Source organism: Harryflintia acetispora, from assembly GCA_004340125.1.
GTDB lineage: Bacteria > Bacillota > Clostridia > Oscillospirales > Ruminococcaceae > Harryflintia > Harryflintia acetispora.
Genome location: SLUK01000005.1, coordinates 113,900 through 169,697, shown reverse-complemented (window position 1 = coordinate 169,697; position 55,798 = coordinate 113,900). Strand labels below are relative to the sequence as shown.

The window sequence follows — 55,798 nt, the reverse complement described above, 5'->3', positions numbered from 1 at the left end:
TTATCGCGGCTACCCGGCCCACGAGAATCAGCAGGTGCGCGCTTATCTGGACACCGCGCTGCGCGAGGGAGCGCAGCTGCTGGCCCACTGCAACGGGGACGCCGCCGCGCAGCAGTTCCTCGACGCTTACGCCGCCGCGCGGGAGCAAAACCCCGGCGCGCCGGACATCCGCCCGGTGATGATCCATGCCCAGCTGCTGCGGCGCGACCAGCTGCCGCGCCTGCGAGCGCTTTCGATGATCGCTTCCTTCTTCGTGGCCCATGTCTGGCATTGGGGGGATGTGCACCTGCACAACTTCGGCCCCGCGCGGGCGAACCTCATCAGCCCGGCGGCCAGCGCCCTGCGCGAAGGGGTGACCTTCACCTTCCATCAGGATACGCCGGTTCTGCCGCCGGATATGCTTGAAACGCTCTGGTGCGCGGTCTGCCGGCGCACCAAGGACGGGGTGCTCCTGGGCGAAAGTGAGCGGATCACCCCTGCCGCGGCGCTGGCGGCGGTGACCAAAAACGCCGCCTACCAGTATTTCGAGGAGGGGCGCAAGGGTACCCTTCGCCCCGGGAAGCTGGCCGACATGGTGATCCTGGACCGGGATCCCCTACGGGTGTCGCCCGAGGAAATCCGGAATATCCGGGTGCTGGAGACCATCAAGGAGGGGAAGACCCTTTACCGCTGCGAGGAGTGAGACAACATGAACTATGGAATCGTGGACCTCGGGTCAAACTCGATACGGCTGTCGATCTACGAGGTGCAGGATGGGCAGCCGCGGCTTCTGATCAATAAAAAAGAGATGGCGGGGCTGGCAGGCTACGTCAGCGGGGGCATCCTGGAAGAAACCGGAATCGAGCGCGCCTGCGCGGCGCTGGAGAGCTTCCATGAAATCCTCGGGCATTTCGGGATCAAAGAGATGCACGCCTTTGCCACCGCTTCGCTGCGCAACATTGAAAACCGTTCCGAGGCAGTGGCTGAGATCGCCCGGCGCACCGGGGTGAAGCTGGTGGTGCTCTCCGGCTCACAGGAGGCGCACCTCGATTTCGTGGGAGCGGCCCATACGCTGAGCCTGGACGAGGGGATGCTGGTGGACATCGGCGGTGGGAGCACCGAGCTGGTCCATTTCCGGCAGCGCCAAATCGTCCATCTGGTGAGCCTTCCCATCGGCTCGCTCTCGCTGCACAAGGCGTATGTCGAGGGACTGCTGCCCACGCCGAACGAGCGTAAGGAGATCAAGAAAGCGATCCGCAGGGAGTTTGACGCCTTGGACTGGAAGGACGCCGGGCGCTGCGACCTGCTTTGCGGGGTGGGCGGCACGGTGCGCGCGGCGCTGAAAATCAGCCGGGAGCTGTTCGGGGCGGCGAAGGGGGAAACCGCCTTTCCCGCCGGGAACGTGTCGCAGATCGTGCACCGGCTGCGCTCCCGGGACGAGGCCGAGCAGGCCGCGGTTTACCGGGTCGTGCCCGAGCGCACGCCGAGCCTGCTGCCGGGGATGATGATCCTCAAGGAGACGGTGCGGCGTTTCGGCTGCCAAACGGTGGAGGTCAGCAGCAGCGGCGTGCGGGAGGGCTATCTGCTCGAACGGGTGCTGGGGGCACAGGGCTGATCCTCACGGGACCTATAGTGTGGACAGGCGGGGGTGTCGGATCTTCTGATCTTGATGCGGGGATAGGCACAGTGGCCGAAAGCGTTTATATGATAACCCTCTCCCCTAAAAATAAAGTTGACATTCACTGAATGTCAACTTGAAAAAAATTTGGGATTCCAAAGGGTCAAACGACCCTTTGGCGGGGTGTGGGGCGGTGCCCCACGAACATATCGCGCCAGCGAAAAGGGGAAGAGGGAATCAAAGCGTCCAGTGGACGCTTTGAGGGGGAAACCCCGAGATGGGTTTCCCCTTGTTTTTGGGGAACCCCTCTTGGGGTTCCCCTCTCGGACCTCCACTGGAGGTCCGATTCACCCCTCCTACGCCTTTTTACGATTGATGAGGGCTCCTCGCCCTCAAACTCCCCGCCAAGGGGGCGCAGCCCCCTTGGAACCCTATTATTCAGGACGCGGACTGAGCATGTCCGTTTTGTAAACTAGTCCCTTCGCGAATCGGCTACAGCGCCTCGCTGTCGGCGGCTCGCCGCTCCTTGCAGAAGTGGTAGAATGCGAGGTAGTCCTCCATAAAAATATCGTTTTGCAGGCAGACGAAGGAAAACTCCCGTCCGGCGGCAAAGCGCTCGATGGGGATCACGCTCAGTTCTCCGCTTTGCAGCTCCTTTGCCGCCACCTCGCGGTAAGCGAAGGTGATCCCCATCCCGGCCGCCACCAACCGTTTGATGGCCCCGAAGCTCCCCAACTCACAGCGCAAAGGGAAGCTCGTGAGCGGGAGGTTGTGCTCGCTTAAAATGGATTCCAGCACCTCGCGGGTGCCCGATCCGCGCTCCCGCAGGATAAGCCTCTCCCCGACCAAGGCCCCGAAGGGAACGGGCTGCCGCGCGAGCGGGGAATCCCCCGCGCACAGCGGTACGAATTCCTCCTCGGAGAGCGGGAAGGAGGCGAAGTCCCGGCGGCTGAAATTCCCCTCGATAAAGGCGAAGGAGATTTCGCCGTGCTCCAGCGCGTGCAGCAGGCTCTGGGTGTTCTGCACCGTCATCTGCACCTCGTCCTGCGGGTGGAGTGAGAGGTATCTTTCCAGCAGGGCGGGCATGACGTATTCTCCAATGGACAGGGTGGCTCCGAAACGCAGCCGCCGCCCTTCGGCGCGCGGCGCGCGCAGCAGCCGCATCGCCCGCTCGCTGCCGGCGCGCAGCCCCAACGCACAGCTGCGCAGCAGCTCCCCCCGCTCGGTCAGGGAGAGGGACTTGCGGCTGTAGCAAAACAGCTTGCAGCCATATTCATTTTCTAAAAATTTGATGTGCTGGGTTACGGTGGGCTGGGTGATGTGCAGCAGAGCGGCGGTCTTGGTATAACTGAGGGTCTCACAGAGGGTCAGAAAGGTCTGGATCCGGAAGTCGAGCATAGAAAGAATTCCTTTCTAATGTCACATATTATTTTTATAAATCGATTTATAAGAATTAATAATTTTATTTTATATTAAAAGAGGAGTATAATCAACCCCAGTGTGACAAAAAGGGGTTGGAGAAAATGACAAAGTGGTTGACGGTAGTAAAAGAGGTGCTGCCGGGGCTGGTAGTCTGTGTGATCCTGGGGATGCTCGCGAAATATGCGGCCACCTTCCTGCCGGCGGTGGGCGCGGCGATGTTCGCCATCGGCTTTGGAATCCTGCTGGGGAACACCCTGCTGGACCGGCCGGTGTTCGAGCGGGGCAGCAAGTTTTCCGAAAGCCGGCTGTTGGAATATTCCATCGTGCTCACCGGCGCGACGCTCAATCTCGGCGATGTGCTCTCGGTCGGGGCGGGCGGTCTTGGCTTCATCCTGATCCAGATGGGACTGACCATCGCGGCGGCCTACCTGATCGGGCGGGCGCTGGGCTTTGGCAAGAAGTTTTCCCTTTTGATGTGCGCGGGCAACGCGGTCTGCGGCTCGAGCGCCATCGCCTCGGTGGCGCCGGTGGTGAAGGCCGACGGGAAGGACAAGGGCCTGTCGATCACCATCGTCAACGTGACCGGGACCTTTTTGATGGTGCTGCTGCCCATCCTGTCCGGCTTCGTTTACCAGCACGAGGTGCTGCACACCTCGGCCCTGATCGGCGGCACTTTGCAGTCCATCGGCCAGGTGATCGCCTCGGCCAAATTTGTCAGCGACCCGGTGGTGGAGATGGCCACCGTCTTCAAGATTATCCGGATCATCTTTCTGGTGTTGGTCGCCCTGCTCTTTTCGCGGATGAACACCGAGGAGGAGGGCCCGCTCTTCGCGCGCGGCAGGCAGGAGGGGCACGCGAAGGTCAAGGCGGGGGTCCCCTGGTTCATCATCGGCTTTTTCGTGCTGTGCGTGATCAACAGCCTGCACCTGATCCCCGGCATTTTGAGCGAGGGTGCGCACTTCGTCAGCAGCCAGTTCGAGATCATTGCGCTGGCGGCCATCGGGATGCGGGTGAAGTTCAAGGTCCTGCTCAGCGAGGGGCCCAAGGCCATGCTCTACGGCGCGCTGACCGGCTGCTGCCAGGTGCTCTTCGCGCTCGGGTTAATCTTCCTCCTGCTGCGTTAAGGGGATATTTTGCTTGACGTTTTTCCCATTTGCTGGTATAATTTCCAGTAATACGAAGCTGATGTCAAAAAAGAATTCTGCCGGGAGCGGGATTCTTTTTGCGTTTTTGGGGGGACATCTCTTCCTATTCGAAGGTGGGGGATCAGATGGAAAACAGGGAAGTCATCCTCTTCGCGCCGCAGGAGGCGCAAAGGTTTCTGACGCGCTTCGGGCGGGATTTCGAGCTGGCGGGGGCAAACGATGTGCCCGCGCTGCTTCGCCGGGCAAGCGCTGTATCGCCCCGCCTCTCGCTCATCCTGCTGGCGCTGCCGGGGGAGGAGTCGCTGGCGGCGCTCGAGGCCTTGGGGCGGGAGGAGGCGCTCAGGCGGGTGCCGGTCGTCGTCTTCCTGCCGGACGGGGCGCTTGAGGAGCGGGCGCTGCGGCTGGGCGCTTATGAGGTGCTGCTCGGCTGCCAAAGCGCGGCTGCGATGGAGCTCCGCCTGGCGCGCGCGCTCGCCCATTCGCCCTGCGAGGCGAAGGCGCGCGCGCTCCAGGAGCAGGTGCGACTGGGGGAGGAGCGCTACCGGCTGATCATGGAAAAGTCGGACGGGGTGATCTTCGAGTGGGACATCGGGCGGGACCGGGTGCATTTCTCCGAGGTATGGGAGCAGCGCTTCGGCCATCCCGCCCAGATGGAGCATTTTTTGGGCGGCTTTGACGCGCAGAGCTTTCTGGAGCCGCAGGACGCGCCAATCTTTCGCGCGCTGCTCGAGCGGGTACGCGCCGGCGCGCCCTATAGCGAGGCGACGGTGCGGGTGCGCAAGGGCGAGGGGAGCCTTTGGATGCGCGCGGGGCTGACCGGGCTCCGGGAGGAGTCCTTGCACAGCGCGGTGGGCATTTTGATCGACGTGGACCGGGAGATGCGCGAGGCGCAGCGCCAGCGCCGCCGCGCCGAGCGCGACGGCCTGACCGGGCTATATAACAAGACCACAGCCGAGGCGATGATCCGCGACTACCTGGACGGCGAGGGAAAAGGCAGGCTGCACGCGCTGATGGTCCTCGACTTTGACAACTTCAAGGCGGTCAACGACAGCTACGGCCACCGCTACGGGGACCGGCTTCTGGTCGAGGTCACCCGCAGGATCAGCGGGTTCTTCCGCGCCAGCGATATCATCGGGCGCGCGGGCGGGGACGAATTTATCATCCTGATGAAGGACCTGCCGGGGCGCGTCCCGGTCGAGGAGCGCGCAAGAGAGCTCTGCGGCGCCTTTTTGCAGACTTCGCCCGGGGGGCAGGTCAGCGGCAGCGTGGGGATCGCGCTGAGCACCCCGCAGGGCGGCGGCTACGAGGCGCTCTACGAGCAGGCCGACCTCGCGCTTTACGAGGCCAAGCGGCAGGGGAAGGGCACCTTCTGCTTTTATAGCGGGGGGCTGCGGCGCGAGGGGGCTCCTTCCCCAAAATCCGACCGGCGCTGAGGGGAAATTTCTACATTTTACATGGTTGACAGGGCGGCGCCGAGCCTTTATACTGGATACAAAGAAGAGCGCTGCGTGCGACTGACGGGTAATTGTAGAATAACTACAGTGGAGCACGAAAGCGGATTGAGCCGACCGTCTGGGCGATTCCTGTGGGGAACCATGGGAATGGCCCTTTTGTTTTGCCAAAGGGGCCGCGAACATACAGGAGGTAGACTTATGCAGCAGTGGGAAGGCTTTGCGCCGGGCAGATGGCAGGACAAGATCGACGTGCGGGATTTCATCCAGAAAAATTATACCCCCTATATCGGGGACGACGGCTTCCTTTGCGGCGCGACCGAGCGCACGGCGCGCCTGATGGAGAGGCTGAATACCCTGCTCAAGGTGGAGCAGGAGTTCGGCGGGGTGCTGGACATCGACACCACCACCGTTTCCTCTCTCACCAATTACCAGCCGGGGTATCTTTGCAAGGACGAGGAGTTGATCGTGGGGCTGCAGACCAACCGCCCCTTAAAACGCGGGGTCAACCCCTTCGGGGGGATCCGCATGGCGCGCAGCGCCTGTGAGAGCTATGGCTATACGCTCTCGCGCAAGATCGAGGACGAGTTCACCTACCGCACCACCCACAACGACGGGGTATTTAGGGTCTACACCGACGAAATGCGCCGCGCGCGCAAGAGCGGGGTGATCACCGGCCTGCCCGACGCCTACGGCCGCGGGCGGATCATCGGGGACTACCGCCGGGTCGCTCTCTATGGGGTCGGCAGGCTGATCGCGGAGAAGCAGCGCGACAAGGCCGCCCTCGGCGAGGGCGAGATGAACGTGGATACCATTCGGCTGAGCGAGGAGCTCTACCAGCAGATCGCCTTTTTGCAGAAGCTCATTGAGATGGCCAAGATGTACGGCTTCGACATCAGCGAGCCGGCAAAGGACGCGCGGGAGGCCATCCAGTGGACCTATTTCGGCTACCTCGGGGCGATCAAGGAGCAAAACGGCGCGGCCATGTCGCTCGGGCGGGTGAGCACCTTTTTGGATATTTATCTCGAGCGGGACATGAAGAACGGGGTGCTCGACGAGAGCGGCGCGCAGGAGCTGATCGACGACTTCGTGATGAAGCTGCGTATGGCGCGCCACCTGCGCACCCCGGATTATAACGAGCTCTTCGGCGGCGATCCGATGTGGATCACCGAGAGCGTCGGCGGGGTGGGGGAGAACGGCGTCCCCCTGGTGACCAGGAGCTCGTTTCGCTTTCTCAATACCCTGTATACCCTCGGCCCCGCGCCCGAGCCCAACCTGACCGTGCTCTGGTCGGAGCGCCTGCCGGAAGGCTTTAAGCGCTTTTGCGCCAAGGTTTCGGTGGACACCGATTCGATCCAGTATGAAAACGACGACCTTATGCGGCCCATCTACGGGGACGACTACGCCATCGCCTGCTGCGTCTCGGCAATGAAGATCGGTAAGCAGATGCAGTTTTTCGGGGCAAGGTGCAACCTGCCCAAGCTCCTGCTGCTCTGTTTAAACGGCGGGCACGACCAGCTCTCGGGGATCGACATCGGCCCGAAGGGGGAGGTCTATGAGGGCGAGGTGCTCGACTACGATAAAGTGACCGCCCGGCTGGACGAGTACCGCGCCTGGCTGTGTAAGCTCTATGTCAACACCATGAACGTCATCCACTACATGCACGACAAGTACGCCTATGAAAAGACCCAGATGGCCCTGCATGACACCGACGTGCACCGCTTCATGGCCTTCGGGGTGGCGGGGCTGTCGGTGCTGGCCGACTCGCTCTCCGCCATCAAGTACGCGAAGGTAAAGGTGGTGCGGGACGGGGAGGGCTACATCAAGGACTTCGAGACCACCGGCGAATTCCCCAAGTTCGGCAACGACGACAGCCGGGTGGACGAGATCGCAGGGGAGCAGCTGCGCCTGATGATCGACGAGCTGCGAAAAACACCCGCCTACCGCGGCGCGGAGCACACCCTCTCGGTGCTGACCATCACCTCCAACGTGGTCTATGGCAAAAAGACCGGCTCCACCCCCGACGGGCGCAAGCAGGGCGAGCCCTTCGCCCCCGGTGCGAACCCCATGCATAACCGCGAGGAGGCGGGGGCCCTGGCCTCCCTTTCCTCGGTGGCCAAGCTCCCCTACGACTGCTGCCGGGACGGGATTTCCAACACCTTCTCGATCACCCCGGGGACGCTTGGGAAGACGAAGGAGGAGCAGGTGCAGAACCTGGTGGACATCCTGGACGGGTACTTTGGGAACCGCGCCCACCACATCAACATCAACGTGCTCAATAAACAGAAGCTGATCGAGGCCTACAACGATCCCGCCCTCTATCCGAACCTCACCATCCGGGTGTCGGGTTACGCGGTCAATTTCCACAAGCTCTCCCGCGAGCAGCAGCGCGAGGTCATCTCCCGCACCTTCCATGAGGCGATGTAGTTTTGCGCCTTTGCCGCAATTGGCGGCAGTTTTTCACGGCGGCACCGGCGCAAAACGTCCGAAGAGGGGAGGGTATTGGTGATGGAGGAGCTTTACGGACGGGTCCATTCCTTCCAGTCGATGGGCACCCTGGACGGGCCGGGCGTGCGCTCGGTCGTCTTTTTGCAGGGCTGCCCGCTGCGCTGCTGCTATTGCCACAATCCCGACACCTGGGAGAGGGCGGGCGGCGTGCGCACCGGGGCCGGGGCGCTCTTCCAGCGGGTGCGCCGCTACAAGGGATATTTCGGCGCGCGGGGCGGGGTGACGGTATCGGGCGGCGAGCCGCTGCTGCAGGCGGCATTTGTGCGCCGGCTCTTTTCACTTTGCCGCGGGGATGGGATCCATACCGCGCTGGACACCAGCGGATGTATCCTTGATGAGGAGGCAAGGGCCCTGCTCGACGTGTGCGATTTGGTGCTGCTGGACCTCAAGTTCACCACCGAGGAGGCGTACCGCGCGCATACCGGCGGCTCGCTCGCCAAGACACTGGGCTTTCTCGACGAGCTGGAGAGGCAAAAAATTCCGGTCTGGATCCGTCAGGTGATTGTACCGGGGTTTAACGACGACGAAGAGAGCATCGGGCGGCTCAACTCCTTGATCGCGCCTTATTCCTGCGTTGAGCGGGTGGAGCTGCTGCCCTTCCGGAGGCTCTGCCTGGAAAAATATCAGGAGATGGGAATTCCCTTCCCGATGGGAGAGATCCCCGAGGCCGACCCCCTGGCGGTGGCGCGGCTCCAGTCGCTGGTGCGGCTGGCAAAATAAAAGGGGAAACAGGGTACCCCTTCCGGGACGCTTACTGATAAGGCATGCGGGCGGCAGATTCAATCTGCCGCCCGCATGCCTTTCTAAACCGGTTTTATGGATGTTTTTGCGTAAAGATTTTGAGGACCAGGGCCGAGACCCGAGAGGAACTGCCGGTGGAGCGCTGAAAGAGGACGGTGCCCATTTCCCAATCCGAACCCAGCCCCGGAGGGAGGGAAGAGAAGCTGGTGAGGGCGGCGCAGCCCGCGTTGCTTGGCCCGGGGTTGACGGTGGTCTGGCCGAAAGCACCATACCAGGCGCCGATCCCGTAGGTGGGGGCGTGGAGTGCGGTGGAGAGCCAATAGTTGTTGGCGGAGTAGACGAGGCCGGAATAGCAGTTGCTGCCGACCCAGAAGGAGCTATCACCGGTAATGGCTCCGATCAGGCTTGGCCAAATCGAAGAGCCGTAATTCAGATCGGCCATGTTATAGGTGTTGGTGATGATGCACTGCTTGTTATCACTTCCGCGGGCATAGGGCACGATCCCACCGATCAGGCGCAAGTCGGGACTGGTGCCGCTGCCCAGCGAAGTGTTCTGGATGGTTCCAGCAAAATAGCAGTTTGTGACGGTGGAATTCATTAGCCCGCCTGCGATTCCTCCGGTGGAGGGGTAGGCTGGCGCGACGTGATCGCAGGACATGATTTTTGCCTCCACAAAGCAGTTTTGGATAGTGGCGCCATCACATGCGCCGGCGATCCCGCCGACATTATAGCCTGTGATCCAGTTGGTGGTGGTAACGCCCACATTCTGAACGGTGCTATTATCCAGCCAGCCAAAAAGTCCGCCATTACCGGTCTCGTTGACTGAAAGATTTTTGATATAATAGCCGTTTCCGTCGTAAACCGCGCCACTGAGCTTGGAGGTCGCGCCGCCGGTTTGGGCCAATGTGATGTCGTTTTCCTGTAAAAAGGATTTTCCGGTATTGTGCTGGTCAATATGGCGCAGCTGCGCCTCGGTGCCCACCTTCCAGGGACTACCTGAGGTACCGGCCCCGGAGCCGTAGCCCCCGGCCGAGAGGGCGTGCGCGCAGCCGTTGACCGTAACCGTGGCGCTGCCCGATTTGTCCGAGCCGTCGGCGGCGGTGGCCTTCACCGTAACCGTGCCGTTGCTGCCGACCCCGCCGGTGACCAGGCCGCTGGCGTTGACCGTGGCCACATTCCCCGAAGCCAGCGACCAGGTGACGTTTTTGTTGACGGCGTTGCTGGGGGAGACGGTGGCGCTCATCTGAACCGTGCCGCCCTTGTCCACCGACTTTTGTGCAACGGTAATGCCCGTGACCTTCTGGTCGGTCACGGTGACGGTATAGGGTGCACTCGTCACGCCGTCGGCGGTGGCGGTGAAGGTGGCACTGCCCGCCGCAGTCGCCGTTACCAGCCCCGAGGCGCTGATGTTGATATTGGCGCTGCCGCCGGTCTTCGCCCAGGTCACCGCCGGGAAAGTGACGTTGGGGGGATCGGTGGTGGCAGAAAGCTGGGAAGTGGGACTGAGGTTGTCACTGGTGCGCACCAGGTTGTTGTTTCCGCTGACTGTCACCGAGGTGACAGCGATCCTGTCCTTGACCGTGACGGCGCAGCTGGCGCTCTTACCACCCACGGAGGCTGTGACGATGGCGCTCCCCGGCGCGACCGCCGTAACCAGCCCGGTTTCATTCACTGTGGCCGCCGACAGATTGCTGCTGCTCCAGACCGGGGCGGCGTTGGGCGTTACCGTCGCGGCCAGCTGGACCGTCCTTGGCTCGGCCAGGGTGTAGATGGTGTAGTTCCCGGGACTGACCGACACGCTGCCGATGGTCACCACTGTAACGGTGCAGCTCGCCTTGTACTGCGCTGTGTCCGGCGCGCCCTTGATGTGGGCGGTGATCGTCGTGCTGCCCGCCGTCCTGCCGCTGGCATCGATGGTGGCGCTGCGCCCATCCGCCGCGACTGTCATCGCGGCGGCGCCGGGATTGCTGTTCGTCCATTCCAGCTCGTCGCTGGATACCCCGCCCGTCAGGGCGGCGGTGAGGGTGAGCTGCGTCTCGGCCGCCGTGCCGCCGGTGAAGAGGGTATAGGCGGTGTGGCTCAGCGACACCCCCGTCACCGCCGAGACGTTGACCGTGCAGGTGGCCTTCACCCTCCCGCCATAGACGCTGGCGGTGACGGTCGCCGTCCCGCCGGTGTGGGCGGTGATGAGGCCGGTGCTGTCCACCGACGCGACGGCCTCGTTGCTGCTCGTCCAGAGGACCTGTTCGGCGTAGCCGTTCGCCTTCATGTAGGGGTGGCCGGTCGGGCCGGTACTGCTTGTGCTGCCATTCTTGCTGGCGGTCAGTTGCACGCTCTGCCGCCCCTGGGCGTTGTTCGTCTGCAGGTAGAGGGTTTTCCCGGTCGCGTCGGTATCCCCGCTCTTGATCGTCAGGCTCTTGATCGCGTTGTAGGTCATCACCGTTTCCTTCACCCCGGCCGCGTGGAAGCCCGGGGCGCTGCCTTGGGAAGTCACGGTAATGGTGAAGTCGGTGTCCTCCTGAGGCGGGGCGGAGAAAGGAATCCTGTAGTCCCAGCCCGCCCCCTGCCGCACGCCATAGAGGGCCTCGCCGCCGCCCGCCGGGGCGGCGGCGACGGTGAAGCCGGTGATCAGGTCCGGATCGTTGTTGCCCAGCTTGACGGTGATCGCTTCCGTCTCCGCCCCGGCGGAGAACAGTGCCGCCCGGGCCGTTCTCCCCCCGGGGACCGGGGCGGGCTCATATTCTATTTCCGCCCCGCCGGAGACTCCCCCCGACTCTCCGACGGTGGCGGCCAAGGCCGGGCTTGCAAGGCTCAGCGAGAAGAGGATGGCAAAGATGGCGGCGGCGCTCCGGCGCGAAGGAATCCTCACGCGGGCTCACCTGCCTCGCGGCCCTGGGTGATCTCGCCGATGACGAAATCGTCGAGCGGCTCCTTCTCACTCTCACCCACGCTTATCCCTCCTCGGAGAGTTAGGGGGTCCATGGGGGGATGATTCCCCCCATGAGGTGGGCCGCCGGCGTCAGCCGGCAATTGCATTTCCGCAGAAATGCTGCCCGCCATAAATTCAGCCCCGGTGATGCTCCTCTCCCGGAGCAGCCCGGCGTAATGCTCCCGCGCCCCGCTGTCTCCCAGCGTGAAGCCGCCCAATACGGCAAGCGCCAGCGCGGACAGGATGACCGTGAACAATTTTGCTTTCATGATGAAGTCCTCCCTCCAAATAAAAAGACCTATAGCAAGGCTTTCTGCCGGTCCCGTCGTTTGGGGGAAAGCGCTGAATTTGTTGTTTTCCCTTGAAATCTGTTCCAGAACAGGATATAATTAGGATAAATTGAAACGGTTCGGGTGAAAGACCTGCCCGAACCTCGAATTACACCATAAAAAAAGACCACTAGAAAGCCTTTCTAGTGGTCTTTTTTATTAGCGTATCAGCAGCTTCCTGCGTTCCTTGTAGTCGGGCATGAGCCGCTCCATCGCCGCATGAAAGCCCTTCTGATGGTCGGGATAAAGGAAATGGACGTACTCGTGCAGCACCACATATTCCTGTGCGGCGAGCGGCTGTTCCATCAGGCGGGTGTTGAGGGTGATCTGCCGCTTCTGGATATGGCAGACCCCCCAGCGGGATTTCATCCGGCGCACTTTCAGCGCGGGCGGTGCGGGCAGGACCCTGGAAAAGAGCGGGTAAAAGCGTGCGCTGATCGCCTCGAAGGCGCGCAGGCACTCCTGCTCGGTGTACCGCTCGGGCGACTCAAGCTGCGTGCGGCGCACAAACGTGCGTTGCCGCGCAGCTTCGATCCACCCGGCGCGTGAGAGGACGAAGCGGTCAATTTCATGCAGGGGGACCCGCATGGGGGCCGAGACGGCGACCGCGCCGTCCGATTGTACCCGCAAATTGAGGTTTTTGACCTTTTTATAGGTCAGCTCATATTCGATTTCCCCGGCCCTTCTTTGCATGGATACCCCTCCCCGGTGATACCGGAAAATTGCTAGTCTACCGCGACGACCGAACCCTCGTATTTCTCTGCGATGAAGGCTTTGACCGGCTCGCTTTTCAGCGCCTCGAAGAGCGCCTTAATGTCCTCCCGGCCCTCGTCCCCCTCGCGCACGGCGAGGACGTTGGCGTAGGTTTCGGCGGCGAGGGAATCCTTCTCCTCCTGCGCCAGCGCATCGGCCACCTTGAGCCCGCCCAGGATGGCGTAGTTGCCGTTGATCACGGCCAGGTCCACGTCCTGCAGCGAGCGCGCGAGCTGCTCGGCGGCGATCTCAGTGATCTTCAGGTTCTTCGGGTTGCTCTCAATGTCCGCCTTGGTGGCGGTGATCCCGACGCCTTCCCTGAGGGTCAGCAGCCCTTGGTCCTGGAGCAGCAGCAGCGCGCGCGCCTCGTTGGTGGTGTCGTTGGGCACCGCGATGGCCGCCCCGTCGGGGAGCTCTTCGAGCGACTTGGTTTTGCCGGCGTAGACTCCAAGCGGCTCGTAATGGACGGTTCCGACCGAGACGAGCTTTGTGTTATTCTCGGTATTGAAGTTGTCGAGATACGGCCCGTGCTGGAAGAAGTTCGCGTCCAGGTCGCCGCTGTCCAGCGCAAGGTTGGGCTGCACATAATCGGTAAACTCCACGATGTCCAGCTTGTACCCCTGCTTTTGCAGCTCTTTGTCGGCCTCGCGCAGGATTTCGGCGTGCGGGGTGGGGGAGGCGCCGACACGGATTGCTGTAAGCGCTTCGCTGCCGGTCTCTTCGGAGGGGGCCGCCTCGCTGGAGGCGGATTGTTCGCTGGATGCCGGAGCTTCGCTGGAAGAGGACTCTCCCGCGCCGGAAGAACAGGCGGCAAGGGACAGGGCCAGCGAGCCCGCGAGCAGGATGGAAAGTAGTTTTTTCATGATAATGACCTCCTGTAAATAAAATGGGATTTATCTGCGTTTGTCGCTGCGGCGCGCGCCGCGCGTGCCGATCTCCTGGAAGATTTGCACGATGATGATCAGCAGCACCACGGTGACGAACATCACGTCGGTCTGATAACGGTTGTAGCCGTAGCTGATGGCGATATTCCCCAGCCCCCCGCCGCCGACGGCCCCGGCCATGGCGGAGTAGCCCAAGATGGTGGTGGTCGCGATGGCCGCCCCATTGATCAGCGAGGGCAGCGCCTCGGGCAGCAGCACCTTGTAGACGATCTGCAGCGGGGAGGCGCCCATCGACTGGGCCGCCTCGATCACGCCCTGATCGACCTCCTGCAGCGAGGACTCCACCAGCCGCGCGATGAAGGGCGCGGCCGAGAGGACCAGCGGCACGATGGTGGCGGTAGAGCCGATCGAGGTTCCCACCACCAGCCGGGTGAAGGGGATGACCGCGATCATCAGGATCAAAAACGGGATGCTGCGCGTGAGGTTGACGATCACGTCCAGAACCTTGAAGAGCGGTCTGCACGGGAGGATCCCGCCGCGCCCGGAGGTCACCAGCAAAATCCCCATCGGCAGCCCCAGCAGGTACCCGAAGAGGGTGGAGCACAGCGTCATATACAGCGTCTCGACAATGCCGAGCAGCAGCATTTGGATCATGGCCTCATTCCACATAACCGCTCACCTCCTCGGCAGTCAGGTTTTGGGCGTGCAGATAGCGGATCATCCGCTCGACGAGCGCTTGGTCCTCGGGGGTTTGCACCACCATCTGGCCGAAGGCCCGGCCCTCGATGTTCTTGGTGTTTGCGAAGAGGATGTTGATGGGCGCCTTGCACGCGAGGACCATATTGGCGATCACCGGCTCGAAGGAGGAGCTGCCGTCGAAGACGATCCGCAGGCACCGCCGCCCGATCAGCTGGCGCGCGGCGCGCCCTTCGGGATAAACGAGCTTTCGCGCCGCCTCGCTTTGGGGGTTCTGGAAGATTTCATCCACCCGCCCGCATTCGGCGATGGCGGAGCGGTCGATGATCGCCACCCGGTTACAGATTTCCTCGATCACGCTCATCTCGTGGGTGATGATCACGATGGTGATCCCCAGCGTGCGGTTGATTTTTTGCAGCAGCGCCAGGATGGAGGCGGTGGTGGTCGGGTCCAAAGCGCTGGTGGCCTCGTCGCAGAGCAACACCTTGGGATTGGTGGAGAGGGCCCGCGCGATGGCGACGCGCTGCTTCTGGCCGCCCGAGAGCTGGGCGGGATAGGCGCCCTCCCGCTCGGTAAGGCCCACCAGCTGCAGCAGCTCGCGCCCCCGTGCGCGTGCGTTTTCTTTGGGTTCTCCGGCGATTTCGAGCGGGAAGCAGACGTTTTGCAGCGCGGTGCGCTGCTCAAGCAGGTTAAACTGCTGGAAAATCATGCTCATCTGCCGGCGCGCCTGCCGTAGCTCCTTTGCCGGCAGGGCGCACAGGTCCACCCCGTCGAACAGCACCTGCCCCCGGTCGGGGCGTTCGAGCTGGTTCATGCAGCGCACCAGGGTGCTCTTACCCGCGCCGCTCATCCCGATTACGCCGAAGATATCCCCCCGCCCGATCGTCAGGTCGATGTTTTGCAGCGCGTCCACCCGGCCGTTTTTGGTCTCAAAGGATTTACACAATCCCTTGATTTCGATCATGGGCTCTCCCATACGCGTACCCTCCTCCTGTTCTTCTGAAAGGGAAATAAAAATCCCCGTCCCTTGAATTGCTTCAAAGGACGGGGATAAACGTTCCCGTGGTACCACCTTGATTTACCCGCGCCTCACGGCGTACGGGCCTTTGCGGGTGCGGGCAGTAAGCCGACACCCTGGCGCGTTCACGGGCGCACCCGTCGCAGCCTAAAGGGGGGCTCCCTCTCGGTGCGCGGCTCCGAGACCATGTTCAGCTGGATTCTCCTTTGCCCTCTCGCAGCAACAGGGCTCTCTGAAAAAGGTTTCTCCGCTTACTCTTCTCTTCTCAGCCTTTGGCGGTATGAAGTTGATAGAAGGAATTATAAGGCTTCTTTCCCGGTTTGTCAAGTGGTTTTTTCTTGACGGCGGGCGCGAAAGGCGCTATGCTTTCGATAGGATTCGTGTCATTGGGGGAGAGAGCTTGAAAGAAAAACACATACCTTGGGTGCTGCTGGGGATCATCTACCTGTCCTTCATCAGCCTCGGCCTGCCGGACGGCTTGCTCGGCGTGGCCTGGCCGGCCATGCGCGCCGAGTACCGGCTGCCGCTCGAGACGGTGGGGGTGCTCTCCATGCTGGTGATGTGCATGTCCGCCCTCTCGAGCGTTGGCAGCGGGTATATCCTGCCGCGCTTCGGGACCGGGCGGGTGACCTTCCTCAGCTGCCTGCTGACCGGGGCGGCCATGTTGGGTTACGCCTTCGCACCCGGCTTTTTGCCGGTGGTGCTGCTGACCATTCCGCTGGGGCTGGGTGCGGGCGCTGTGGACAGCGGGCTCAACCGGTATGTGGCCGAGCACTACTCCTCCCGGCACATGAACTGGCTGCATTGCTTCTGGGGGATCGGCGCCTCGGCGGGACCGCTGATCATGACCGGGGCCATCCTGCACGGGGGCTGGCGCATGGGATATCTTTTCATCTCGCTGATCCAGCTGGCGCTGAGCCTGGCGCTGCTCTATTCCCTTCGCAAGGGGCTTTGGCGGAGCGCGCAGAAGGAAGGCGGGCAGTCCGCCTCGGCGCTGGCCATCCCCGCGCCAAGGCCGGCGACCAGGGGAACGGTCGTCCTTGCGGTGGCGCTCTTTTTCCTCTATGCCGGGACCGAGTATTCGGCCGGGCTCTGGGTCAACAGCGTCCTGGTCGAGTCGCGCCAGGTGCCGCAGCAGCTGGCCGGCATGGCGGTCACCGCCTTTTACTTCTGCGTCATGCTCGGGCGCTTCGGCAGCGGCGTGCTGGTTGGGAAGCTGGGCAATATGCGCATGATGCGCCTCGGATTCCTGCTGGCCTTTTTGGGGGCCTGCTGCTTCGCCATGGCGGGCAAGAGCTATCCGCTCTCGCTGCTCGGGGTGATCCTTCTGGGGCTGGGGCTCGCGCCGATCTACCCCTGCCTCATGCACGAGACGCCCCGCCGTTTTGAAGAGAAGGTCTATGTGCGGCTGATCGGCTACCAGGTGGGGGCCGCCTGCCTGGGCGGTTCCGTCACCGGGGCCGGGATCGGGCTGGTGCTCTCCCATCATTCGCTCGAGTGGTTCGCGCCCATCCTGGGGACGCTGGCGGCGGTATCCTGTTTGATCAACGAGACGCTGGAGAGGCGCACGAAGGGGGAGGAGAAGGAATGACAACCATTGAGCGTATGAAAAGCGGGAAGCTCTATACCGACTTGTGCGAGGGGCTGCCCGAGCGGCGCCTGCGCGGCAAGGAGCTGTGCTACGACTTCAACCACACCCGCCCGCGCGAGGAGGAGCGCCGCCAAATAATCCTGCGGCAGCTCTTCGCTTCGCTCGGTAAAAACCCCTGGATCGAGCCGCCGCTCTCGGTGGCTTACGGCAGCAACACCCATATCGGGGACTGCTTTTACGCCAACTTCAACCTGGTGATTGTGGACGACATCGAGGTGTATATCGGGAACCATGTGATGTTCGGCCCGAACGTCACCATCACGGTGACGGGGCATCCGGTGGACCCCACGCTTCGCCGCCCCGGAAACCAGTTTTCCTTCCCGGTGCACATTGAAGACGACGTCTGGGTGGGCGCGAACGTGGTCATCCTGCCCGGAGTCCGGATCGGGGAGGGCGCGGTGATCGGCGCGGGCAGCGTGGTCACGAAGGACATCCCGCCGCGGGTGGTGGCCGTCGGCAGCCCCTGCCGGGTGCTGCGGGAGATCACCGAACGGGACCGGGAATATTATTACCGGGATTTGCGGGTGGAGAAGTGAAGCGGTTTTTGGCGGTCGCGATGGATATCCTGACGGAAGTGCTGGACCTGATCGCGGCGCTGCGGGAGCTCTTCAGTTAAAAAAGGCAACCGGACCCCAGTCCGGTTGCCTTTTTTTACTCGCTTTTGAGGATCCGCATGGCGCTTTCTTCCTCGAACTGCCGGCTGTAGAGGGTGTGGTAATAGCCCCTCTTGTGCAGCAGCTCCTCGTGGGTGCCCCGCTCGATGATCTTGCCGTCCTTCACCACCAGGATCACGTCCGCGTGCCGGATGGTCGAGAGGCGGTGCGCGATCAAAAAGGAGGTGCGCCCGCGCAGCAGGTGGGCGATCGCGTCCTGGATGAGCTGCTCGGTCTGGGTGTCGATCGAGGAGGTGGCCTCGTCGAGCACGAAGATGCGCGGGTCGGCCAGCACCGCGCGCGCGAAGGAGACCAGCTGCTTTTCCCCGGTCGAGAGCCTGTCTCCCCCCTCGCCCACGTCGCTGTAATACCCGTTTTCCAGGTGCTCGACGATGGTGTCGGCCGAGACGCTCTCGGCCGCGCGCATGACCTCCTCGTCGGTGGCGCTCAGCTTCCCGTAGCGGATGTTCTCCATCACGGTACCCGAGAAGAGATGCGGGTTTTGCAGCACGTAGCCGATGTTCGAGTGCAGCCAGAGCTGGGAGCGCTCGCGGTAGTCCCGCCCGTCGATCAGAATCTGGCCGCTGGTCGGCTCGAAGAAGCGGCAGGCGAGGTTGACGAGCGTACTCTTGCCCGCCCCCGTCTCGCCCACGATGGCCACCGTGGTCCCGGCGGGAATCGTCAAATTAAAGTGCTCCAGCACATATTCGTTCCCGTCGGGGTAACGGAAGGACACGTCCCTAAATTCGATCTCGCCGCGCAGCGGCTCCCAGTTTTCTTCCTTTGGATGGAAGGCGTCGCCGTAGCGCTCGATCACCTCGGGCGTGTCGGTGATGCCCTCCTCCTCGCCCAGCAGCCCGCTGACCCGCTCGATGTTCGCCTGGACCGAGATGACCTCGGCCAGGGTGCGGGCGATCTGCTGGATCGGCTCGAAGATGCCGATCGCGTAGGAGGTGAAGGCGGAGAGGGTGCCGATCAGGATGACGTTTTCCAGCACCAGGTAGCCGCCGCGCGCCAGTACGATGGCGGTCGCGGCCGAGCTCAGGCACATCACGATCGGGATATAGACGGCGCTCAACCGCGCCGCCTTGACCGAGGCGTGGCGCATGCCGGTGGTGAGCTCCTTAAAGTTTTCAAAATTCTGCTCCTCGATCACCAGCGTCTTGGAGGTCTTGGCTCCTGTGATCCCCTCGTTGTAGGCCCCGGTGATCTGGGCGTTGATCTTGCGCACCTTGCGGTTCCAGTGCAGGATCTTGTTCTGGAAATAGAGGGTGGCCAGCGCAATGGCGGGCACGACCAGCATGACGATCAGCGCCAGCCTCCAGTTGAGCGCGAGCATGGCCGCGAAGACCCCCAGCACATAGGCCAGCGCCCAGAGGATGTCCACCAGGCTCCAGGCGAAAAGGCTGGCGATCCGCTCGGTGTCGCTGAGCACCCGCGCGAGCAGGTAGCCCACCGAATTGACGTTGTAATAGGAGAAGGAGAGCTTTTGCAGATGGACGAAGCAGGCACGCTTGAGGTCCCGCCCCAGGCTCATCTCCACCACCATCGACTGGCGGCAGAAGATGATGACGAACAGCGTCTGCACCGCGATGGTCCCGGCGTAGAGGGCGATGAACTCCCAGAGCCCCTGTAAGGAGCCGGCCTCGATGAAATGGTCGATCGAATAGCGCTGGAAGAGCGGGAGCGCGATGTCCACCAAGGTGGAGAGGAGGTTGAGCGTCACCACGATGATCAGCGGCACCTTGAACGGGCGCAGGAAGGAGGCGATCCGCTTCCAGGAGCTGTAATCGAAGGAGGCGCTTTTTTCTTTTTTCGCCATTATTTTTCCTCCTTTTCGTCCAGCAGCGAGCGGTCGTCGCTGGAGAGCTGGATGTCATAGATGCTCCGATAGATCCCCTCCTGGTTCACCAGCTCATCGTGGGTGCCCATCTGGGCGATTTTTCCGTTGTCCAGCACCAGGATCTTGTTCGCCTGCATGAGGGTGGTGATCCGGTGCGAGATGAGGATGACCGTCGAGGAGCCGAGAGACTCGCGCAGAGCGCGGCGGATCTGGGAATCGGTCTCGGAATCCACCGCCGAGAGGGAGTCGTCGAACACCATGATGGGGGCCTTCTGCATGAGCATGCGCGCGATGGCGACCCGCTGCTTCTGCCCGCCCGAGAGGGTGACCCCCCGCTCGCCCACCACGGTGTCGTAGCCTTCGCTGAACTCTTGCACCGCGTCGTCCACGCAGGCGATCTGCGCGGCATTGCGCACCTCGGAAAGGGAGGCCTGCGGGCGGAAGACCCGGATGTTGTCGACGATGGTCTTGGAGAAGAGAAAGGGCTCCTGCAGCACCAGCCCGATGTTCTGGCGCACCCAGTCGCGCTTCATTTTAGCGATGTCCACCCCGCCCACCGTGATCCGCCCGCATTCGGGCGGCAGGTCGTAGAGCCGGTCCAGCAGGTGCATGAGCGTGCTCTTGCCCGAGCCGGTCCCCCCGAGGATGGCGAAGGTGCTGCCCGCCGGAATGGTAAAATCGATGTCCCGCAGCACCGGGTTCTGGCCCTCGTAGGTGAAGTTGATGTGCTCAAAATGGATGTCCCCGTTCATCGGAGGGGTGAGGGCGCCGGGGGAGTCCTGCTCCTCCGAGGCGTTCAGGATGTAGGCGATCCGCTCGATCGAGACGCCCGCCTTGCTCATCTCGGACAGGATCCTCCCCAGCTCGCGCAGCGGCCAGACCAGGGTGGAGACATAGGAGACGAAGGCCAGAAACTCGCCCAGGGTGATGTTCCCCTGAACGGTCTGGATGGTGCCGACCACCACCACGATCAAAATCTGCAGCCCGGTGATGAAGTCGCCGGTGCCCCAATAAATGCTCAGCAGGTTCCCCAGCTTGATCCAGAGGTCGGCGAAGCGGTTGTTCTTCTCATCGAACCGGTCGATCTCGAAGCGCTCCCGCCCGAAGGCGCGCACCACCCGCACGCCGGTCAGGTTTTCCTGCACCGTGCTCGAGAGGATCCCCTCGGCGACGTCGGCGTCCCGGAACTTGCGGGCGATCCGGGAATAGAAGATCCCCGAATAGGCCGCCACCACCGGAACGAAGGTCAAAACGATCAGCGAAATCCCCACGTCCATGTGGAACATGATGACAAGCGAGATCACCAATAAAAAGACGGTGCGGAAGACCTCCATCAGCTGGTTGGCCACGAAGTTGCGCACCACGTTCACGTCCGAGGTGCACCGCTGGATGATCTCGCCGGTCTGATGCCTTACATGCCAGCAAAAGGGCAGGCGCTGGATGTGCGAGAAGAGCTTGTCGCGCATCTCCTTGACGAAGTTTTCCGAGCCCTTGGCCAAGGCCGTGCGGGAGAGGTAGCTGCAAATCCCCGCCAGCAGGGCGATCAGGAGGATGGCCCCGGCGAAGAGCCAGAGCAGCCAGGTCACGGTGTGCCCGGCGCGCAGCTCGTCAAGATGCAGCAGGCGGATCACAAAATCGGGCAGCGCGAAGGGCTTATGGTCGAGCACCGAATCCACCGCCACCTTGATCACCTGCGGAGTCATGGTGTTGAGAGCGGTATTGAACATGGAAAAGAGGATGGAGGTTAAAAAAAGCCCCATCGACCCCTTCAAAAACCCCATCACGAATTGCAGTTTTCCCAGTTTTTTGGCGGTATGATCCATTGTCGTCACATCCCTTCCGGAACATTAAAAGTTTTAGATATTTAATTAAATTTATTTAATAAAAACCATTCCCATTTTATCACTGCCCTGTCTCATATGCAAGAGGAAAGAAAAAATTTTCCTATCTGCTGGAAATCGGGGCCGACAGAATAAGAATGGCCGCTAGATAGGCTTTCTAGCGGCCATGATTTCTTGAATTTTCGTGTTTAGGAGGAGTAAAATTTCCAACCCCTTCCACACTTTCCCTAATTATACCCTGTTTTGGTGAAATATGCAAGCAACCTCCCGATTTTTTGTCGGAACTCTGCGGGCAAAAGGCCGCTAGAAAGCCTAACTATGGGTCTTTTTTTATGATCGGCGGCCCTGCCAGAAGGGGGAACTGGAATGAAAAAGAAAGCGATAGCAGTGCTGTTGTGCGTGCTGGCGCTGACCGTTTTAGGCGGCTTCACGGTGGGCGGCAGCGGCCTGCGGGAGTACTACGAGGTGGGCAGCATTTCTGCGGAAATGCAATTGCCGGCTGACGCCGGCGGCCCACCTCACGGGGGGAATCATCCCCCCGTGGGCCCCCTAACTCTCCGAGGGGGAGCAACCGTGGGTGAGAGCGAGAAAATACCGCTCGACGATTTCACGATCGGTGAGATCAGCACCGCCAATGGGGACGTGGTGGAAAGATGAGACGGCTTCCCTCTTGGCTGCTGGCGGTTTCCCTGGCGGCCGGGATGATCCCGGCCGCCGGGGCGGCAGCAGCGTCCGTTGACCCGGGCGCGACCCTCGGGAGGAGCACCCCGCCCGGAATCGCGGAGATCGATCCAGACACGCCCACCCCGGAGATCTCCCTCTTCCGCGCCCGGGCCGCTGCGGGCCCCGAGTTCATCCGGGTGCCGGTGAAGAATAACGACCCCGCCCGGATCGAAGGCTTCGCCGTCACCGCCCTGCCCGAGGGCGGCGGGGAGGGGGAGCAGCTGTCCGCCTCGGGAGAGCCCGAGGTGTCGGGGGAGGTCTACAGCTACAAGCTGTATTTTAGCGACCCGCCGCAGCGGGACACCGGCTTCACCATCTCGGTCACGCCCGTCGCGAAGGCGGGCCGGGCCGGCTTCGACCTGCCCAAAACGAAAACCTCATCCTACACCTACCAGGCCATCGAGAGCCTGACCATCAAGGCCGGGGGCGAGGCGGTGGGGGATAAGACGGTCTACCTGCAAACCGGTGGGGAGCGCCAGACGGTACAGCTGGCCGCCGACAAGAACCCCACCTCCCAGAGCTATGCCGCCGAGGTGCTCTGGTCGAGCAGCGACCCAGCCATCGCTTCGGTGGACCCGGTGACGGGGATGGTCACGGGAAACACGGGGGGAACCGTGACCATCACGGCCAGCGTCTACGACGACCCGGATACCGTTTCCGCCTCCTGCACGGTGACGGTGATCCCGATTTCCGGAATCGGGTTAAACCCGGCGAGCAAAACCCTCTTCACCGGGGGCACGGCGGCCGAGACCGACTTCGAGCTGACCGCGACCCTCAGTGGGGACAACGGCAGCACCGAGCTCGTCTGGCAGAACAGCAGCCCGGACCAGGTCGATATGACAAAAGTAAGCAACAACGTCTACCACCTCTCGGCCTTTGGCAAGCAGCCGGGGAGCGCGACCATCACGGTGACGGACAAGGGCGGGTTCTATAAGGCCACCTGCACCGTGACGGTGGTGCAGGTCCAGAGCGTTTCGGTGCTGCCCAGCACCCTGACCCTCTACACCTCGGGCAGCCCGCGCAGCGGGACCCTGAGCGCCACGGTGAACCCTTCGGCCTATGCCCCGGCCTGGGCGGCGGAGGACGAGAGCCTGGTCAGCGTGGCGGGCAGCGGGAAGAGCTGCACCGTCACGGCAAACACCACCAAGGGTGGGAGCACCACCGTTACCGCCTCGGTGGGCGGCCGGAGCGGAAGCTGTACCGTGACGGTGCAGCACATCACGGGGATCCGGTTCACCGAGCTGCCGGGGACGCTGTACCTCGGCGGGAGCTCGGTGACGGGGCAGGCGCAGGCCGCGCTCGAGGGCGGCGGGACGGGGCCGGTCACCTACCAGAGCTCCGACCCGTCGGTGGCGTCGGTGGACGCCTCCACCGGCGTGGTGACGGCGGTGGGGAAGGGGAGCTACACGCTGACGGCGACGGCGCCCAACGGGATCAGTGTGACGAGCGAAGAACAGGAAGTGGTGCAGCGGGTGACGGGGATCACGATCGCGACCGACTCGCTGGAGAAGGGGACGAACCTCGCATTGAGCGTGAGCGTGACGCCGCAGAACGCGAACGAGAAGGGCCTTTCCTGGTCGCTGGAGAGCGGGAGCGGGATCGCGAGTATCAACTCCACGACGGGAACGGTGACGGCGGTGGGGCAAAGCGGTACGATCACGGTGAAGGCGGCGGCCAAGGACGGGTCGGGGGTGACGGCGAGCAAGACGGTGACAATCGAGGGGTGCGAGCATGCGCTCGCCGCCGGCGGCTACGGGGGCGGTGCGGGCACCGCCGCCAAGCCCTGGAAGGTGTCGTCGGTCGAACAGCTCAAGCATGTCGGCAGCCACCTTGACGCCAATTTTTCGCAGACGAAGGACCTGGCGCTCAGCGGGACTTGGACGACTCTCGGAACCTTAACCGGTACGTACAATGGCAATGGGCTTGAAATCACCGGGATGGATTGCAACTTGGGCGGGCTGTTTTATGCAGTAACCGGCAACGCCTCTGAAGTCAGGCGGGTCATACTCGTATCCCCCAAGGCCAGGCAAGGGGCTATTTCCTGTATCGTAAACGAAGGGGCCGCGATTTCGGATTGTGTTGTGACCGACGGGCTGATCCGCTATGATCCGGGCATCTGTGGTCCGAACAACTACGTGACCTCGGGCGGCATTGCGGGCATCGTGGAAAATGCGACCTTTCAGCGGTGTACGTTCAGTGGGACGGTCGGCGGGGACTCGAATTTTGACCTCTACCGCGGCGGGATCGTGGGGCACAGCCTGAACACGACCTTTATCGGCTGTATCTCCTCCGCCCAGTTCACCGGAAGCGCACCCAACATGATTCTCACTGGTGGGATCAGCGGGGCAATCGACCGGCACATCGGGCCGGTCACCCTGCAAAACTGCCATTGGTCCAATCCGGTTTACGCCATCGGAAGGACAGCCGCCTACGGCGGCGACTTCACCCCCAACGAAGGAAGCAGTTACGGCAACTCGCAAATTACCTAAAGGCAGAGCGAAGGGCCGGCGGTCAATCCGCCGGCCCTTCGTTTTTATCGGGGGTTACTGCTGCTTAAACTCGGTCCAGATTTTGTCGTAGAGCTCGGTCGCCTCGCCCACGTCCTGGATGAACTCGGTGTTGCCCAGCACGTCCGAGGGGATATAGAGCGCCGCGTTGTTTTTGTACTCCTCGGGCAGGTAGGGCGCGCTCTCCTTGTTCGGGCAGAGGTACATGATCTGGCTGGAGACCTTCGCGCCGACCTCGGGCTCGAGGATGTAGTTGATGAACGAGAAGGCGTTGTCCTCATGCGGGGCGTTTAAGGGAACGATCAGGTTGTCGATCCCGAAGCCCATCCCCTCCTCGGGGTAGACGACCTTCAGTTCGGGGTTCGCCTGCAGCGCCATGACCACCTGGGCGGTGAACATGTACCCCACGCTCGCCTCGCCGCTGAGGATGACGTCCTGCAGGTTGTTCATCGCCAGGGTGCGGATGTTGGGCTTTAATTCCATCAGCTTTGCCTTGGCCTCGTCCAGCACGGCCGGGTCGGTCTCGTTGAAGGACTTGCCCATCGTTTTTAAGGTGATGCCGATCACGTTGCGCGCGTCGTCCATGATGACTACACTGTCTTTTAGCTCCGGGTTCCACAAATCGTTATACCCCTTGATGTCGACATTGACCAGGGACGGGTCGTAGACGATCAGCGGGGTGCCGGGGCCGTAGGGGACGGTGTAGAGGTTTTCGGGGTCGTAGAACTGGCTCTGGAAGTTGGGGTCGATGTTTTTAAAATTCGGGATTTTTTCCTTGTCCAGCTCCTTTAAGAGCCCGCCCTTCCTGCGCATGATGTCGATGATGTAGTCGCTCGCCACGATCACGTCGTAATCCCCGGCGTTCGCCGCCTCGAGCTTGGTGAGCATCTCCTCGTTGGACTCGAAGTTGGACATGTTGATTTTTACGCCGAACTGCTCGGTGTAGCCGTCCAGCACATCCTGCGGGAAGTAGCCGTCCCAGGTGAAGATATTGAGCTCCCCGCCGCTTTCGGTGCCGCCGGCTTCGCTCGAAGCCTCGCTCGCGGGGGCCGCGCTGCTCTGGGGTGCGGAGCTCTCGGAACCGCCGCCGCTGCCGCAGCCGGCGAGCAGGCCGGCGCAGGTGGCGGCCGCCAGGACGAGGGAAAGAATCTTTTTCATTGATTTGCCTCCTTGCTTATGGTGGGTTTTATGGGTTTGCCTTTTTTGGTTTTGGTGAGCGCCCCGGAGAGGAGGATCAGCAGGAAGGTCAGCGCCAGCATGACGGTGCAAAGGGCGTTGATCTCGGGGCTGACGCCCAGCTTGATCTGCGAATAGATCTTGATGGGCAGGGTGTTGGTCTGCGCGCCGGTGACGAAGAAGCTGATCACCACGTCGTCCAGCGACATGGCGAAGGCCAGCAGCGACCCGGACAGGATGGCCGGGGCGATCAGCGGCAGGGTGATGTCGAAGAACATCCGCATTTCGCTGGCCCCAAGGTCCCGCGCCGCCTCGCCGATCGAGCGGTCGATCCCGGCCAGCCGCCCCTTGACCACGATGAAGATATAGGGGATGCAAAAGGCGGTGTGGGCGATGATCAGGGTGATCATCCCAAACGGGAGCCCCAAGAAGGAGAAGAAGGCCAGAAAAACCATCCCGAGGATGATTTCCGGGATCATGATGGGCAGCATGGCCACGTTCTCCAGCAGGCCCTTGGTTTTAAAATCGCTCTGCGCGAGCCCCACCGCCCCGACGGTGCCGATCACCGCCGAGATGGCGCAGCTGGAAACCCCCAGGACCAGGGAGTTGCGCAGCGCGTCCATCAAACTTTCGTTGTGGATCATTTTCTGGTACCATCCCAGCGTGAACCCGGCCCACTGCACGTCGCTCTTCGAGGCGTTGAAGGAGTAGATGACCACCATCACCACCGGCAGGTACATCAGCAGCAGCACCGCGCAAAGGTAAAGGCTGGAAGGGTGAAACTTTTTTCTTTTCATATCAGAAGAACTCCTCCAGGTCGCTGGAATGGGTCAGCTTGCGGTAGAGGAAGATGATCGCGAAGGTCATGATCATCATCACCACCGACAGCGCCGCGCCGAACGGCCAGTCGCGCGCCTGCATGAGCTGGTTTTTGATCAGGTTCCCCACCAGCATGATCTTCCCGCCGCCCAGCAGGTCGGAGATGAAAAACAGCCCGATCGAGGGGACGAACACCAACACGAACCCCGAGAGGACCCCCGGCAGGGTGAGCTTGAGCGTGACGGTGAGGAAGGCCTGCGCCGCGTTGGCGCCCAGGTCCCTTGCCGCCTCGACGAGCGACCAGTCCATCTTTTCCACACTGGTGTAGACCGGCAGGATCATGAAGGGCAGGAGGGAATAGACCATCCCCAGCAGCACCGCGCCGTAGGTGTAGAGGATTTTGAGCGGGGTGTCGATCAGCCCGAGCGACATGAGCAGGTGGTTGAGCACCCCCTTGGCACGCAGAATGATCATCCAGCCATAGATACGCACCAGCGCGTTGGTCCAGAACGGGACCACCACCAGCAGCATAACGAAGGCCCTCCGTTTGGGCGCGAGCTTCGCCATGAAGTATCCGAAGGGGTACCCCATCAGCACGGTGATCACGGTGGTGCCAAAGGCAAGCCCCAGCGAATCGGCAAAGGTGCGCAGATAGACCGGGTCGAACATTTTCCGGTAGTTTTGCAGGGTGAACTCGTTGGTCACCCCCCAGAGAATATCTTTCCTGAGCAGGCTGAGCACCACAATATAGATCAGCGGGATGAGCACAAAAAGGATGGTGAAGGCGTAGATGGGCAGCACCAAAGCCCAATTGTAGTTTTTCACCTTTTTCATGCATCCGCCTCCTGCATATCCACAAAGACGGCGTTTTCGGGCTTCCAGTACAGGTTCACCCGCTCGCCGAGGCCGATGTTCGCATGGATGCCGTGCTTGCTCGAGACGATGGGCTCCCCGGCGCGCGGGGTGAAGGCGATCCGCAGCATCCCGCCCACATAGCTGTTTTCGCTCACCGCTGCGGGCAGGTCGAAGTGCTCCACCGGCTCCTTCGCGACCAGCATGTTTTCACTGCGCACCGAGAAGGCGACCCGCTGGCCCTCGCGCAGGGCATAATCCCCCGCGGCGGCACAGCAGAGCCCGTCCGGGGTCTCGATCTCGGCCAGGCCGCCTTCAATCCGCTTCACCTGCCCCGAAAAGATATTGGCCGTGCCGATGAAGCGGGCCACAAAGCTGGTCTTGGGGTGGTCATAGATTTCGCCGGGGGTGCCGATCTGCTCGAAGCGCCCCTCGTTCATCACCACGATCCGGTCGGACATGTTGATGGCTTCCTCCTGGTCGTGGGTGATATAGATGAAGGTGATCCCCAGGCGCTTTTGCAGCTTTTTGAGCTCCTGCTGCATCTGGCGGCGCAGCTGTAAATCCAAAGCGCCCAGCGGCTCGTCGAGCAGCAGGACGCTCGGGTTGTTGATCACCGCGCGCGCGATGGCCACCCGCTGGCGCTGCCCGCCCGAAAGCTCGATGGGCATGCGCCGCTCGTAGCCGGGCAGCTGCACCAGCTCGAGCATGTCGCCCACCCGGCGCTTTATCTCGTCCTTCGGCACATGCCGCAGCTTGAGGCTGTAGGCGATGTTCTGATACACGTTCATATGGGGAAAGAGGGCGTAGTTCTGGAAGATGGTGTTCACGTCCCGCTTATTGGGCTGCACCGCGGTCACGTCCTCCCCGCCCAGCAGCACACTCCCGCTGTCCGGGCTCTCCAGCCCCGCGATGATCCGCAGGGTGGTGGTCTTCCCGCAGCCCGAGGAGCCCAGGAAGGTGATGAACTCGCCCTTCTGGATCGACAGGCTGATCCCACGCAGAACCTGGGTCTGGCCGAAGCTCTTGGTGATGTCTTTGAGTTCCAATATATTTTCTACCATCTGCCATCCCTCTGTCACAATGCTTTAATGATTTAACCAATAAAACTATACATCTTTGGTTGCATTTGTATTATACGCAAAGAGGAAGACATTGTCAAGGAAGGGTAACATTCCGGGCGCGTCGCGCATATAATGCATACAGCACAAAGAAGGGGGTACCGGGATGGATTTACATAACTATCAGATCACCATCGGGGAAATTCTGCAAAACCAGCAGGCGCGCGCTCTGGTGCAGCGGCAGGTTCCGGGGCTGCTCGGACACCCCATGCTGCCGATGGTGCAGGGGATGCAGCTGCGCCAGGCGGTCGGCTTCGCGCGAAAATACGCCTCGCAGCGGCAGATCGACGAGGTGCTCGCCCAGCTGGAGAAGCTCTAGAGATTCAGGCAATCGCACGCAAAGAAGCAGTCCGGGAGGAGGGGAATTTCCCCTCCTCCCGGACTTTTGTGCTTATGGCTGTTTGTGGTATACTGATTGCAAAGGGAGGGGATTCTTTTGCGCCTGTTTGTGGCCATCCTGTTTTCAGACCACACGCTGGACCAGCTCTTCGCGGCGTGCCGGCGGCTGCGGGACTGCGCCGGGCGGGGGAGCTTCACCCGGCGGGAAAATCTGCACCTGACGCTTGCCTTCATCGGAGAGAGCGGGAGAGAGGACGAGCTTTGCCGGGTGCTGGAAAAGCTGGAGGGGGAGCCCTTCCCGCTTTGGGTGGAGGGCTTCGGCACCTTTCGCCGGGAGGGCGGGGACATCTGCTGGCTGGGGCTGCGGCGAAGCGAAGCGCTTTTGGCGCTCCACCGGCAGCTTTCGGAAGGGCTGGAGCGCGCCGGCTTCCCGGTGGAGCGCCGTCCCTTTCGCCCCCACCTGACGCTGGGGCGGCAGGTGCTGCTGCCAAGAGGGTTTGACCCGCGCCGCTTTGGCGGGGAGCTGCCAAAGATCACCGAGCGCGTGGAGGCAGTCAGCCTGATGAAGTCCGAGCGGATTGATGGGCGGCTGACCTACACCGAGCTTTATCGCTATACGCTGGGAGGCGCAAGGCCATGAAGATATTAGAGGAGCGGTGCGGCGGGTGGGCCTATTGGGTCTGTCTGCCGCCGCATTTTCGGGAGGACGCGGGGTATCCCTTGGCCTGCCTGCTGTTAAATTCTCCCGGCAGCGGGACGATGGAACAGGCGATGACGATCCTTTCGCCAAAAATTCAAAGCGGCATTCTGCCGCCCTTCCTGCTGGCGGGGCTGGCGCCGGAGGACCCGAACGGCGCCTATACCCCTTGGCTTGGGAAGGCGGTCTTTCGCGGCGGCGGGGATTTTGGAGGAAGGGCAGGGGAGACGGTGCGCTTCCTCGAGGAGCGCTTCCTGCCAGGGCTGGAAAGCCGGTTCCCGGTTCTTCCCCGCCCGGCGCTGCTGGGCTATTCCCTCGCGGGGCTCTGCGCGCTCTATGCGCTTTATGAGACGGACCGCTTCGGCAGCTTCGGGAGCCTGTCCGGCTCCCTCTGGTACGAGGGGTGGCTCCCCTTTATGGAGGGGAACCGGCCCAAGAACGGAGCGGCCAGGGTCTATCTCTCGCTGGGCAGCGGGGAGGAGCGCAGCCGCAACCCCGTACTCGCCACGGTGGGGGAGCGCACCCGCGCCGCCGCCCGCCTGCTGCGCGGCCAGCTCCCGCAGGGCGGGACCTTTTATGAAGAGAGCCCGGGCGGGCATTTTAAAGACGTCCCGCAGCGCCATGCGCGGGCGCTTGAATGGCTGATGGAAAAGGACCCTTCGTGAGAATAATCTCACGAAGGGTCTGGTGCTAATTTTGTGTTTTGCGGCCGAAAGCCCGGAAGAGCGAATAGGGCAGGGAGAGCACCAATACGATCCCCAGCGCGATGGCCACCGCGATCTTGAGCGTTTCGATCCCTTTATAGAGCGCCAAATCGTTCTGGCTCATGATGAAGTAATAGACCGTGTAATAGATTCCCGACCCCGGCACGATGGGGAAAATCCCACAGGTCAAGAAGACGGTGATCGGCGTCTTACGGCGCACGGCAAAGACCCGGCAGAGGATGCTGAGCAGGATCGCCGCGGCGAAGGAAGCGAGCACCACCGACGGATGGAACCGCAAAAAAACCAGATAGCACAGCCAACTGGCGGCCCCCGCAGCACCCCCGAACAGGAATTGGTCCTTGGGCACCTGGAAGAGCAGGGCGAAGGAGGCGCTGCCCAGGAACGCGGCGACCACCTGCGAAAGCAGGCCGCTCATACGACCACCCCCAGAAAGAGGCTGGCGGCGCCCAGCACCGCGCCCACCCCGATGGCGATACAGGAGGCGACGAGCAGCGTGTCGATCAGGCGGATCATGCCGGAGAGGTAATCGGTATTGAGAAAGTCCCGGATCGAGGTGGTCAGCGCCACCCCGGGCACCAGCGGCATGAGCGAGCCGATGATGATCTTGTCGATGTGGTTCCCCAGCCCCAGGTGGAAGAAGGTGAGCCCGCAGAGCGTCACCAGGGCGCTCGCCATAAGGTTGGCGATGATCTTCGAGAGCTTCCGCCTATCGGCGTAGATCAAAAAGCAGGAGAGGATGGCCCCCGACAGGAAGCTGATCACACTGTCGAAGAAGTCCCCGCCGAGGATGAAGCCGAAGCCCGCGCAGCCGAGCCCGGTGACCAGGACCCGCATCCAGGGCGGGTAGAAGGGGATGGCCTCGATCGTTTCCAGCCGCCGGAAGGCCTCGTCGATTTCGCAGCGCCCACAGGCGATGTCCCTTGAGAGGCTGTTGACGGCGATCACCCGCCCGAGGTGCATGGCACTCAGGGGGATCTGCACCAGGGTGGTGCTGTGCAGCCGCCCGTCCACCAGGGCGGTGGCGAAGATCCCGGTGGAGACGATGTAGACGTGGAAGTCCTCGGCCCCATAGGCCTTGGCGATGCGCAGCATGGTCTCCTGCACCCGGAAGATTTCTCCGCCGTTGTAAAGCAGGATCTCCCCGGCCTTGATCGCCAGCTCCAGAATCCGCCTGGAATCGTTCATCCCTTCACCTCCCGCTTGTTTACCGATCCAATTGTATGCCAGGCATGGCGGCACTGTCAAGAGGATGGGAAAGTTTTGCCCCTCAAAATCAGCACCAAAAGAATCCCCTTGAATTTGACGCCGGCGGGGGCTATGATGAAGAAAACGTGAAGGGAGGCTTTGGCATGGAAGATTTCATGGACCTGGTTCTGGCGCGGCACAGCTGCCGCAGCTATTCCACTCGCCCGGTGGAGGAGGAGAAGCTGCGCGCCTGCCTCGAGGCGGGACGCCTCGCCCCCTCGGCGAGCAACCGCCAGCCCTGGCGGTTCGTGGTGGCCGACACCCCGGCGGCGGCGGCCGGGGTCGCCCGCGCCGCGCAGGCGCAGGGCGAGAACCGCTTTACCGCCGACTGCCCGGTGTTCATCGCCATCACCGAGGAAGGGGAGCGCCCGGACCTCGCTCCCATCGGGAAGGTCAAGCGGCAGGATTACCGGCCGCTCGACATCGGGATCGCGGTGGCGCACATCTGCCTGATGGCGCAGGAGCAGGGCCTTGCGAGCTGTATCCTGGGCTGGTACGACGAGGAAGCGGTGCGGGAGGCGCTGGGCATCCCGCCCGGGCGCGAGGTGCGGGTGATGATCGCGCTCGGCTACGCCGCCGAGGGGGAGACGCCGCCACAGAAGAAGCGCAAGCCCTTTGACGAGGCCGTGCGCTACGTGCGATGAATTGGATTCTTAGCCTCGCCGGAGACCTCATTCAAATTAAAAGGAGCGCAAGCAATTTTGCTTGCGCTCCTTTCCCCCCTCCCGATATCATGGATGGATTAGTCAGAAAGTCCAATGGTGCCCTTTCGCCAGGAGGCGGCGCCCTGCGGCAGGGCGTAGTCGCGCGCACGGCGCTGCGCAAAGATTTTAAGCTCGGGCGCGCTTTCTCCCATCACCCAGGCGCTGCTGTCGGCTCCGATATTCCAGCCTGAAAAGTTGGCGGCGTTCGGGAAGGAAGCAAACGGCATGCCGACGGCACCCGAAACATTGCCGGAGGCGGTAGCGGTGGTGGAGCCGCAGGAGGTGTCGCTTGGGAAATAGCAGTCTTGCATCTTGGCGCTTCTCCAGTTCCCAACTAAGATTCCTTTCTTGCCTCCCGTAACCTTCGCCGGGATGGAATAACAGCGAATCAGAGCATTGCCGGAGACATCCCCACTGAAGTCGCCCGCGATCCCGCCCGAGGCCACCGAAGTTTGATAGGTTCCGCCCATTTCGTAGCAATCCTGAATAATCGACTGGTAGTTTGCCCCATCGTTCCCAGTGATCCCTCCTGCGACGCTGGTCGTTGCCGTTATGATACAGTCTTTTACATAGCAGCAATAAATTTTTCCACGCAAGTTTCCGCAGATGGCCGCTGCATAGGTGCCACGTACTGTAGCGTTTTCTACGCCAAGGTTCATGACAGTACCGGTTACCTCCGCAAATAATCCGCCGAATCCAGAGGAATTATTGGAGAGGTTGCGAACCACATAGCCATTCCCATCGTAGGTGCCGCTAAAATTAAAATTTTGCCAAGCGATGCCCGCCATGTCGAGATCGCAGCCTTGCCGGGCATATGCGCCGGTGTGTTGGCGCAAGTGGTCGAGTTGCGCGGCACTGGTGATCAGATAGGGACTTTGGGCACTGCCGTCCCCTATCAAAAAAGCCCCTGACGCGCCCGGATGGCCGCAGGTCGGTTCGAGCCGAAAGGGAACGGTCTTGGTGGCGGCGGTATCCAGCCCCTCCCGCTCCGGCATGGGATGGGCGGTCACCGCCAGAGTATAGCTGCCCGGTCCGCTCAGAAGGGAGGGGATCGGAAGAAAGACCGTCTGCGCCGTGGAGATGGTCAGCTCCTTTTGGATCAGAAGCCTGGCGGGGGCCGCCGTGTTCCCCTCATAGACGGCGAAGGTGTAGCGGCTGGTGCGCGCCGAGGGGGTGAAAGGGACGTTGATTCCGTAGGTTTCGGCGTAGCCGCCCGCCGCTGCGCCGACGGCCGCGGCGGATGTGCGCAGGCCGCACAGCAGGCATATTGCCAGCAGCAGGGATACTGTGCGTTTTTGTGGGTGTTTGGACTGCATGGCGCTTCCTCCTTAAAATGACCGATAGCATAGGCTGCTTGCGGCCACAGGAGGGAAGAGGTGGGCAAAAAATTGCCGGAATTCCTTGAAAAAGCTGGCAGAAGAGGGTATAATTAGGAAAAAAACAATGGGAGTCTTAAAAAATGTTCTTCTCTCCCGCGAAAAAGAAGAAAAATAAGACCGCAAGCAGCCTATGCTTGCGGTCATTTTAAAAAAAGCCGGCTTCAAAAAATTTTCCCGAAGCCGATTGTTCAGTCACAGGTCCCCGTGCAGATGCTCGCGTATCTCATGCAGGTGCCGCTCGTCGAAGCCGGTGGGGGTGTTTCCCCCCTGCATGCGGCCCTGCGCCTGGGTGATCGCCTGGGTGGCGTAGTAGCCGGCGAGCTCGTCGGCCACGTCGAGATAGGTGACGTTTTCGTCCACCATCTGCTTGCGGCTTTGATCGGTATTTTTCATATTGGCATTCCTCCCTGTCCCTAGTTTTCGCAGGAAAGGAAATGTTTATCCGTCCTATTTGGCCGCCTGCTCGAGCAGGTCGGTCTCGACGAGGGTCAGAGGGTTGATGTAGACCCCGTTGATCGAGGCGGAGAAGTGCATGTGCGGCCCGGTCGAGAAGCCGGTGGAACCCACCTTGCCGATGACCTGCCCGGTCTTCACCACGTCGCCCTCCTTGACGCTGAGGCTCTGCATGTGCTGATACCAGCTCTTGAGCCCGTAGCCGTGCTCGATGACCACCGTGTTCCCGGTCAGCTTGACAAAGCCGGCGTAGAGCACCTTGCCGTTTTGCGCCGCCTTGACCGGGGTGCCGAGCTTGGCGTCGAGGTCCACCCCGTCGTGCCGGGGCCCGGCCACGCCGTTGGTGTAGCGCACCATCCCGAACTGGGTGTTGATCCCGCCCTGGACCGGAAGGATGAAGCGCCCGTCGAAGTAGCGCTTGGAATCAAATTTCTCCTTCTGCGGCCAGATCACCTCGCGGTACTCCTTGGAGGCTTCGTCGTTGTTGATGGTGCTGTTCGCCAGTCCCTCGTCCACCGTCAGGTATTGGGTCTCGAATTGCTTGCCGCTGACCGCCACAGTAAAGGTGGCGGTGCTCAATCCCCCGCCCGACACGGTGATATTGTAGCTGCCCTTGGCGGTGAAGTAGCTCACCGGCAGGAAGCCGATGTAGGTGTTTTCCCGGCTGGGATCGGCCGAGAGGCGCACCGAAAAACCGAAGTCGTTTTTCACCGTGACCGCCTTGATGTCCTTAACCCCGCTGACCGTTATAAAGAGGGTTTCTCCCGGGTCGATCGAGGTGGACGAGATGGAGGCCTTCGGTGCGCTGGATTTCTCCGCCGCCTTGGAGGAGGCTTCGGTTTTCTTTCCGCGGGTGTTGCCCACGATGTCCGGTTCGATCACCGGGCGCGGGTCGTTCACATTCGCTTTGCTGTCGTCCACATACCGGTCGCGCACGTTCGCCGGGCGGGAGGACGAGCTCTGCGACGAAGACGAGCCCGACTTCGGTTCTTTGACGTTCCCCACGACCTTGGAACTGCCGGATTCGGCCAGCGCCAGCTGGCTGAGGCAAAGTGCAATCAAAGCCGCCGAACAGAGCAGCGAGATTCTTTTTTTGATAGCTTTCATTCCCGTACCGCCTTTCTTTTTAAAGCCCGTGCAAAAAACCTCTCTTGCAAAGAGGTACGTTTTATGCTATCTTATCATAAAGATGGAAGTAAGACAATGTCAATGCCATCCAATGTAAGGTGAAATGCGGTGAGCGGGAAGAGTAGTTTTCCATTGCCGCGGCAGCAGAGAAGGGCGCGTGTGGTGTGAGCGCCCCGGCCGCGCGGGAGAACGAAGTGCGCCCGTGAGCAGAGCGCCCAAACGGGAAAACCCTCAGTAGGGCACTACGTATCCCCGCGTTAAGGGGCAAGAGCAAAATACAGAGTGGGACCGTGCGAAGAGCGCCTCTGTCCGGCAATATGCCCGGACGGGGGCTTTTGTTTTTCCAAATGTAAGAATCTTTTTATCAAGTCATGCCAACAATCAAGGATTGAGGTGATCGCAATCTTCAGGGGACTCAGACAGGACATCGCGGCGATCAAAGAGCGCGACCCCGCCGCGCGCAACTCGCTCGAGGTGCTGCTGCTTTATTCCGGGCTGCACGCGCTCATGCTGCACCGCCCGGCATACTGGCTTTACCGGCATAATTGCTTCTTTTTGGCGCGTGCGCTCTCCCAGATCGCGCGCTTTCTGACTGGGATCGAAATCCATCCCGGCGCGAAGATCGGGCGCGGGGTGCTCATCGACCACGGCGCGGGGGTGGTCATTGGTGAGACCGCCGAGATCGGCGACGGCTGCACCATCTACCAGGGCGTGACCCTGGGCGGTACCGGCAAGGACAAGGGCAAGCGCCATCCGACGCTGGGCAAAAATGTCCTGGTGGGCGCGGGAGCGAAGATCCTCGGCCCCTTCACGGTGGGGGACAACAGCAAGGTCGCCGCCGGGGCGGTGTTGCTCGAGCCGCTGGAGGAGAACTCCACCGCCGTGGGCGTGCCCGCGCGGGCGGTGCGGGTGGCCGGCAAGAAGGTGGATAACACCCTGCTCGACCAGGTGCACATCCCCGACCCGGTGTCGCAGGAGCTGTGCAGGATGATGATGAAGATCGAGAAGCTGGAAAGACGGATACAGGAATTGGAGGAAGAGAAAAAATGAGAATTTTCAACACCCTGACCATGAAGAAGGAGGAATTTGTCCCCCTGCAGGAGGGCAAGGTCAAAATGTACGCCTGCGGGCCGACGGTCTATAACTTCATCCACATCGGCAACGCGCGGCCGATCTGCGTCTTCGACGTGCTGCGCCGTTACCTTAAGTACATCGGATACGACGTGACCTTTGTGCAGAACTTCACCGACATCGACGACAAGCTGATCAAAAAGGCCAATGAGGAAGGCACCACCGTGGCCGAGGTCGCCGCGCGCTACATCAAGGAGTACTGGACCGATGCGAAGGGGCTGGGCGTTCGGGAGGCCGATTACCATCCCAAGGCGACCGAGAACATCGACACCATCATCGACGTGGTAAAGCGCTTGGAGGAGCGGGGCTACGCCTATGCGAAGGACGGGGACGTCTACTTCCGTTCCCGCAAGTTCGGCGGGTACGGCAAGCTCTCCCACCAGCCGCTGGACGCGCTGGACGCGGGGAACCGGATCGACGTGAGCTCGAACAAGGAGGACCCGCTGGACTTCGTGCTCTGGAAGGCCGCCAAGCCCGGCGAGCCCAGCTACCATTCCCCCTGGGGCGAGGGGCGCCCCGGCTGGCATATCGAGTGCACCGCCATGATTATGAAGTATCTCGGCGAGACCATCGACATCCATTGCGGCGGCCAGGACCTGATTTTCCCTCACCATGAAAACGAGATCGCCCAGGCCGAGTGCTGCACCGGGCACGAGTATGTGCGCTACTGGATGCACAACGGCTACATCAACGTGGATAACCACAAGATGTCAAAATCCCTGGGCAACTTCTTCACCGTGCGCGAGGTGGCCGAAAAATTCGGCTACGAGCCGATCAAGTTCATGATGCTCCAGGCGCACTACCGCAGCCCGATCAACTATACCCTCGAGGTGCTCGAGCAGTGCCGCGCCTCGCTCGAGCGGCTGTATAACTGCCGGGAAAACCTCGATTTCGCGCTTAAGAGCGCGACCGACGGGGAGGACCCCGGGTTCCTCTCAAAGCTCGATTCCCGCCGCGGACAGTTTGTCGCCGCGATGGACGACGACCTCAACACCGCCGACGCGATCTCGGCGCTCTTCGAGCTGACGCGCGAGTGCAACACCTATCTCGGCTCCCCCCGCCCGAAGACGGCCATCGAGGCGGCTATAAAGCTTTATGACGAGCTGTGCGGCGTGCTGGGGATCCTCTATAACCGCCCGGCGCAGGACGGCATGGCCGAAGAAATCGAGGCCCTGATCGAGCAGCGGCAGCAGGCGCGCAAAGACCGCGACTTCGCCACTGCCGACCGGATCCGCGACGAGCTCAAGGCCCAGGGGATCATTCTGGAGGACACCCCGCAGGGCGTCAAGTGGAAGCGCGCATAAGAATAGCTCTTTAAGCTATTTTTATTGCTTCGCGTGCGCTCAGCAATAAAAAGCGGGCCGCTCCGCCATCCTCGGCGGAGCGGTCTTTTTATGCTTCCCGCCCCATAAAATGATAAGAGTAGGAATACGTCTTTTTGATCAGGGAGGGGAACGCGTTGATCTGCAGAGTGTGCGACCTGCGCTACAAGGACGTCATCAACCTCTACGACGGCAGGCGTCTCGGATGCGTCTGCGACGTGGACATCGACACCTCCAACGCCTGCGTGCAGGCGCTGGTGATCTACGGCCGGCCGCGCTTTTTCGGGATATTCGGCCGGGAAGAGGACATCGTCATCAAATGGTGTAATATCAAAAGCATCGGGGAAGATATTATCATTGTGGATTGTAACCTCGGCATGACCCAGCCAATGCGGGGCAAACGGTTCTGGGGCGGCCGGTCGTAGTCCTTGAAATGGATGGGCAAATAGGGTAAACTGAAAGAAAACCGGCAACCCCGACACAGGAGGAAATGGTCTTGCGCCTTGGCGGTCTTAACAACTGCCTTTTCGGCTTTGCCGAAACCGGCGCAATTCCCGAGAAAGGAATGGTGATCAATATGAAGGACATCGTCGTCATCGGCGCGGGCCCGGCCGGGCTGACCGCCGCCATCTATGGGATCCGGGCGGGCTATCAGGTCACGGTGCTGGAGGAAAACATCTACGGCGGGCAGGTCGCCTCGACCCCCACGGTGGAGAACTATCCCGGAATCGAGTCGATCACCGGGGTGGACTTCTCAATCAGCCTGTATAACCAGGCCACCGCCCTGGGGGCAGAAATCCTGTTTGAGAAGCTGGAGTCCTGCGACCTCAAAGGCGAGGTCAAGAAGCTACAGACCGCAAACGGCGCCATCGAGGCCAGGGCGGTCATCATCGCCAACGGGGCCAAGCGCGCAAAGCTCGGCTGCGAGGGCGAGGAGCGCCTGACCGGGCGCGGGGTGAGCTACTGCGCCACTTGCGACGGGGCCTTTTATAAAGGTAAGGAGGTCGCCATCGTCGGCGGCGGGAACACCGCGCTCGAGGACGCCCTCTTCCTCTCCAACAACTGCTCGGCGGTCCACCTGGTCCACCGCCGGGACCAGTTCCGCGGCGTGCCGATCTTACAGGAATCGGTCAAAAAGCGGGAGAACATCGTCATCCATTACAACGCCGTCCCCCGCGCCATCACGGGTGAAAATGCGGTCGAGGCGATCGTCCTTGACTCGACCGTGGGCGGCGAGAGCGAGACGATCCCGGTGTCCGGGGTGTTCGTCGCCATCGGCACCAAGCCGGAAAACGAGCGGTACAAGGATCAACTGCCCCTGACCGACGGCGGCTATTTCGACGTGGGCGAGGACTGTACCACCCCGCTTCCCGGCGTTTATGTGGCCGGGGACAGCCGCCGCAAGCCCCTGCGCCAGATCGTCACCGCCACCGCGGACGGCGCGGTGGCCGCAACCATGGCCGCGGGCTATCTCAACCAGCAATAAACGGAGGTTTAATATGAAGGCTTTTAAACGGGCGGACGTCCTGCTGCCGAAGGAGGAATACCGCGAGGCGTTCGCGGTGGTCGCCTGTGACCAGTACACCAGCGAGCCGCAGTATTGGGAGCAGGTCGCGCGCCTTGTGGGGGATTCCCCCTCGGCTTATCATATCATCGTCCCCGAGAGCTATCTCGGCCGCGGCGGGGTGGAGGAGCGGATCGCCTCGGTCAATGGAGAGATGGAGCGCTACCTCGAAAGCGGGGTGTTCGAGGAGCTGAGCGGCTGCTACATATATGTCGAACGCACCCTGCGCGATGGGAAGGTGCGGCGCGGCCTCATCGGGATGATCGACCTCAAGGAATACGACTACAACAAGGGCTCGCAGTCCCTGATCCGGGCGACTGAGGCCACCGTCCTCGAGCGGATACCGCCCCGGGTGGCGGTGCGCGAGCACGCGGCGCTCGAGAGCCCGCATGTCATGATTCTCTTCGACGACAGGGAGGACCGCGTCTTTTCGCAGATCGAGCCGCGGCGGCTGCAAAAGCTCTACGATTTCCCGCTGATGATGGACAGCGGCGCGGTGCGCGGCTGGAAGGTGGACGAGGACACGGCAAGCCGGCTCGACCAAGCGCTCGACGCCTTTGCCGATCCCACGGCCTATGCCCAAAAATACGGCGTTCCGGGCAGCCCGCTGGCGTTGGCGGTGGGCGACGGCAATCACTCGCTGGCCACGGCCAAGGAGTGCTACCGCCGGCTCTGTGAGCAGCACGGCGAGGCGGCGATGGAACACCATCCCGCGCGCTACGCCCTGGTCGAGCTTTGCAACCTGCACGACCCGTCTTTAGAGTTTGAGCCCATCCACCGGGTGGTGTTCGGCGTGGAGCCGGAGCGCTTCCTTGCCGAGATGCGCCGCAGTCTCTGCGGCGGGGGCGAGGCGGTGCAGCGCTTCGAGGTCGTCCATGGGAAGGAACGGGAGACGGTCGAAGTCGTCCGCCCCGGCTCGAATATGGAAGTCGGCACGGTGCAGGAGTTTATCGACGGCTACCTCGCCCAATACGGCGGGCGGGTGGATTATATCCACGGCGAGGAGGTCGCCGCCGGCTTGGCACGGCAGCCCGGGAATGTGGCTTTTCTGCTGCCGCCGATTGATAAAAACGAGCTTTTCAAAACCGTCATCCTGGACGGGGCGCTCACCCGCAAGACCTTTTCGATGGGCCACGCCTGCGACAAGCGCTTTTATCTCGAATGCCGCAGGATCAAATGACCGAAGGGTCCATAGGACCCTCATGACGAAAAGAAAGACCGCAAGATAAGCTATCTTGCGGTCTGTTTTCACACTGCATTTTCCAGATATTGTAACATATAATTCAACACCCGGAATTCCTGGCCCAATTATATCCTGTTTTGGATCATTTTTCAAGGGAATCCGGCTTTTTTCACCCTTCCCCCATAAGAGATGACCGGCAGATAGCTTATCTGGCGGTCATTTGAAAGGGTGAGCGCATTGAAACGATGGGCGGGAAGAGGGGCGGCCTTCGCTCTGATTTTGGCATTTCTGCTTCCGGCGCGGGCGGCGGATTTGAGCGTGCAGGCGCAAAGCGGCGAGACGGGGAATTATGGGATCACCATCCCTTTTACCCGATCGCCGCGCACCGAGCGGTACCTCTTCGAGGTCTACGACGGCGCTTCGGCGCAGGGTGAGCCGCTTTTTACGGGGAAAGAGCTGACGGTCGGCACTCCGGGGCAGACGGACGTCTATCTGCCGCTGGCATATGATTTGACGGGCCCCCACACCTATACGCTGAAAATCACCGGACTGCCCATGCCGGGGCGGGAGGAGCTCGACCTCGCGGCGAGCCAGACGAAAACCTTTCAGACCGGGCTGGTCTCCACCTGCGGGCACAGTATCGCGGACGGCGGCTTCGTCCTGGGGGACGGGACGGAGTCCAAGCCCTACCGGGTGGCGAGCGCCAGGCAGCTCGACCATGTGCGGGAGCACCTCTCCGCGAGCTTTTTGCAGACGGCGCACATCGACGTGGGGGAAACTTATTCCGCATGGGAGCCAATCGGGGACGTTGCGCAGCCCTTTGGCGGGGTCTATGACGGGAACGGGTATGAAATCAGCGCGCTGAGGCTGACAAAATCTGCGCCGGATGAAGGCGGACAGACCTTTGCCGGGCTGTTCGGAATCGCAAACGGCGCCCGGCTGCAAAAAATATGTCTGAGCGACGTGACCAACACCGACCCGTCGGTGCGCGGGTGCGGTGCGCTTCTGGGCGATACGTTCATGACAACAGTATCGCAGTGCCGGGCCAAAAACGTGGTCTTTACCGGAAACAGCGACAAGTTATCGATGCTCGGCGGCCTGGTGGGCGACGACTATGGCGATACAACTTTGCGCATCAGCGATTGCTATGTGCAGAATATCAGTCTGGACGGCAACAGCGAGGCGGGCGGTCTGGTCGGTGCCTTCAACACTCTGTCCGGGCTGGCCACAAACTGTTACGCAGTGCCGGATAGCTTGAGCAGCAGTAAGGCGGGCAAGGCCGGCGGCCTGCTCGGTTCCGGAGGCAGCGGGATCACCGGCTGCTTCTACCTGACCAACGCCGCCTGGAACAACGGCTACGGAACCCCGAAAACTGAGGCCGAGCTCAAGAGCGCCGCGACCTTTACCGGGTGGGACACGAATATTTGGGAGATCAAAGACGGCAGCTATCCTACTCTCAAAATCGAGCGGCCGCTGCCTTAAGTCACTGCTGGATCGGAACGCCGGGGCCTCAGCCCCGGCTTTTCCATTGCGCGGGAAGGGAAGCTGTGGTATGATAAAAAGTAAAATAGCATAGGGGGTCGCAACCTTGAAAAAACTACTGGTCGTGGTGGATTATCAAAATGATTTTGTCAGCGGATCGCTCGGCTTCCCAAAGGCCGCGCAGCTCGAAGAGGCCATCATAAAAAAGATTGAAGACTACAGGGCGGCCGGGGACGACGTGGTGTTTACCCTGGACACCCACGGCCCGGACTATCTCTCGACCCAGGAGGGAAAGAATCTGCCGGTGGAGCATTGCATTAAGGGCACGGACGGCTGGCAGCTCTATGGCAAGGTCGCGGCACTGGCAGAGGGCTGCCAAAAGTTTGAGAAGGAAACCTTCGGGAGCGATTCCCTCTATAAATACCTCAAAGAGAACCCGTATGAGTCGATCGAGCTGTGCGGGCTGGTGAGCAATATCTGCGTCGTCTCCAACGCCGTGCTGGCCAAGACCGCGCAGCCGCAGACCCCGGTACTGGTGGATGCGCGCTGCACCGCCGCGCTGGACGAGGAGACCAACGAAAAGACGCTGGACGTGATGGCGGGCTTTCAGGTACAGATCATGGGCCGCTGAGCCGTTTATCATGCGTCCCGGCGGGCAAGAATAAAGTGGGGCAAACGCTCCAATCCACATGAGGGAGGAACCCAATTGATAAAACGGATTATAGCGGCGCTGCTGGCGCTGTCACTGGCCTTGTCGCTTTCGGCCTGCGGTCTCGGCAAAAAGCGGGAGGTAGCGCCGCCGCAGGCGCCGAGCTCATCCGGGGAGGCGAAGGAGCCCGAAGTGACATCCCCACAGGAGGACCCGGATACGCCGGCGGGCGCGGCCAAAACCGCGCTGGATGCGCTCAAGGAGTTGGACATCGAGACCTTCAACCGTTATTCGGACAACAACCGTAAGGGCGGCAACGTCATCATCGGCGATCTGCCCGAGGAGGGGCCCGAGCGCGAGCTGATCGAGGCGCTGGTGAAAAATCTGAGCGGGACCTTCTCCCGGGAGCAGATCGACGGGGACAGGGCGACGGTGTCCGCTTCCATCACCAATACCGACCTGACCGGCGTGATCGACGAGCTGATCAATTTTGCGATTGCCGATGCCCTGAAGGGCGGGAACGGCGACTATGTGGCCAAGCTGGTCGAGCTGGTCCAGGAGGCCGACGGCAGCCGCACCGCCGAGCTGGAGCTGACCCTTGAGAGGGTGGACGGCGGCTGGAAGGTGCATATCGACGAGAAGCTGTCGGACGCCGTCTGCGGCGGGATGGTTTCATCGGCGCTCGAGCTGGCGGATAAGTTCGGCCCGCTGGGCGAGAAGCTGCGGGAATATGTCCCCGGCCTTGGCGAACTGGATTAAGGGGAATAAGAAAGAGCGTTGTGGGTGAATCCACAACGCTCTTTTCCTTCCTGGATCAATAGGAGAAAAAACTAGAAAACTGACAAAAAATTTACTGTAATAGTTGCACAACCCGCGAGAATACTATTAAAGCAAACGCAAACAGGATTTAGAAAAAAGTAAAGAAACAAGGAGTGTTAACTATTATGGCTAACAACAGCAAAAGCAGCAACAACCCCGTCGTTCCGGAAGCGAGAGAGGCTCTGAACAAGTTCAAGATGGAGGCTGCCTCCGAAGTGGGCGTCAACCTCAAGCAGGGCTACAACGGCGATCTGACCTCCCGTGAGGCTGGTTCCGTCGGCGGCCAGATGGTCAAGAAGATGATCGAGGCCTACGAGAACTCCATGAAATAAGGAATTCTGATTATTCAGAATTTTCTGTTGTGCGCTGGTCGCACAAACCCGATAAAGCAGGGTGGCAGCCGCCGCCCTGCTTTATTTTTGATCTTATCCCCGGTATTATGCGCAGTTATAATGCCGCGGATACTTCGGCGGCTTCCTCCTGTTCGTCGAACACGGTCTCGATAACCCGCGAGGAGCATGCGGGGGAGTAGCGCCAGCGATCGATGTGCCCGCCGGTGATATAGTACTCGGGAGCTGTGGTTTGATAGGCGGCATCGAAGCTGTCCACGATGATCAGCTTCACCTTCATCTTTTCCGGGATGAGATTTTTTATGTAGACGCTGGCCTGCTGCCCGGGGCTCACGCCCTCCTTCGGCTCGGCCAGTCCCGCCAGATTGGGGGTCAATTCGACAAAAATCCCATATTCCTCCACCGAACGCACCGTGCCCGCCACCGTCTGCCCGCAGCAGAAGTGGTCGGCGTTCTCCTCCCAGGTGCCGAGCAGCTCCTTGTGGCTGAGAGAGATCCGCCCGCCCGGCTCGATGGCCTTGACCACCGCCCGGATGTCCTGTCCGACCCGGAAGCGGTCGCTCGGATGGGATATTCTTGAGATTGAGATGCAGTCGATCGGGATGAGGGAGGCGATCCCGCAGCCGATGTCCACAAAGCAGCCAAAGGGTTCGAGGTGGGTCACCCGGCAGTCGATGATGTCGCCGCAGCGCAGCGAGCCGATATATTGCGCGAGGCATTGCTCCTGCACCATCCGTCTTGAGAGGACGGGCGCGAGGTTCCCGTGAACGTCCCGCCCGATGTCGGTGATGGTGAAGCAGACGGGCTTGTTGACCCGCGAGATGATTGCAATGTCCCGGGTGGACCCGTCACGGATGCCGATCGCACATTCCTCCCGCGGGATAATACCCCGGCAAAAGCCGAGATCGACGATCAGATTATGTTCGCTGTCACAGATGACGGCGCGCGCCTCCAACACCTTTCCGGCCAGGAAGGCCTCCTGCAAGGTCGCCGAGCAGCGCAGCATGGCGCGGTTCTGGGGGGTATCAATCAGCTGTCCCTCAGGCTTAAAAAACAACATTTACTTTTGCCTCCTCTTTCTCTGTCTGCCGTTTTGCAAAAAGGCTTGCCGACCTTGCATAGGGCCTCATGAGCACTCCCCAACGCGGCGTCCGCCATACGACATGGTAAATGTATATTCACTCCGGGTATGGGTTTATACGTGAGGCAAAATCTTTTTCAGACAGAAAAAAGCCGCTCCCCAAGAGCGGCATAAAGAGCCAAGTGCGAATATAAAAGCACATAAAAAGTACCGCATAAACTTAACGTTTACGCGGCACTTTTTATCGATCACTCTGGTCGGAGTAGGGAGACTTGAACTCCCGGCCTCTTGGTCCCGAACCAAGCGCGCTACCAAACTGCGCTATACCCCGGAGTGGTTGCCCGACTAGGATTCGAACCCAGACAAACAGAGTCAGAGTCTGTCGTGCTACCTTTACACAATCGGGCAATATCTTTCGGCTGATAGGACACCGAACATTTATATATTATACTGATCCATGGACAAAATGTCAATACCTTCCGCCCCGAATTTTTGTATTTTTCCTCTTCTTCACTCACAAGTATGAACCGCCTACGGACGGGATAAACTAAATGCAAACAGATTCTTTCGCCGGGTTTTCCGGCTTAAAACCGGCGTTCCGCCCGCCGCAAAAGCGGAGGCCGCCTCCGGGCGGCAAAAGGAGAATAAAATGAAGGCTACCATACTTTGCAGCTTCGACGACGTGGACCTGGCAGATCTCGCCGCCGGCAAGCTGCGCGCACGGATGGAAAAGGGGATCGAATCGATCGAAATCAGCAAGCCCTACTACGGCGAGCCCAGCGACACCATGGATTTTCTGCCCATCTTCCCGACAATGAACGGCAACTTCGGCGCCGTGACCTATCCGGTCGGACTGACCGCCATTCCCACCATCGAGGAGCAAAGCTCCTCCGACTCACCGGAAAGCGACTACATCCCCCGCAGCGTCACCCTGCGCGTCACCTGCGCGCCCGAGCAGCGCAGCGACATTGAATCCATCCTCATCAACCTCGGCGCGCAGAAAATCCGCTCGATGAACGACGGGCACTGACCCTCACCCTGTTGACCAGCCCATCAAAACCGAAGAGCGGCGGGAATTTCCCGCCGCTCTTCGGTTTTGATGAATTTCGCCATAACAAGCTATGATTCGACAAACCGGAGAGGAATTTTGATTTAAAATGGAAATAAAGAGGGAAATCATCAAATATTAAAATTTAGTAAAATTAGCCACCCAATATGTTGCTGGCACTATCGTTCCTGTACTCGGGCACAATTCTTCGTTACGATAAATTTGTCAGGAGGTAACGATAGTGCTGAAAGAAAATTTATCACAAAGTCTAAAAAATGAACGTAAAAAGCAAGGATTGACGCAGGAATCGGCGGCTGAACTTTGTAATTTAAGTCCTAGGTTTTGGGGTAAGATGGAACAAAAGAAAGCCAGCGCTTCGATTGATACTTTGGAGAAAATTTCGACAGGTCTACATATTAAGGTAGAAGATTTATTGAGAGGAGGCGAGGCGACGGATGATAACGAGAAGTAGTTTGCCAAGGGAAATTTATCTTCCCCCCTTTGCCGATGGCCGGCGCTTCTCGTAGAAAAATTACTAAAAACATCAAAACCGACATTATATCGGCTGGAGTGAAAGGTAAATTATCCCTTATAATTGCCAAGGAGGGATAGTTTATGACAGAAGGTAAGAAAATAGGACTACAAATCAAAGGGATGAGAAAGCAATGCGGCTTTACCCAGGAAAAGGTTGCGAACGATCTCTTTATCAGCCAGTCCTATCTTCGCAAAATCGAACATGGTGAGGCGAATCCCAGTGTCAACATGGTCGCAAAAATTACCTCTTATTTGGAAAATGCGCTGAGCGGTGCAGACAAAAAGGAGGTGTTTTAATTGGAACATTGGGAGTATATCGTCTTTTCGGAAGTGCGGCAGCATCCGGAGCTGGGCCGATACGATACATATGGAATCCAGGTATATTCAGATTCAAGGCTCATCATATGCATACACGATGTTACAACAGATCAGCTTGCGGCTGCGAAAATAGCAAAATGCTTTACTCAACTACAACTGTCCCCGATCCATTTTGACGAAGCAATTGAAGATATGTTAGCTATGTAAACCGCAAAACAAGACGCCTCTTTTCCAGAGGCGCCTTGTTTTTTCAACCTGAACGGCCCGTTTATACAGAAAGGTTTCTAACCGGCGGCTGTTCCGCCAGCCCGTTTAGAATTTCCACGCCGCAGCTGGCGCCGATCCGGGTGGCCCCGGCGGCGAGCATCCGCAAAGCGTCCTGGACGGAGCGAATACCGCCCGCCGCCTTGATCCCGGTTTCCCGCCTGAGAATGCTGCGAAGAAGCTTCACATCCTCCACGCTGGTGGAACGGGGCAGGATGGGCCTGTAGCCGGTCGAGGTTTTGACGATGTCAGCTCCGTACCCCTCGCAGAGCAGCGCCGCCTCATGGATCTGCCGGCTTGTCAGCAGCGGAGTCTCGATGATGACCTTGGCGAGCGCCCCCGCCGCGTGGGCCGCGCCGATCACGCCGGAGAGCTCCCGCTCCAGGGCGCTGTAATCGCCGGATTTGAACGCTCCCACGTTGAGAACCAGGTCGATTTCCTGCGCGCCCTTTTGCAGAGCGTCCCCGGTTTCAAAAATCTTGGTCTCGGGCAGGTCCATCCCAAGGGGGAAGCTGATCACCGTGCAAACCTTGGTGGCGCTTCCACTCAGAACCTGCGCGGCGGCGGGCACCATATTCGGCAAAATACAGACGCTGGCAAAGCCCTCCGCCATGGCTTCCCTGCAAAAGCTGCGGATATATTCCTCGCTCAGCCCGCTCCCCAGCGCAGTCTGGTCGATGAGCGCCGCGAGCTCTTTGCGCGTCATTGCGACACCTCCCCACATGCCCCGTATTCCGCCATGATCCCGAGCGCACAGCTGGTGGCGATCCGGTCGGCCCCCGCGTCGAGCATGCGCTCGACCTGGGCCGCGGTGCGTATGCCCCCCGAAGCCATGACCTTGATCCGCCCGCCGAAGGCCTCCTTGATGAGGGAAACCTGCTCGATGGTGGTCACCGCCCCAAAACCGGGGTTGGTCTTGAGGAAGGGAATCCCCAGTCCGATTGCCATGGACGCGGCCCGCTTTTGCTGCTCCTGGCTCAGACAGTCGGCAAAATAAATCATTTTCATCAGCCTGCCCCGGCCTTTGACGAGCGCGAAGCATTCCGCCATCTCGTCTCTGGTTTCTTCCTCGCGTCCGGAGAGAAAGGCGCTCAGGTTCATCGAGACGTCCAACTCGTCCGCGCCGTCACAGAGCGCCCGCTCGATCTGGAAAAGTTTGCTCTCCCTGGTCATGCCCGCCAGCGGGTAGGAGAGCACGGTGCAGACCTTCCTGCCGGCGGGGTGTAAAATTTCAGCCGCCCGCTTGATATAATAAGGCTCCGCCAGCGTCACGGCAAAGCCGAAGGGGACGGTTTGCCCCACGAACTGCTCCACCTCCTCGATGGTGGGCGCGGGCTTCGCGCCGATCGAAGCGTCGATGAGGGGCGCCACCCCGGTTGCGGTTCTCATGGTTCAGTCGCTTCCTTTCCGTCCCCGCCGATCTGGCAGACCACCTGCTTGGTGCTCTTGGCAAATTCGGTCGGGGACATGCCGGTGTATTTCTTGAACACCGAGCAGAAGTATTTGTATTCGCTGAAGCCCACCTGGTCCGAAATCTCATAGACCCGCAGGCTCCCTTCACCCAGCAGGGCGATGGCCTTCTGGATGCGGTACTTGTTGAGCACGTCCAAAAAGGTCTGCCCCGTGGATTCCTTGAATTTGCGGCTCAGATAGCTGGCGCTGATCCCCAGCTCCTCGGCGATGGATTCCACCGACAGCTTCTCGCCGTAATACTGCTTGATCCGCTTGATGGTGCGCACAACGTAGCCGTTGCCCAGCGCCTGGGGATTTTTGTCCAGACTCCAGCTGATCAGGTCCTGGATGGCCTTGTTCCTGGTGATCCCCAGAATTTCCGCATAGGTCTCGCTCTCCTCGACCTCGGCGCGGATCTTCCCGACCAGCTGTGCGAGCTTCTCCTCGTCCACGGGCTTGAGCAGGTAGTCGAACACGTGCAGCCCGATGGCGCGCTTGGCGTAGTCGAAGTCGGAATAGCTGGTCAGCAGCACGCTGCGAAAGGAGCGGGTCTTCTGGGCCTGTTCGATCATTTCCAGCCCGTCCATCTCGGGCATCCTGATATCGGTGATCACCAGCTGCGGCGAGAGCTCCAGAATCATCTGCAGCCCCTCCTTGCCGTTGCAGGCGGCGCCGGCGACCAGGCAGTCCATGCTCAGCCAGTTGATGGTGTATAGCAGCCCCTTGCGGATGATGTCCTCGTCCTCCACGATCAAAACCTTCAGCATGATGTCTCCTCCCCGGAAGCTAGCATCCCGCGTTTGTAGATGGGCAGGCGGATACGCACCGCCGTGCCCTCGCCCTCGTCGCTGAGCACCTCCACGCCGTATTCGTCGCCGTACATCAGCTTGACCCGGCGGTGGACGTTGAAGAGCCCCACATAGTTGGTGGAATTGTGGCTGTGGCGCAGCATGTCGTTGATCTCCTGCAGCTTTTGGCGCTCGATCCCCACGCCGTTGTCATAGATGACGATGATCAGGTCGCTGTCCAAAAAGCGGGCGGTCACCATCACCGACAGCTCGGAGCGCTCGTCGAAGCCGTACTTGATCGAGTTCTCGATGATCGGCTGGAAGATCAGCTTTGGGATGATGCACTCCTCAGCCTCGGGCTGTATGCGTACCGAATAGGTCAGGCGCTCGTTAAAGCGCGCCTTGAGGATTTCCAGGTAGCTGCGGGTGTAGGCGATGTCCTCGCGCACCGTGACCTCGGTCGAGGCGCCCTTGATGGAGTAGCGCAGCAGGGTGGAGAGGTTTATGATCATGCGGTTGGCCCCTTCGGGATCGAGCTTGACCAGCACCCGGATGATCTCCAGGGTGTTGAAGAGGAAGTGGGGGTTAAACTGGCTCTCCAGCTGCTTGATCTCGGCCACCATGTTTTCCCGGGTCTTTTCGTTGTTCTGGCGGATCAGCTCCTTGATGCTGTCGAGCATCATGTTGTACGACTCCCCGATGATCTCGAACTCGTCGCCGGTCGAGATGTGCAGGCGCATATTGAGGTTCCCCTGCTCAACACAGTTGAAGGCGTCCACCAACTCGTCGACGATCCGGGTTTTCGACACGGCGATCCGCTTGGCGCTGATGAAGATGGACAGGGTCATCATCACGAAGATCAGCACCAGGACCGCGCTCACGAAGAAAAACATCGAATACAGCGCGGTGACCGAGGTCAGGGTGAAGATTTGCAGCCCGCTGTTTAGCGTGCTGCGGGTGACGTAGAAGCGGTCCTTCTGATAGCTGAACTGGCTCTCGTCGCCCAGCAGCGGCGCCTGCACCTTGTTGTTGAGCGTGTGGAACTGGTAGTTGTTGGCGACAAACACATGGTCGTATTGGTCGGCGACCACCGTCTGGCAGGGGAGGTTGGAGATGCTGCGCAAAAAATCGTCGCTGTTCATTACGAAGACCAGGTACCCCTCCACCTGGCCCCGCACCAGGATCGCGCGGCCGATTTCCATCTGCACCGTGCCCGAAAGGGAGGAGCTGACGCTGGAAAACTCCAGGAAGGTCTGGCCGGGGTCCCGGGCCATCCGCCTTTTGAGCCCCAGCAGCTCGCCGGGCTTGCCCTTTAAAAACTGGGGCTCGGTCTCGTTGCTGGAGAGCAGCGGCTTCATCCCCTCGTCCAGCACGAAGAAGTCGGCGTGCACCGGCAGGCTGTTCACAGTCTCGTACAGCTCCGCGCTCAGGTTGGCCAGGTACCGCGGGTCGTCCTCCACATAGCGGGGCAGCGGGCCGCTGGAAAACTCCAGGCATTTGTCGCTGTAGGCGCCGATGAGCATATCAAAATACTCCGTCATCGTTTCGTTGCACTGGCGGTTTTCCCGCACGATGCTGTAATTCCAGAACAGGAACACCAGCAGCAGGAACAGGACGATGATGGCCAAAACGGGGAAAAGCGCATGAGCGACCAAGGTCTTCCGGATGTCGTTTTTAAAGTTGCCTTTCCGGATATCTGTACTCATAACGCTTTCCCCCATCGGTTACAGGCTTATTTCCTTGCTGCCCGTGAGCTTGAAGAAGATCAGCAGGGAGATGACCGTCGTCGCCGTCAGGATGGTCGCCAGCGCCGCCGCGGTGCCGTAGCTGGCGCGGATGACCTCCTGGTAGATGGCCACCGACATGGTCACCGTCTTCCCGGTGAACAGGATGACCGAGGAGCCCAGCTCGTTGATGACGGTGATCCAGCTCAAAATCGCCCCCGAGAGCACGCCGGGCATCATCAGCGAGGCGGTGATCTTAAAGAAGGTTTTGACCGGGGAGGCGCCCAAACTGATGGAAGCCTCCTCCATACTGGGGCTGATCTGATACAGGATGGCTGCGCTGGAGCGCAGCGTATAGGGCAGCCTTCGCACGACGAAGGAAATGATCATGATGATCGCGGTGCCGCTGAGCAGCAGGGGCTTGTGGTTGAAGGCCAGCAGCAGCGTGATACCGAGCACCGAGCCGGGGATGATGTACGGGAACATGGTCACCGTGTCGATGATCGCCGTGAAAACATTTCGCTTCCTTGTCGCGATATAGGCGATGAACATACCCAGTATAACAATAATCGCGATGGCAATCAAACCGAACAGGTATGTATTCTTTACCGCCCGCCCGAGGTTGTCGATGATCATGCGGTAGCTGTTCAGGGAATACCCCTCTAAGAAGACCGCGCGGTTGGTGTTGAGGAACGAGGTGTAAACCACCGTCAGCTGCGGCAGGATCGCCAGACCCACCACCAGGTAGATGAAGGCGTGGATCAGCACGTTCTTGATCCCGTGCACCTGTTTGGGCTGGATCGGGCGCAGGGAGGACATGGTGAAGGACTTCTTGTTGACGAAATATTTCTGGGCGATGAAGATGACCGCCGTCACCAGCACCATGATCGCCGCCATGGCCGCGGCAAAGTTCGCCTCGCCCCCGGTCTCGTTGATGAATTCGGTGTAGATGAGCGTCGGCATGGTCAGATACCCCTCGCCGATGAGCATGGGGGTTCCGAAGTCCGCCAGCGCGTTCATGAACACCAGCAGCCCACCGGCGAACACGGTGGGCGTGATCAGCGGCACGATGATGGTGGCCACCTTCTTGATCCCGTTGCAGCCCAGGGATTCGGCGGCCTCGCTGAGCGCCACGTCGATCTTCTTCATCGCGCCGCAGACGTACATGTAGATGAACGGGTACAGCTTGAGGGTAAAGACCAGCAGCATGCCGCCGAAGCCGTAGATCGAGGGGGTATGGATCCCCAGGTTGGCAAAAAACTTGGTGACCGACCCGTTGCGCCCGCACAGCAGCACCCAGGAATAGGCGCCGATGAAGGCGGGGGACATCATCGAGACGATGATGAGGATTTCAATGATCCCCTTGCCCTTGATCTTGCAGGTGGTCATGAAATAGGCTAAGGGGGTCCCGATGAGGATGGTCAGCGCCGTGACGCAGATGGTGAGCAGGAAGCTGTTTTTGAGCGCCCCGTAGTAGTAGCGCTTGCCGAAGAACTTGGCGAAGTTGCCCATCGTCCACAGCTGGGTCTCGCTGTCCTTGAAGCCGCTGAGGAACAGCATGAACAGCGGGTACACCAGGAACACGGCGAACAGCAAAAGGATCACCAGTGTCACGGTCTTCCAGAAATCCCATTTGAATTTATGGGTTTTGAGCGCGCTGCTAGGCATACTTCTTCACATCCTTTATCAGGCTCTGCTCCTGGTCTTCGGTGAATACGTTGATCTTGGCGGCGTTGGGCTTGAGCTCGATGGTGTCGCCCACGTTATAGAGCCGTTCGGCGTGGCCCAGGTCCTGGGAAAATTCTATGCTCGGCTGCCCGGGCAGCACCATACCGCCGGCAAATTCCAGCACATAGTTCGTGTACTTGCCGAGGAAGGTCTTGCTCCTGACCTTGGCCTTCATGCCGGGCTGGATCGAGAACTCCTCCGGGCGGACCGAAACGACCACGTCCTGGCCCTCCTGCGCGCCGTCGCAAAGGTTGGGCATCTCGACGCGGTACCCGTCGGCAAAGACGATCGCCGGCGTGCTCCCGCCGCGGGAGACCTTCGCGTGAAAGAGGTTGCTGTGCCCGATGAAGGTGGAGACAAAAACGTTGGCCGGGCGGGTATAAATCGACTCGGGCGCGCCGACTTGCTGGATGATGCCCAGCTTCATGACGGCGATCCGGTCCGAGATGGCCAGCGCCTCCTCCTGGTCGTGGGTGACGTAGACGGTGGTGATCCCGACCTGGTCCTGCACCTCCCGGATGGCGGAGCGCATCTCGATGCGCAGCTTGGCGTCTAGGTTGGAGAGCGGTTCGTCCATCAGCAGCACGCTCGGGTGGATGACGATGGCGCGCGCCAGGGCGACGCGCTGCTGCTGGCCGCCCGAGAGGTTTTGCGGCAGGCGGTCCTGGTATTCGCTGATGCGCACCACACGGAGGATGTCGTCCACCTTTTTCTTCATGGATTCCTTGGACTCCTTGCGCAGCTTGAGGCCGTATTCCACGTTCTCCCGCACTGTCATGTGCGGGAAGATGGCATAGCTTTGGAACACCATGCCGATGTTGCGCTTGTGCGCGTCCACGTCGTTGATGACGGTGCCGTCGAACTGGATGGTGCCGCCCTCGATGCTGTTGAAGCCGGCGATCATGCGCAGCAGGGTGGTCTTGCCGCAGCCGGAGGGGCCGAGGAGGGTAAAAAACTCGCCGTTTTTGATCTGGACCGACAGGTCCGGGATGACGGTGGTGTCGCCGTATTTCTTGATGACGTTGTTGATCCCGATGGAAACGCTCATAATCAGTTCATCCTTTCCTCCCAAAACACCGGGGCGGCATCAGTAGCCGCCGCCCAGCTCGCCTTCCTCTTTCACGACCAGGGTGCCTTCCTTCTCCCGCTTGAGGGCCTCCTCCATGATGGCGATGGTCGAGCGGGTGCCGATCCGGATGGTGCCCGTGGAGAGCACCGCCAGGGCGGCGTCCAGGGTGCGCACGCCGCCGGCGGCCTTGACGCTGACCTTGTCCGAGCAGCTGGCGCGCATGATCTTGAGGTCCCCGATGGTGGCGCCGGAGGGCGCGTAGCCGGTCGAGGTCTTGACGAAATCGACCCCCGCGCGCTCGGCGATCCGGCAGGCGAGCTTGATCTGCTCCGGGGTCAGGTAGTGGTTTTCAAAGATCACCTTGACCTTGGCGTCCATCGGGTGGGCCGCCTCGACCACGCAGCGGATGTCGTTTTCCACATAGTCGTATTCCTCCGAGAGGAAGCGGGCGATGTTCATCACCATGTCGACCTCGACCGCGCCCTTCTTGATGGCGTCGATTGTCTCGAGCACCTTGGACTCGGTGGTGGCGACCCCGTGCGGGAAGGCGGCGACGGTGGTCACCAGCACGTCGGTGCCCTCCAGCTCCCGGCAGACGATGGGCAGGTCGGACGGGCGCACGCAGACGGATACGCAGTCGTACCTCCTGGCGATGTCGCACCCCTCGATCAGCTCCTTGACGGTGATGTCGGGGCGCAGCAGCGAATGGTCGATGGTCTTGGCCACGTCGTGGGCGGTGATGTGTTCCCCAGTGTGAAATACCCTTGCTTTTTCCATGGTGATATTCCTCCCATAAATTCATTTCATCGTACCATCATTGTAACAACGTCCTGCCCGGGCTCACAATCCGACAAATCCGTTAAAATATCCGAAATTCTGAACAAGGGCCAAAAAATGTCGATTCACCCCGCTTCCCGAAGCGCGGCGGCGCGCCGGGAGGGTTCATTTTTTCGGGCGTTTTGACAGATTTCTCGGATTGAGGAAAGCGGACAGGTCCGGTACAATGGTATTAAACTGGAAAGGGAGGATTGGTTCTATGACGAATCAGGAGATTTTCGGCCACATCGACCACACGCTGCTCAAGGCGACCGCGACCTGGGAACAGATCCAGGCGCTCTGCGACGAGGCCGTGCAATACGGCACCGCGTCGGTCTGCGTGCCGCCGAGCTATCTGAGGCGGATCAAGGAGGCCTACGGCGATAAAATCAACCTTTGCACCGTGATCGGCTTCCCCCTCGGCTACAACACCACCGCCGTCAAGGAGTACGAGGTGAAAGAAGCCATCGCCGATGGGGCCGACGAGGTGGACATGGTGATCAACCTCGGGGATGTGAAGAACGGCGAGTTTGAAAGGGTGACAAAGGAGATTCGCACTTTGAAGGCGGCCGCCGGGGACAGGATATTAAAGGTGATCATCGAGACGTGCTACTTAAGCGAAGAGGAGAAAATCCGCCTGTGCGAATGCGTAACCGAGGCTGGGGCGGACTATATCAAGACCTCGACCGGCTTCGGCACCGCCGGGGCGACGATCGAGGACATCCGGCTCTTTAAACAGCATATCGGCCCCGGGGTCAAGATGAAGGCGGCGGGCGGGGTCAAGACCCGCGGGGATCTCGAGCTGTTCCTCGGCGAGGGGTGCGAGCGCATTGGGACCAGTTCCGCGGTCAAGCTGCTGACCGCCCGGGAGTGAGGGGGCAGGCGGGATGGAGAAGTACCTTTTTGGGGGCGCGGTCACCGAGCTGATCGCCCCGGCAAACGAAAACTATCAGGTGGACTTCGGCGCGCTGGACCAGGAGATCGACCGCCAGCTCGAGGGGGGAATCCGGGGGCTGTTCGTCAACGGCCTTGCCACCGAATGTCTGGTCACCACCCGCGAGGAGCAGCTGGCCATGGCCGCCGAAACGGTCAAGCGCGTTCGCGGGCGGGTCCCGGTCATGGGGAACATCGCCGCCACCCGTCCGTG

55 protein-coding genes, 2 tRNA genes and 1 riboswitch (2 of these 58 cut by a window edge) are annotated in these 55,798 nt (G+C 60.8%); of the genes, 29 read left to right on the top strand and 28 right to left on the bottom strand.

What is annotated here, in order from left to right; translation table 11 throughout:
- Both EDD78_RS07440 and EDD78_RS07435 read left to right on the top strand, forming a co-directional pair.
- Positions 1–682: the end of an amidohydrolase gene (locus EDD78_RS07440; RefSeq protein WP_132084507.1), read on the top strand. It extends 917 nt beyond the left edge of the window; only the last 682 of its 1,599 coding nucleotides appear in the window; its start codon lies beyond the left edge, outside the window; its stop codon occupies positions 680–682.
- Positions 683–688: 6 nt separating this feature from the next.
- Positions 689–1,594, top strand: coding sequence for a Ppx/GppA phosphatase family protein (locus EDD78_RS07435; RefSeq protein ID WP_132084506.1), 906 nt, complete (start codon positions 689–691; stop codon positions 1,592–1,594).
- Between the two features lie 495 nt (positions 1,595–2,089).
- Here the strand turns inward: EDD78_RS07435 and EDD78_RS07430 are convergent, their stop codons facing one another.
- Positions 2,090–2,995, bottom strand: coding sequence for a LysR family transcriptional regulator (locus tag EDD78_RS07430; RefSeq protein ID WP_132084505.1), 906 nt, complete (start codon positions 2,993–2,995; stop codon positions 2,090–2,092).
- A 125-nt stretch (positions 2,996–3,120) separates the two neighbouring features.
- Between EDD78_RS07430 and EDD78_RS07425 the strand changes: the two genes are divergently transcribed.
- The 4 genes from EDD78_RS07425 (at position 3,121) to pflA (ending at position 8,843) form a co-directional block, all read left to right on the top strand.
- On the top strand, positions 3,121–4,143 hold the full coding sequence (locus tag EDD78_RS07425) for a YeiH family protein (protein ID WP_079698452.1): 1,023 nt from the start codon (positions 3,121–3,123) through the stop codon (positions 4,141–4,143).
- 146 nt (positions 4,144–4,289) lie between these two features.
- Positions 4,290–5,597: a sensor domain-containing diguanylate cyclase gene (locus EDD78_RS07420; RefSeq protein WP_165873147.1), complete on the top strand. Its 1,308-nt coding sequence runs from the start codon at positions 4,290–4,292 to the stop codon at positions 5,595–5,597.
- Between the two features lie 67 nt (positions 5,598–5,664).
- A riboswitch (ZMP/ZTP riboswitch) is annotated at positions 5,665–5,749 on the top strand.
- A 67-nt stretch (positions 5,750–5,816) separates the two neighbouring features.
- On the top strand, positions 5,817–8,042 hold the full coding sequence (pflB, locus tag EDD78_RS07415; protein ID WP_079698454.1) for a formate C-acetyltransferase: 2,226 nt from the start codon (positions 5,817–5,819) through the stop codon (positions 8,040–8,042).
- Positions 8,043–8,123: 81 nt separating this feature from the next.
- A complete protein-coding gene (gene pflA, locus EDD78_RS07410; RefSeq protein ID WP_132084504.1) occupies positions 8,124–8,843 on the top strand; it encodes a pyruvate formate-lyase-activating protein in 720 nt (239 codons plus the stop codon).
- 94 nt (positions 8,844–8,937) lie between these two features.
- On the opposite strand, the gene EDD78_RS07405 is transcribed toward pflA, so the two are convergent.
- From EDD78_RS07405 to EDD78_RS07380, 6 genes are all read right to left on the bottom strand, one after another.
- A complete protein-coding gene (locus EDD78_RS07405; RefSeq protein ID WP_132084503.1) occupies positions 8,938–11,733 on the bottom strand; it encodes an Ig-like domain-containing protein in 2,796 nt (931 codons plus the stop codon).
- Positions 11,730–12,062: a hypothetical protein gene (locus EDD78_RS07400; protein WP_132084502.1), complete on the bottom strand. Its 333-nt coding sequence runs from the start codon at positions 12,060–12,062 to the stop codon at positions 11,730–11,732. Before EDD78_RS07400 ends, EDD78_RS07405 begins: the two co-directional genes overlap by 4 nt.
- Before the next feature lie 219 nt (positions 12,063–12,281).
- Complete coding sequence (locus tag EDD78_RS07395) at positions 12,282–12,815, bottom strand: M48 family metallopeptidase (RefSeq protein ID WP_132084501.1); 534 nt, start codon at positions 12,813–12,815, stop codon at positions 12,282–12,284.
- Between the two features lie 32 nt (positions 12,816–12,847).
- Positions 12,848–13,738: a MetQ/NlpA family ABC transporter substrate-binding protein gene (locus EDD78_RS07390; protein WP_132084500.1), complete on the bottom strand. Its 891-nt coding sequence runs from the start codon at positions 13,736–13,738 to the stop codon at positions 12,848–12,850.
- Positions 13,739–13,768: 30 nt separating this feature from the next.
- Positions 13,769–14,428, bottom strand: a complete 660-nt coding sequence (locus EDD78_RS07385; protein ID WP_132084499.1) for a methionine ABC transporter permease — start codon at positions 14,426–14,428, stop codon at positions 13,769–13,771.
- Positions 14,418–15,431 carry a methionine ABC transporter ATP-binding protein gene (locus EDD78_RS07380; RefSeq protein ID WP_286170792.1) on the bottom strand — a complete coding sequence of 338 codons (1,014 nt, stop codon included), beginning with the start codon at positions 15,429–15,431 and terminating at the stop codon, positions 14,418–14,420. Before EDD78_RS07380 ends, EDD78_RS07385 begins: the two co-directional genes overlap by 11 nt.
- Positions 15,432–15,873: 442 nt before the next feature.
- Between EDD78_RS07380 and EDD78_RS07375 the strand changes: the two genes are divergently transcribed.
- Together EDD78_RS07375 and EDD78_RS07370 are read left to right on the top strand one after the other, a co-directional pair.
- Complete coding sequence (locus EDD78_RS07375) at positions 15,874–17,064, top strand: MFS transporter (protein ID WP_165873146.1); 1,191 nt, start codon at positions 15,874–15,876, stop codon at positions 17,062–17,064.
- Positions 17,061–17,660 (top strand): maltose acetyltransferase domain-containing protein, encoded by a 600-nt coding sequence (locus EDD78_RS07370; protein ID WP_132084497.1) that lies wholly within the window; start codon positions 17,061–17,063, stop codon positions 17,658–17,660. The genes EDD78_RS07375 and EDD78_RS07370 overlap by 4 nt, the downstream gene beginning before the upstream one ends.
- Before the next feature lie 115 nt (positions 17,661–17,775).
- Here EDD78_RS07370 and EDD78_RS07365 read toward each other — a convergent pair whose 3' ends face one another.
- Together EDD78_RS07365 and EDD78_RS07360 are read right to left on the bottom strand one after the other, a co-directional pair.
- Positions 17,776–19,599, bottom strand: coding sequence for an ABC transporter ATP-binding protein (locus EDD78_RS07365; protein ID WP_132084496.1), 1,824 nt, complete (start codon positions 19,597–19,599; stop codon positions 17,776–17,778).
- Entirely contained in the window at positions 19,599–21,443 is a 1,845-nt protein-coding gene (locus EDD78_RS07360; RefSeq protein ID WP_132084495.1) for an ABC transporter ATP-binding protein, read from the bottom strand. Before EDD78_RS07360 ends, EDD78_RS07365 begins: the two co-directional genes overlap by 1 nt.
- A gap of 384 nt (positions 21,444–21,827) precedes the next feature.
- Here EDD78_RS07360 and EDD78_RS07355 point away from each other — a divergent pair, with 384 nt between their 5' ends.
- Together EDD78_RS07355 and EDD78_RS07350 are read left to right on the top strand one after the other, a co-directional pair.
- Entirely contained in the window at positions 21,828–22,118 is a 291-nt protein-coding gene (locus tag EDD78_RS07355) for a hypothetical protein (RefSeq protein ID WP_132084494.1), read from the top strand.
- A complete protein-coding gene (locus EDD78_RS07350; protein WP_132084493.1) occupies positions 22,115–24,673 on the top strand; it encodes an Ig-like domain-containing protein in 2,559 nt (852 codons plus the stop codon). Before EDD78_RS07355 ends, EDD78_RS07350 begins: the two co-directional genes overlap by 4 nt.
- Positions 24,674–24,727: 54 nt before the next feature.
- On the opposite strand, the gene EDD78_RS07345 is transcribed toward EDD78_RS07350, so the two are convergent.
- Genes EDD78_RS07345 through EDD78_RS07330 form a run of 4 tightly spaced genes read right to left on the bottom strand, consistent with a single transcriptional unit; the run spans position 24,728 to position 28,602 of the window.
- Positions 24,728–25,849: a polyamine ABC transporter substrate-binding protein gene (locus tag EDD78_RS07345; protein WP_132084492.1), complete on the bottom strand. Its 1,122-nt coding sequence runs from the start codon at positions 25,847–25,849 to the stop codon at positions 24,728–24,730.
- Positions 25,846–26,664 carry an ABC transporter permease gene (locus tag EDD78_RS07340; protein ID WP_079699716.1) on the bottom strand — a complete coding sequence of 273 codons (819 nt, stop codon included), beginning with the start codon at positions 26,662–26,664 and terminating at the stop codon, positions 25,846–25,848. The genes EDD78_RS07345 and EDD78_RS07340 overlap by 4 nt, the downstream gene beginning before the upstream one ends.
- Before the next feature lies 1 nt (position 26,665).
- Positions 26,666–27,520, bottom strand: a complete 855-nt coding sequence (locus EDD78_RS07335) for an ABC transporter permease (RefSeq protein WP_132084491.1) — start codon at positions 27,518–27,520, stop codon at positions 26,666–26,668.
- Positions 27,517–28,602 carry an ABC transporter ATP-binding protein gene (locus EDD78_RS07330; protein WP_132084490.1) on the bottom strand — a complete coding sequence of 362 codons (1,086 nt, stop codon included), beginning with the start codon at positions 28,600–28,602 and terminating at the stop codon, positions 27,517–27,519. The genes EDD78_RS07335 and EDD78_RS07330 overlap by 4 nt, the downstream gene beginning before the upstream one ends.
- A 163-nt stretch (positions 28,603–28,765) precedes the next feature.
- On the opposite strand from EDD78_RS07330, the gene EDD78_RS07325 reads away from it, so the two are divergent.
- From EDD78_RS07325 to EDD78_RS07315, 3 genes are all read left to right on the top strand, one after another.
- Positions 28,766–28,978, top strand: a complete 213-nt coding sequence (locus tag EDD78_RS07325) for a hypothetical protein (protein ID WP_132084489.1) — start codon at positions 28,766–28,768, stop codon at positions 28,976–28,978.
- A 117-nt stretch (positions 28,979–29,095) separates the two neighbouring features.
- Positions 29,096–29,638, top strand: a complete 543-nt coding sequence (gene thpR / locus EDD78_RS07320; RefSeq protein ID WP_165873145.1) for an RNA 2',3'-cyclic phosphodiesterase — start codon at positions 29,096–29,098, stop codon at positions 29,636–29,638.
- A complete protein-coding gene (locus tag EDD78_RS07315) occupies positions 29,635–30,360 on the top strand; it encodes an alpha/beta hydrolase-fold protein (protein ID WP_079699711.1) in 726 nt (241 codons plus the stop codon). The genes thpR and EDD78_RS07315 overlap by 4 nt, the downstream gene beginning before the upstream one ends.
- 25 nt (positions 30,361–30,385) lie before the next feature.
- On the opposite strand, the gene EDD78_RS07310 is transcribed toward EDD78_RS07315, so the two are convergent.
- Together EDD78_RS07310 and EDD78_RS07305 are read right to left on the bottom strand one after the other, a co-directional pair.
- Positions 30,386–30,835 carry a threonine/serine exporter family protein gene (locus tag EDD78_RS07310; protein ID WP_132084487.1) on the bottom strand — a complete coding sequence of 150 codons (450 nt, stop codon included), beginning with the start codon at positions 30,833–30,835 and terminating at the stop codon, positions 30,386–30,388.
- Positions 30,832–31,605 carry a threonine/serine exporter family protein gene (locus EDD78_RS07305; protein ID WP_079699709.1) on the bottom strand — a complete coding sequence of 258 codons (774 nt, stop codon included), beginning with the start codon at positions 31,603–31,605 and terminating at the stop codon, positions 30,832–30,834. The genes EDD78_RS07310 and EDD78_RS07305 overlap by 4 nt, the downstream gene beginning before the upstream one ends.
- 164 nt (positions 31,606–31,769) lie before the next feature.
- Between EDD78_RS07305 and EDD78_RS07300 the strand changes: the two genes are divergently transcribed.
- The gene (locus EDD78_RS07300; protein ID WP_165873144.1) at positions 31,770–32,309 is read left to right on the top strand and encodes a nitroreductase family protein; all 540 of its coding nucleotides are present in this window, start codon (positions 31,770–31,772) and stop codon (positions 32,307–32,309) included.
- 98 nt (positions 32,310–32,407) lie between these two features.
- On the opposite strand, the gene EDD78_RS07295 is transcribed toward EDD78_RS07300, so the two are convergent.
- From EDD78_RS07295 to EDD78_RS07285, 3 genes are all read right to left on the bottom strand, one after another.
- A complete protein-coding gene (locus EDD78_RS07295) occupies positions 32,408–33,685 on the bottom strand; it encodes a hypothetical protein (protein WP_132084485.1) in 1,278 nt (425 codons plus the stop codon).
- Positions 33,686–33,940: 255 nt separating this feature from the next.
- Positions 33,941–34,141, bottom strand: a complete 201-nt coding sequence (locus EDD78_RS07290) for a hypothetical protein (protein ID WP_132084484.1) — start codon at positions 34,139–34,141, stop codon at positions 33,941–33,943.
- Between the two features lie 54 nt (positions 34,142–34,195).
- Entirely contained in the window at positions 34,196–35,308 is a 1,113-nt protein-coding gene (locus EDD78_RS07285) for a M23 family metallopeptidase (RefSeq protein ID WP_132084483.1), read from the bottom strand.
- A gap of 423 nt (positions 35,309–35,731) precedes the next feature.
- On the opposite strand from EDD78_RS07285, the gene epsC reads away from it, so the two are divergent.
- From epsC to EDD78_RS07240, 9 genes are all read left to right on the top strand, one after another.
- Positions 35,732–36,379, top strand: coding sequence for a serine O-acetyltransferase EpsC (gene epsC, locus EDD78_RS07280; RefSeq protein ID WP_132084538.1), 648 nt, complete (start codon positions 35,732–35,734; stop codon positions 36,377–36,379).
- Positions 36,376–37,764 (top strand): cysteine--tRNA ligase, encoded by a 1,389-nt coding sequence (gene cysS, locus EDD78_RS07275; RefSeq protein WP_132084482.1) that lies wholly within the window; start codon positions 36,376–36,378, stop codon positions 37,762–37,764. Before epsC ends, cysS begins: the two co-directional genes overlap by 4 nt.
- 155 nt (positions 37,765–37,919) lie before the next feature.
- Entirely contained in the window at positions 37,920–38,207 is a 288-nt protein-coding gene (locus tag EDD78_RS07270; RefSeq protein ID WP_079699704.1) for a YlmC/YmxH family sporulation protein, read from the top strand.
- A gap of 71 nt (positions 38,208–38,278) precedes the next feature.
- The gene (locus EDD78_RS07265; RefSeq protein WP_350308582.1) at positions 38,279–39,268 is read left to right on the top strand and encodes an NAD(P)/FAD-dependent oxidoreductase; all 990 of its coding nucleotides are present in this window, start codon (positions 38,279–38,281) and stop codon (positions 39,266–39,268) included.
- Positions 39,269–39,281: 13 nt separating this feature from the next.
- A complete protein-coding gene (locus EDD78_RS07260; RefSeq protein ID WP_132084481.1) occupies positions 39,282–40,526 on the top strand; it encodes a DUF1015 domain-containing protein in 1,245 nt (414 codons plus the stop codon).
- Between the two features lie 240 nt (positions 40,527–40,766).
- Positions 40,767–42,011, top strand: coding sequence for a hypothetical protein (locus tag EDD78_RS07255; RefSeq protein WP_165873143.1), 1,245 nt, complete (start codon positions 40,767–40,769; stop codon positions 42,009–42,011).
- Positions 42,012–42,117: 106 nt separating this feature from the next.
- Positions 42,118–42,642 carry a cysteine hydrolase family protein gene (locus tag EDD78_RS07250; protein WP_132084479.1) on the top strand — a complete coding sequence of 175 codons (525 nt, stop codon included), beginning with the start codon at positions 42,118–42,120 and terminating at the stop codon, positions 42,640–42,642.
- A gap of 75 nt (positions 42,643–42,717) precedes the next feature.
- Positions 42,718–43,419, top strand: a complete 702-nt coding sequence (locus EDD78_RS07245; RefSeq protein WP_132084478.1) for a hypothetical protein — start codon at positions 42,718–42,720, stop codon at positions 43,417–43,419.
- Positions 43,420–43,604: 185 nt separating this feature from the next.
- Positions 43,605–43,811 (top strand): alpha/beta-type small acid-soluble spore protein, encoded by a 207-nt coding sequence (locus tag EDD78_RS07240; RefSeq protein WP_079699697.1) that lies wholly within the window; start codon positions 43,605–43,607, stop codon positions 43,809–43,811.
- A 115-nt stretch (positions 43,812–43,926) separates the two neighbouring features.
- Here EDD78_RS07240 and EDD78_RS07235 read toward each other — a convergent pair whose 3' ends face one another.
- From EDD78_RS07235 to EDD78_RS07225, 3 genes are all read right to left on the bottom strand, one after another.
- Complete coding sequence (locus EDD78_RS07235) at positions 43,927–44,889, bottom strand: S1 RNA-binding domain-containing protein (RefSeq protein WP_132084477.1); 963 nt, start codon at positions 44,887–44,889, stop codon at positions 43,927–43,929.
- A gap of 275 nt (positions 44,890–45,164) precedes the next feature.
- Positions 45,165–45,241, bottom strand: a tRNA-Pro gene (locus tag EDD78_RS07230).
- Between the two features lie 3 nt (positions 45,242–45,244).
- Positions 45,245–45,318: transfer RNA gene (locus tag EDD78_RS07225), tRNA-Gln, on the bottom strand.
- 241 nt (positions 45,319–45,559) lie between these two features.
- Here EDD78_RS07225 and EDD78_RS07220 point away from each other — a divergent pair.
- The 4 genes from EDD78_RS07220 (at position 45,560) to EDD78_RS07205 (ending at position 47,017) form a co-directional block, all read left to right on the top strand.
- Positions 45,560–45,940, top strand: coding sequence for a hypothetical protein (locus EDD78_RS07220; RefSeq protein ID WP_079699695.1), 381 nt, complete (start codon positions 45,560–45,562; stop codon positions 45,938–45,940).
- Between the two features lie 259 nt (positions 45,941–46,199).
- On the top strand, positions 46,200–46,430 hold the full coding sequence (locus tag EDD78_RS07215; RefSeq protein ID WP_159449013.1) for a helix-turn-helix domain-containing protein: 231 nt from the start codon (positions 46,200–46,202) through the stop codon (positions 46,428–46,430).
- Between the two features lie 143 nt (positions 46,431–46,573).
- On the top strand, positions 46,574–46,789 hold the full coding sequence (locus EDD78_RS07210; RefSeq protein ID WP_117507774.1) for a helix-turn-helix domain-containing protein: 216 nt from the start codon (positions 46,574–46,576) through the stop codon (positions 46,787–46,789).
- On the top strand, positions 46,790–47,017 hold the full coding sequence (locus EDD78_RS07205) for a DUF6514 family protein (RefSeq protein ID WP_079699692.1): 228 nt from the start codon (positions 46,790–46,792) through the stop codon (positions 47,015–47,017).
- Positions 47,018–47,078: 61 nt separating this feature from the next.
- Here EDD78_RS07205 and deoC (EDD78_RS07200) read toward each other — a convergent pair whose 3' ends face one another.
- Genes deoC (EDD78_RS07200) through deoC (EDD78_RS07170) form a run of 7 tightly spaced genes read right to left on the bottom strand, consistent with a single transcriptional unit; the run spans position 47,079 to position 54,612 of the window.
- Positions 47,079–47,780 (bottom strand): deoxyribose-phosphate aldolase, encoded by a 702-nt coding sequence (deoC, locus tag EDD78_RS07200; protein ID WP_132084476.1) that lies wholly within the window; start codon positions 47,778–47,780, stop codon positions 47,079–47,081.
- Positions 47,777–48,463, bottom strand: a complete 687-nt coding sequence (gene deoC / locus EDD78_RS07195) for a deoxyribose-phosphate aldolase (RefSeq protein ID WP_117507770.1) — start codon at positions 48,461–48,463, stop codon at positions 47,777–47,779. The genes deoC (EDD78_RS07200) and deoC (EDD78_RS07195) overlap by 4 nt, the downstream gene beginning before the upstream one ends.
- The gene (locus tag EDD78_RS07190) at positions 48,460–49,293 is read right to left on the bottom strand and encodes a response regulator transcription factor (RefSeq protein ID WP_079699689.1); all 834 of its coding nucleotides are present in this window, start codon (positions 49,291–49,293) and stop codon (positions 48,460–48,462) included. The genes deoC (EDD78_RS07195) and EDD78_RS07190 overlap by 4 nt, the downstream gene beginning before the upstream one ends.
- Entirely contained in the window at positions 49,287–51,020 is a 1,734-nt protein-coding gene (locus EDD78_RS07185) for a sensor histidine kinase (RefSeq protein WP_165873142.1), read from the bottom strand. Before EDD78_RS07185 ends, EDD78_RS07190 begins: the two co-directional genes overlap by 7 nt.
- 18 nt (positions 51,021–51,038) lie before the next feature.
- On the bottom strand, positions 51,039–52,706 hold the full coding sequence (locus tag EDD78_RS07180) for an ABC transporter permease (RefSeq protein WP_132084474.1): 1,668 nt from the start codon (positions 52,704–52,706) through the stop codon (positions 51,039–51,041).
- On the bottom strand, positions 52,699–53,814 hold the full coding sequence (locus EDD78_RS07175) for an ABC transporter ATP-binding protein (protein ID WP_132084473.1): 1,116 nt from the start codon (positions 53,812–53,814) through the stop codon (positions 52,699–52,701). Before EDD78_RS07175 ends, EDD78_RS07180 begins: the two co-directional genes overlap by 8 nt.
- 39 nt (positions 53,815–53,853) lie before the next feature.
- Positions 53,854–54,612 carry a deoxyribose-phosphate aldolase gene (deoC, locus tag EDD78_RS07170; protein WP_132084472.1) on the bottom strand — a complete coding sequence of 253 codons (759 nt, stop codon included), beginning with the start codon at positions 54,610–54,612 and terminating at the stop codon, positions 53,854–53,856.
- A 259-nt stretch (positions 54,613–54,871) separates the two neighbouring features.
- Here deoC (EDD78_RS07170) and deoC (EDD78_RS07165) point away from each other — a divergent pair, with 259 nt between their 5' ends.
- Both deoC (EDD78_RS07165) and EDD78_RS07160 read left to right on the top strand, forming a co-directional pair.
- Positions 54,872–55,525: a deoxyribose-phosphate aldolase gene (gene deoC, locus EDD78_RS07165; RefSeq protein WP_132084471.1), complete on the top strand. Its 654-nt coding sequence runs from the start codon at positions 54,872–54,874 to the stop codon at positions 55,523–55,525.
- Between the two features lie 13 nt (positions 55,526–55,538).
- Positions 55,539–55,798, top strand: the start of a protein-coding gene (locus EDD78_RS07160) for a dihydrodipicolinate synthase family protein (protein WP_132084470.1). It continues 634 nt past the right edge of the window; only the first 260 of its 894 coding nucleotides appear in the window; it begins with the start codon at positions 55,539–55,541; its stop codon lies off the right edge, out of view.

Coding starts and splice junctions, on each gene's coding strand:
- EDD78_RS07335 (WP_132084491.1), bottom strand. CDS start 27,520: ATGAAAAAGGTGAAAAACTACAATTGGGCTTTGGTGCTGCCCATCTAC.
- EDD78_RS07390 (WP_132084500.1), bottom strand. CDS start 13,738: ATGAAAAAACTACTTTCCATCCTGCTCGCGGGCTCGCTGGCCCTGTCC.
- EDD78_RS07400 (WP_132084502.1), bottom strand. CDS start 12,062: ATGAAAGCAAAATTGTTCACGGTCATCCTGTCCGCGCTGGCGCTTGCC.
- EDD78_RS07360 (WP_132084495.1), bottom strand. CDS start 21,443: ATGGATCATACCGCCAAAAAACTGGGAAAACTGCAATTCGTGATGGGG.
- EDD78_RS07310 (WP_132084487.1), bottom strand. CDS start 30,835: ATGAGCGGCCTGCTTTCGCAGGTGGTCGCCGCGTTCCTGGGCAGCGCC.
- EDD78_RS07420 (WP_165873147.1), top strand. CDS start 4,290: ATGGAAAACAGGGAAGTCATCCTCTTCGCGCCGCAGGAGGCGCAAAGG.
- pflA (WP_132084504.1), top strand. CDS start 8,124: ATGGAGGAGCTTTACGGACGGGTCCATTCCTTCCAGTCGATGGGCACC.
- cysS (WP_132084482.1), top strand. CDS start 36,376: ATGAGAATTTTCAACACCCTGACCATGAAGAAGGAGGAATTTGTCCCC.
- EDD78_RS07380 (WP_286170792.1), bottom strand. CDS start 15,431: ATGGGAGAGCCCATGATCGAAATCAAGGGATTGTGTAAATCCTTTGAG.
- EDD78_RS07300 (WP_165873144.1), top strand. CDS start 31,770: ATGGAAGATTTCATGGACCTGGTTCTGGCGCGGCACAGCTGCCGCAGC.
- EDD78_RS07370 (WP_132084497.1), top strand. CDS start 17,061: ATGACAACCATTGAGCGTATGAAAAGCGGGAAGCTCTATACCGACTTG.
- EDD78_RS07330 (WP_132084490.1), bottom strand. CDS start 28,602: ATGGTAGAAAATATATTGGAACTCAAAGACATCACCAAGAGCTTCGGC.
- EDD78_RS07435 (WP_132084506.1), top strand. CDS start 689: ATGAACTATGGAATCGTGGACCTCGGGTCAAACTCGATACGGCTGTCG.
- EDD78_RS07175 (WP_132084473.1), bottom strand. CDS start 53,814: ATGAGCGTTTCCATCGGGATCAACAACGTCATCAAGAAATACGGCGAC.
- EDD78_RS07235 (WP_132084477.1), bottom strand. CDS start 44,889: ATGTTGTTTTTTAAGCCTGAGGGACAGCTGATTGATACCCCCCAGAAC.
- EDD78_RS07220 (WP_079699695.1), top strand. CDS start 45,560: ATGAAGGCTACCATACTTTGCAGCTTCGACGACGTGGACCTGGCAGAT.
- deoC (WP_132084471.1), top strand. CDS start 54,872: ATGACGAATCAGGAGATTTTCGGCCACATCGACCACACGCTGCTCAAG.
- EDD78_RS07355 (WP_132084494.1), top strand. CDS start 21,828: ATGAAAAAGAAAGCGATAGCAGTGCTGTTGTGCGTGCTGGCGCTGACC.
- EDD78_RS07190 (WP_079699689.1), bottom strand. CDS start 49,293: ATGCTGAAGGTTTTGATCGTGGAGGACGAGGACATCATCCGCAAGGGG.
- EDD78_RS07240 (WP_079699697.1), top strand. CDS start 43,605: ATGGCTAACAACAGCAAAAGCAGCAACAACCCCGTCGTTCCGGAAGCG.
- EDD78_RS07260 (WP_132084481.1), top strand. CDS start 39,282: ATGAAGGCTTTTAAACGGGCGGACGTCCTGCTGCCGAAGGAGGAATAC.
- EDD78_RS07425 (WP_079698452.1), top strand. CDS start 3,121: ATGACAAAGTGGTTGACGGTAGTAAAAGAGGTGCTGCCGGGGCTGGTA.
- EDD78_RS07210 (WP_117507774.1), top strand. CDS start 46,574: ATGACAGAAGGTAAGAAAATAGGACTACAAATCAAAGGGATGAGAAAG.
- EDD78_RS07395 (WP_132084501.1), bottom strand. CDS start 12,815: ATGCAAAGAAGGGCCGGGGAAATCGAATATGAGCTGACCTATAAAAAG.
- EDD78_RS07285 (WP_132084483.1), bottom strand. CDS start 35,308: ATGAAAGCTATCAAAAAAAGAATCTCGCTGCTCTGTTCGGCGGCTTTG.
- deoC (WP_132084476.1), bottom strand. CDS start 47,780: ATGACGCGCAAAGAGCTCGCGGCGCTCATCGACCAGACTGCGCTGGGG.
- pflB (WP_079698454.1), top strand. CDS start 5,817: ATGCAGCAGTGGGAAGGCTTTGCGCCGGGCAGATGGCAGGACAAGATC.
- EDD78_RS07305 (WP_079699709.1), bottom strand. CDS start 31,605: ATGAACGATTCCAGGCGGATTCTGGAGCTGGCGATCAAGGCCGGGGAG.
- deoC (WP_132084472.1), bottom strand. CDS start 54,612: ATGGAAAAAGCAAGGGTATTTCACACTGGGGAACACATCACCGCCCAC.
- deoC (WP_117507770.1), bottom strand. CDS start 48,463: ATGAGAACCGCAACCGGGGTGGCGCCCCTCATCGACGCTTCGATCGGC.
- EDD78_RS07345 (WP_132084492.1), bottom strand. CDS start 25,849: ATGAAAAAGATTCTTTCCCTCGTCCTGGCGGCCGCCACCTGCGCCGGC.
- EDD78_RS07290 (WP_132084484.1), bottom strand. CDS start 34,141: ATGAAAAATACCGATCAAAGCCGCAAGCAGATGGTGGACGAAAACGTC.
- EDD78_RS07180 (WP_132084474.1), bottom strand. CDS start 52,706: ATGCCTAGCAGCGCGCTCAAAACCCATAAATTCAAATGGGATTTCTGG.
- EDD78_RS07430 (WP_132084505.1), bottom strand. CDS start 2,995: ATGCTCGACTTCCGGATCCAGACCTTTCTGACCCTCTGTGAGACCCTC.
- EDD78_RS07340 (WP_079699716.1), bottom strand. CDS start 26,664: ATGAAAAGAAAAAAGTTTCACCCTTCCAGCCTTTACCTTTGCGCGGTG.
- EDD78_RS07365 (WP_132084496.1), bottom strand. CDS start 19,599: ATGGCGAAAAAAGAAAAAAGCGCCTCCTTCGATTACAGCTCCTGGAAG.
- EDD78_RS07325 (WP_132084489.1), top strand. CDS start 28,766: ATGGATTTACATAACTATCAGATCACCATCGGGGAAATTCTGCAAAAC.
- EDD78_RS07385 (WP_132084499.1), bottom strand. CDS start 14,428: ATGTGGAATGAGGCCATGATCCAAATGCTGCTGCTCGGCATTGTCGAG.
- EDD78_RS07185 (WP_165873142.1), bottom strand. CDS start 51,020: ATGAGTACAGATATCCGGAAAGGCAACTTTAAAAACGACATCCGGAAG.
- EDD78_RS07315 (WP_079699711.1), top strand. CDS start 29,635: ATGAAGATATTAGAGGAGCGGTGCGGCGGGTGGGCCTATTGGGTCTGT.
- EDD78_RS07295 (WP_132084485.1), bottom strand. CDS start 33,685: ATGCAGTCCAAACACCCACAAAAACGCACAGTATCCCTGCTGCTGGCA.
- EDD78_RS07350 (WP_132084493.1), top strand. CDS start 22,115: ATGAGACGGCTTCCCTCTTGGCTGCTGGCGGTTTCCCTGGCGGCCGGG.